This window comes from Microbulbifer mangrovi, from assembly GCF_002009015.1.
GTDB lineage: Bacteria > Pseudomonadota > Gammaproteobacteria > Pseudomonadales > Cellvibrionaceae > Microbulbifer > Microbulbifer mangrovi.
Map to the genome: position 1 here is coordinate 1 of NZ_LZDE01000346.1, position 57,671 is coordinate 57,671.

Sequence of the window (57,671 nt, forward strand, 5' to 3'; positions counted from 1 at the left end):
AAGGCTCCTTCGGGAGCCTTTTTAGGTTCTGGTAGCGTACAGTCGCGAGAGCGGGGCATGTTCACCTGATTGACCCAGACTATGTGTGCGCATAAGCAGCCTGCTAAATACTTTTCTGCCAGTTTCTGAAATACTCCTGCCCCACCAATCGAATTGATCCTGAATCGCGGGCGGAGGAGAGCCGGGCAGGCTGTCCGCACCGGACGATTCAAAATCGATTTTGGATGCCTGTTGTTGGCCACTGATACCTACTGGAGTGTGAAACGAATATGGCTCACGCGATCATTCTGATGAACCTGGGCACGCCCGCGGAACCGACGCCGGCGGCAGTACGGCAATTTCTCCGGGCGTTTCTTTCTGATCCCCGTGTGGTCGAAATACCGCGGCCTTTGTGGAAATTGATCCTCAATCTCTTTGTGCTGCCGTTGAGGCCGAAGCGAATCGCGCCGGCCTACGAAGAAATCTGGAACCAGGGGCTGGACGGTGAAGCGGTGACCGGGTCTCCGATTACCTATTACACACAGCGGCAAGTACAGCTGCTAAAGCAGCGACTGGACGCTGATTCTGCCCGCGATTCCGCGCATGCTGATTATCCTGCGGCTGGCCAGCTGCGGGTTGGCCATGCGATGACTTACGGGGCTCCCAGCCTTGGGGATACTGTCGCGCGTTTGGGGCAGGAGGGAGCTACCAGTTTTACGGTCATTCCTCTTTATCCTCAGTATTCCGCCACCACGACTGGCGCTATATATGATCAGGTGGCGGATATCATCCGCAGCGCACGTAACGTGCCGGACATCGCCGTGGTCCACGACTATTGGCAGCACCCTCTTTATATTGAGGCGCTGGCGAACTCGGTACGTGAGCACTGGGAAAAGAACGGCGCGGCGGAAAAGCTGATGATGTCATTCCACGGCATTCCCAAAGCCAATACCCGCAAGGGCGATCCCTATTATCAGCATTGCTGTGGTACCGCAGAGAAGCTGGCAGAGGCGTTAAACCTGTCGCGGGAGAAATGGGAAATTACCTTCCAGTCTCGTTTCGGGAAGGCGGAATGGCTGCAGCCCTATACAGACAAAACCCTGATCGAATGGGGGCAGAGTGGTGTGCCCAGCGTGGATGTGATCTGCCCGGCGTTTGCCGCTGATTGCCTGGAAACTCTGGAAGAAATCGCGGTAGAGAATCGCGCTAATTTTATCGAAGCTGGCGGTCGGGAATATCGATATATTCCTGCACTGAACGCGCGCGAAGACCATATTCGATTGCTGGAGGCGATCGCCCTGGAGCGAACTCCGGGGATACCCGCGAAGTAATTTTTTCAGCCCGATTTATCGCAGAGCCGGGAAAAGGCTTAAAACATCCTCCGACAATCAAAAAAAACCGATTTTTTTCCGAAAAATCGGTTTTTTTTGATCCATTTTCTTGCAAACCCTATTTTTTTTATTAACTTTGATACAACCGTGTCATTTTGAATGGTTGCGCCGTCCAAAATTCAATGGATTGCAGACGGTTTTCAACTTGATGATATCGGTCCAGGCACCACTGCCGGGTATCACTGTCAGGCACTACAGAGGGGAATCACTATTTCCCCTGGCCCATATCAGTGAGTGAGGTTCCGGCAGGGAGGCTCTCAGGGTTTTTTACCGTATTCGAGAGTGGCAGGACATCTCAGGGGTTGATCCGAAATGTCGGCCAGCACGTAGTTGAGTGTTCAGGTGACTTCTTTTACAGAGAAAGAGGAGACAAGGGATGGCACGAGTCGCAAAGAAAAAGGCCAAGGCAAAACGTGTAGCCAAAGCCAAACCGGCGGCAGCCAAGGCCGCTGCGAGCACTTCACCGGTGGTGGCCAAGGCGCAGAAAGCCGTGGATTCGGCTGCGAAGGCTCTGGATGCGCAGCTGGATCGCGTGGGTAAAGCACGGGCAAGGGTCCAGAAAACTGGTTCTGCTGCTGCCAAGCAGTCACTGAGTTCTGCAAATAGTAAGTTGCGTGAACAACGCGCCAAGCTGGCTGAGGCCAAGGTAGGGTTGGCCAAGGCCAGCGCGATGGACGCCGTGCGTCAGGCCGAGGAGTCCGCCAAGCAGAAAGTCACGGAGATGGCTGACAAGCTTTCCTCCAAGGCTGATAAAGAGCTTGAGAAAGCGGTAAAGGCTTTCGAAAGTCGCTGGAAAAAAGCCCGCGCCAAGGCCGATGCCAAAAAGGTGAAGGCGGCGGAGAAGAAGGCGACCGCAAAGGTAAAGGCGGCGGCGAAGAAAGCCGCAGCCAAAGCCAAGTCGCTGGAGAAAAAGGCCGCCGCCAAAGCCAAAGCCGAAGCCAAAAAAGCGTCCAAGGCTGCAAAAAAGAAGAAAGCTGTTAAGAAGTCGGCGGCCAAAAAGACCCCGGCGAAAAAATCTGCAGCTAAAAAGCCTGCGGCCAAAAAGACAGCTGCTAAGAAATCCCCCGGTCGTCCGAAGAAGGCTGCGGCCAAAAAGGCTGCTACCAAGGCGGTCAAGTCTGCACCCAAGAAATCTGTTCGTCGCGGGCGTCCGCCCAAGGCTGCGGCCAAGAAGGCCGGGGTTCGCCGGGGCCGCCCACCGAAGAAGTCCTGATTACCGGCGATTCAAGTATCTGCCCAGTGTAGTCCACCCAGCCCCGGCCTCTATGGTCGGGGCTTTTGTTTTTTAGGAGAGGGAAAACGGGTGTTGGCTATCAGGAGTATCGGTGTCACGGGGGCCATCGCGGTGAGGCATATCGGATGCCGCATATGCGGCCAGTTGCGTTTGTCGCTGGGCGTGCCACAATTCGCCCCTGATTTTGGCCCCGCTCCCAGCTTGTCCCGCATTCTGCGGATAGTGGGGAAGGGGGCGTATCTGCTATTCACCACGGATTCCAAGTTTTGAAACTTTTGGCTGTTGATACCACGTCCGGTGCCTGCTCTGTGGCGCTGTACCAGGATGGCCGCGTCTGCGAGCAATTTGTTCGGGCCGAGCGCGACCATACCCGTCGCCTTCTCCCCATGGTGCAGTCTGTGCTGGCGCAAGCCGAGAGTTCTCTGGCTGATGTGGATGCTCTCGCGGTCAGTCAGGGACCGGGCTCCTTTACCGGCCTGCGCATCGCGATCAGCTGCGTACAAGGCCTGGCTTTTGCATCGGACAAGCCCGTGGTTCCGGTATCCAGCCTTGCGGCAATGGCCGCGGGTGCAGTACGTACACAGTCGGCATGGAGCGGCGCTCCGGTATTGGCGGCGCTGGATGCGCGCATGCAGGAGGTGTATTGGGGACTTTATTCGTCAGAACGGCCGGGGGAGGCCATTCTGCCGGATGCGGTATCCAGCCCGGAGCAGGTGGTAGCGTTCCTGGAGCGGGGCGGGTTTCTGGGGGCTGCCGGGGAAACATGCCCGCTTTATGCAGCGGGGCCCGGGTGGGAGTATCCGCAGCTCGCGGCCCTGAACCCGCTGGGAATCTGGGAAGAGGCGGCCATTCACGCGCAGGATATTGTTACGCTGGCGGCAGATCTGTGGCAGAAGGGTGAATATGTTGCTGCCGAGGCCCTGGAACCGGCTTACCTGCGCAACGAGGTAACCTGGAAAAAACGAGAGCGCATTCGCGCGCGCTGAAACACCGCCGTATAACAATTAACAAAAGCCAGATCTGGGCACCAGCCGCTGGCGAATGCAGTAAAAAATATGGAAACCTTTCAGACCATTATTCTGGCCCTGATTCAGGGTATGACCGAATTCCTTCCGATTTCCAGTTCTGCGCATCTGATTCTGCCCAACCAGGTTCTGGGATGGCCGGATCAGGGGTTGGCGTTTGATGTAGCGGTGCACTTTGGCTCCCTGATTGCTGTACTTGTGTATTTCCGCAAGGACGTCTGGCAATTGATTGTCGATGGACTCGGTGGATTCAAGACTGGCCGTTTCACCGACGAAGGGCGCCTTGCCTGGCTGATTGTGCTGGCGACCATCCCCGCCGGGCTCGTGGGGCTGATCTTCAAGGACTTTATCGAAACCCACCTGCGTTCCTCGGCTGTGATTGCCGCCACCACTATCGTATTCGGTGCGTTGTTGTGGTGGTCCGATGTGCACGGTGCCCGCCGGGACGAACTGGGCAAGCTGGATTGGAAAAAGGCATTAATGATCGGTGTAGCGCAAGCATTGGCGCTGATTCCGGGCACCTCACGCTCAGGTATCACCATGACTGCAGGCCTGATGCTGGGTATGAAGCGGGAAGCTGCAGCCCGCTTCTCGTTCCTGATGTCGATCCCGGTAATCACCCTGAGTGCATTGCTGCTTACCCTCGAATTGCTCGATACAGAGGTCGTGCCCTGGGGAAGTATCACACTCGGGGTGGTACTTTCCGGAATCAGTGCTTATCTGTGTATTCACTTTTTCCTCCAGTTTATCAGCCGTATTGGCATGGGCCCGTTCGCCATTTACCGCTTCTTTCTTGGCGGCGCGCTGATCTGGTTGATCCTCACCAACTGACGCTGCGGGCTTTAATGTGAACGTTGCAGCAATGACACATCTAGCGTCGAATCTTATTCAAGACCGGGTATTTCTATGACAACTACAGTGGCATTTATCGGGCTCGGCGTAATGGGTTTCCCTATGGCTGGCTACCTGTCGCGCGCCGGTTATCGGGTACAGATCTACAACCGCACGGATAGCCGGGCTAGCGAATGGCTGGAAACCTACGCCGGTGAAGCATTTTCGACACCCGCAAAAGCGGCCAGTGGGGCCGAGTTTGTATTTGCCTGCGTCGGAAACGACGAAGATTTGCGCCAGGTGACCACCGGCAGTGATGGTGCTTTTCACGGGATGGCATCCGGTAGTGTTTTTGTCGACCACACTACCGCCTCTGCCAATGTTGCCCGGGAACTGGCAGCCGCGGCCGCAGAGCTGGGCATTGGATTTCTCGACGCGCCGGTATCTGGCGGCCAGGCGGGCGCGGAGAACGGCGCGCTGACCATTATGGTGGGCGGCGACGAGGCCAACTATCAGCGCGTGACACCGTTGTTACAGAGCTATGCCCGCGCGCTCAACCTGATGGGCCCGGTAGGCAGTGGCCAGCTTTGTAAGATGGTCAATCAGGTATGTATTGCGGGGCTGGTGCAGGGGCTTTCAGAAGGACTACATTTTGCCCGTGCTGCCGGGCTGGATCCCGAGCAGGTGGTAGAGGTGATTTCCAAGGGGGCCGCCCAGAGCTGGCAGATGGAAAACCGCTATAAAACCATGTTGGCCGGTGACTATGAGCATGGGTTTGCGGTGGACTGGATGCGCAAAGACCTGGGGATCGTCCTCGACGAGGCCCAGCGCAACGGTGCGTTGCTGCCGGTTACCGCGCTGGTGGATCAGTTTTACAGCGAAGTGCAGGCACTCGGCGGCGGACGTTGGGATACCTCCAGCCTGTTTGCGCGCTTGACGAACCTGCGGGACTTTGAATAAAGCGAGTCTTGATTTTCGTTTCTGCCGGTCATTCGGCCGGCACCATTTCCCAACTCCACTCTTGAATCTTCAGGTAACTCCGTGAAAGTGCTTCTGCTTTCCGCTTACGATGCCGACAGTCACAAGCGCTGGCGGCGCGGCCTGGTGGCCGCCATTCCCGACTGGGAGTGGACCGTACTCAGTCTGCCGCCACGCTATTTCAGCTGGCGGGTGCGCGGCAACAGCCTCAGCTGGGGCAGGGGAGAGGCCCTGTCGACCCTGCGTGAACCGTGGGATCTGATTGTTGCCACCTCGATGACTGACCTGTCCTCGCTGCGCGGCCTGGTGCCAGAGTTGGCCCGGGTACCCTCGGTGGTGTATTTCCACGAGAACCAGTTTGACTACCCTCGCAGTGAAGAGGCTGTGCCCTCGGTGGAGCCCCAGCTGTTAAACATTTATACGGCGCTGAGTGCGGATTTGCTGTTGTTCAATTCTGAATACAACCGCAATACCCTGCTGCAGGGGGCGGAAGCGTTGTTGCACAAGTTACCCGACCACGTGCCCGCTGGTATCTGTCGGGAGATCGTCGACAAATCCAGGGTACTCCCGGTACCGCTGGAGAGCGCCGCCTTTGAGGTCCCTCGAGACAAGCCTGCGCGCCCGACCTTTATCTGGAATCACCGCTGGGAGTATGACAAGGGCCCGGATATTCTGCTGGCTGCAGTACGGCGATTCGGGCGTCAGCAGATTCCGTTTACTCTGCATGTGGTGGGGCAGCAGTTCCGGCGGCAACCGGCGGAATTCGCCCATATCCGGAAGTCCCTCGAAAAGCTGGGCGCGCTGGGTGCCTGGGGCTATCGCCAGAGTCTTGCGGAGTATCGCCAGCTGCTGGGGCAGAGTCATGCTGTGATTTCCACCGCGCGGCACGATTTCCAGGGCCTGGCGGTGCTGGAGGCGGTGGCAGCGGGCTGTCAGCCGCTGGTGCCAGACCATCTCGCTTACCCCGAATGGTTCGGGCGCGGAGGCTGGCGCTATTCCGAGGATGTGGAGTCCTGCGCTGCCAACCTGTGCAAGGCCATGGTGCGCTGTGCCGGACAGATACAAGCGGGCGGGGTGGCTTCAGTGCCGGATATATCGGATTTCAGCTGGGATCAAATGACGGCACAGTACCGCGCGTTACTGGGTGCGTGTGCCAGCGGCAGCTGAAATCGTCCTGAACGTACAACCCCCCGCGGGAAACGGGTATCATTCGGCCCTGATTCGCCGATTGACGATTAGCAAGAACGGAACCTCTAGGATTTATGAGCAAGCAGCGTGTACTTACCGGCATTACCACCACCGGCACTCCCCACCTGGGCAACTATGTGGGCGCGATTCGCCCGGCCATTGCCGCCAGCCAGGAAGAAAATAACCAGTCTTTCTATTTTCTGGCGGATTACCACGCGCTGATCAAGTGTCAGGATCCGGAACAGGTTCATCAGTCCACACTGGAAATCGCCGCAACTTGGCTGGCGCTGGGGCTGAATACCGATAATGTGGTTTTCTATCGTCAGTCCGACATCGTCGAAATCCCCGAGCTGACCTGGCTGCTGACCTGCCAGACCGCCAAGGGCCTGATGAATCGCGCACACGCCTACAAGGCTGCGGTGGATGCCAATCGCGAAGATGGACAGGACTCAGACTTCGGAATCAATATGGGGCTGTACAGCTACCCGATCCTGATGGCCGCGGACATCCTGATGTTCAATGCCAACAAGGTGCCGGTGGGCAAGGACCAGATTCAACATATCGAAATGGCGCGGGATATTGCTGCGCGTTTCAACCACCATTACGGCGAGCATTTTGCGCTGCCAGAAGCCGTGGTCGATGCGCATGTTTCCGTATTGCAGGGCCTGGACGGCCGCAAGATGAGCAAGAGCTACGGCAATACCATTCCGCTGTTTCTGCCGGAAAAGAAACTGAAAAAGCACATCAACAAGATCAAGACCAATCTGCTGGAGCCGGGCGAGCCGAAAGATCCGGATACTTCTACCGTCTTCCAGATCTGGCAGGCATTTGCCACGCCGGAACAGACCGCGGAGATGCGCAAGGCATTTGAAGAGGGCATCGCCTGGGGCGAGGCCAAGAAACAGCTGTTTGAACTGATCAACGGACAGATTGGTGAAGCGCGTGAGCGTTATGAAACACTGCTTGCCAATCCGGCGCAGATCGAAGAAGAGCTGGAGAAGGGGGCCGAAAAGGCGCGTGCTTATTCCCGTCCTTTCCTCGCCAAGCTGCGCGAAGCGGTAGGTATCCGCAAGATCGGCTGATTCGCCGGCCTCGCACTTTATCCCTGAGCCCACTATCCAGTGGGCTTATTTATTTTCGGGGCCGGTTTTTCCGGATCCGCGCCTGGTCTCCGGGCTACCCGCCCGCATTTCTCCTTTGTCAGCCGAGGGCGCAGGCCAACCTTCCCTCTGTTCACCCGGTTTCCCATCGGACTCGTCGGTCTGGTCATGGAACAGGTGTACCTGGGTTTCAAACGGCATGTCGATACCGGCTTCATCCAGCGCTTCTTTTACGGACTGAATGACGCGCGCCCGAACATGGGTGACATCGGTCTGGGTGCTGTTGGTCCACCAGCGAGCGCGGATGGTTACCCAGCTGGCGGCGAGCTCCCACGGCAGCGCTTCCGGCGCCGGTGACTGCTCAACACCCTCCACCCGTTTCACCGCATTGCGGATCACGTCGCACGCCTGGCCGATACTGTCGCTGTAGCCGATGCCGATTTCGTAATCACTGCGTCGGTTGGTATGGGCCGTTTTTACCAATACCGCATTGGTGTAGATATCGCTGTTGGGCATGACCACCCGCTGGCCGTCGTAAGTGTCGATGAGCGTTGCGCGGGTTTCTATGCGGTGCACGGTGCCCTCGAAGCCCGCGACCTTGATCTGATCGCCGATTTCAAAAGGTTGGCGGACGAGAATCAGCAGGCCGGCGAGCCAGTTTTGCAGAATATCTTTGAACGCAAAGCCGATTGCCACTGAGCCCACACCCAATCCGGCGATCAGGTCACCGGGCTTGAGACTGGGCATAACGATGGTGGCGGCAAGGAGAAAACCCACCAGTATCACGCACCACTTGACCAGGCTCCCCAGTACTTCTCCCAGATTGCCCCGATCTCTGCGGGTGAGATGCCGCCGTACAACCAGCCGAAAAATACTGCCTAGAATAAAGGCAACCAGCAGTACCAGCAGGGCGACGGTGAAATTGGGCAGAAGCTTGATGGCACCATCTACCCAGCTATCGACCTGGTCTATTGCCGCGCTGTAGTCCGCAGAAACACTCTCCTGTAGTCCGGCTTCGCTATTTTGAGCACCTGTGTTCTGCATTGTGAAATGCCTTCGGCAAGTCATGAATCAGCCCGGGTAGCTCAGGCGGATATCCAGGGCAAACTCGGCGCTCTCTCCATTCTGCGCGGCGCTGTGCATCAGGTAGATCAGTACCTTGTAGGTGCCGTCTCTCGGCAGAGTCACGGAAAAGCGCGAGTGCTGGCCGTGGCCCCGGTGCAGTGCGCGCGGCGCTGCAGGTGCGGTAATGCGGTAACCGGCCTGGGTATTACTACTGTGCACGTCCAGTTCCAGCGATTGTCCGGTTTTGGCGTCGATCAGATATTCGATGGCCTGGTGGCCATTGATGGTCGCGGTAACCCGCGCAGTTCGGGATGGGGCTTCGGATGTCGGGCTGTCTTCGTGGAGCTCCACCCTTTCCCGGTGGGCCTGGGTAGCGCTGGTATCGGCAGCACTGGGCAGTGCGTACAACATCAGCTGCACTAGCAGCACGGATAGTGAGAAACGGAGCAGAAGGTTTTTTTGCACTGGTAGCCCTGATAACAAATCAAGCAGGGCAACCAGTGTAGGTTCGCGGAGGGGCTAATAGTCGTTCTGCGTGTGGTTCAAGCGGCCAAGACGCTTTTGCGACCTAAACGTCACTATGCGGTTCCGCCTCACGCTGGAAACGGCCATGCTCGAGGTAATGGATGACCTGCTGGATGACCTTTGAATTTTTCATCATAAACACGTGGGTCACCGGCATTTCCAGGTGATCGCGCATTCCTTCCAGGTGCGTGCGTGCGACGGTGACCTTTCCGTCATCCTTACCCGGGAGCATGCCGGAGAGGATTGGATTGATACTTTGTGTGCCGGCAATAATGCCGACATCAAAATTCGCGCCACCCAGTTGGTTCGGAACGCTCATTTTGCCACTGCCGAGCTGCAAACCGGCATCGCCGAAAATAAAGTGGAATCCCGGGAAACTGCCCAGCTTGTCCACGACTTCGCTGCCCTGATTGGGCGGGCCCAGCATGACCACCCGCCCCAGGTTTTCAATATTCACCCGGCTGAGGTACTGACGCACCAGGATGCCACCCATCGAATGGGTGACAAAATGCACCTGCGATGCCGGTGCATTGCTGTCGCGCGTCGCCCGGGCGCATTCGTCCAGTGCGGGGGCGATTGCCGGACCGGCGAGCTCTTCGATGGGAAAATCGGTCGAAGGGTAATCGACATTGACCGCGATATACCCCGCGTTGTCGATGGCCTGTTCAAGCTTCTCCATCGAACTGTCGGATTTGGCCAGCCCGTGCAACAGGATCACGCAATCACTGGCTTGAGCTGGAGCACCCAGTGCGGGGTTGGCGACTACTGAAAGCAGGCTGCTAAAAAGCAACGCGGCAAATTTACCGATAGGGAAATACCGCGTCATGGAGTGAGTAGCCATAAAAGGAGTACCGGTGTCTGAATGGAATAACACCGATTCTACCCGCTTCAGCCGCCATAAATCACGGCATCTGGAATCAGGTAGTACTCCTGTTTTCCCGCCGCCAGCCACCAGTTATCTCCCTGACGCTGCCAGTTTAGTGGGCTTCCATCGTCGGTGCTGAAACGGTCGTTGGCAAAGTAAAGCACCCGCTGGCCATGCTCTTCTATCGGTTTGCGAGTCCTGATTTCTGCAGAGCCGGGTGCGCGCTTAACCTGCATGGGGCACTGGCGACGGAAGTTGGGTTCTCCGGCAGAGCAGGGCAGATAACCACTGGCATCGTATTTCCAGGCTATACGACTCTGGCTGCGATCGGAGCTGGAGTCGCTGCTCTTGGTACTGTCGATATCCACGCGCAGCTTGAAGTCCGCCGACTCATTGCGGCGTGCGGCACTGCGCATCATGTATACCTGGATGGTATAAGTCCCGTTTTGGGGGAGCGAAGCTGCGTAGCGGTCACCATTGGTGGAGCCGATAAATATGGCGGCATCGCCTGGGCCGCTGCCCGGCGCATAAACATTGAAATAGGTCGCCGTATGGCTAGTCGTGAGCTTGACCACCATTTGCTGGCCCGCCTTGGCGGTGACCTTGTAATTTACCGTGTTGTAGCCGGTGATATTGCTAGAGACCGATGTTCCGGTGGCGCCCTTGGTAAAGCGCAGGACTTCGGTGCGGGATTCATCTCCCCAGGCGAAGTTACAGAGCAGGACAAATATTACCGTGGTCACGAGCCTTGATGGGGTCATAAACTGCATACATCCTCCCGCCAGTGGCGCGGCCAGTCGAAATTACATCACTGGGTTTGAGTGTAGTTCAGCGCCAGCAGGCTGTGACCTATTGGCAGTGAGCCGAGAATTAATTCGTGTCCGCGTCGCTGGCGAGCGGGCGCAGCAGGTCCACAAATTTTTGCGGATTGTCCGGTGTGACCACAATTGTGCGGATGGGAAGCCGGATCACCACCGTGTGAGAAATATCCGTGGCAAAGGCGCGATAGCGTCCCAGCTTTTGATTGCGAAACAGGCCGGTAAAGCCGAACAGGCCGCCGTTGCCAAAGATCCGGATGGATCCCCGGGTCGCATCCGCTTGATGGGATACCGACTGTAAACCCTCCAGATTGACCCGAGTGCGCCAGCCCGGTCTGTGCACAATAAGATAGTTACCCTGCAAGCTGTAACCGCGCACGGAAAAAAGCGCGCACAGGGCGAAAATCGCCAGTGGCATCCAGGTACCCACCTGATAGGTCCAGGGCGGATTTTCCGGTGCTCTCGCCAGCAATACTGTGCTGATTCCAAACAGGATGACACCGCAAAGGGAAGTGATCAGCACCAGTTGGCGCCCCCAGGGAGCGGAGAAAACGTGCGGGGCGGTTGGCTGTGCGGTCATAGTGCAGATCCGATGGGATGAAATGGGCTGACCCAGATTGTAATCCCTGGCCGAAAGCGGAGAAATACCCGGTCACCTCAGCGGTAAATTCCGCCTCCCGGCACGGGCTTCGGGTTGCTATACTCCGCCCGCTTCAAATAGCACCAATTTTCTGGAGAGATTCATGTCAGATGCACTTTGCGATATCGGGTTTATTGGCGCGGGGGTCATGGGGAAAAACCTGATTCTCAACCTCGTCGACAACGGATACCGCGTTTGCGCGTTTGACCTGGACCACGGGCGACTCGAGGCGCTGCTGGAGCAGGATGCCAGAGAGCGCGGCGATCAGCCGGCCCGGGTTGAAGTCTGCAATTCCTACACCGAGCTGCTGTCGCGCGTGAAAGCGCCACATCTGGTGATTCTCTCCGTTCCCGCCGGTGCACCCGTAGACGACGTGTGCAACAAGTTGCTCGATGCCGGGCTGCAGGCGGACGATATCGTGATCGACACCGGCAACAGCCTGTGGACCGATTCCGTAGAGCGCTGTAAACGCTATGAAGGCAAGTTGATCTTCTTCACCACAGCGGTATCCGGTGGCGAAGTGGGCGCGCGTTTCGGGCCGTCGTTGATGCCCAGTGGCGATCGCTACGCCTGGGCGCGTATTGAACCGGTATGGCACGCCATTGCCGCCAAGGTGGATCCCGCAACCGGGCAGCCCATTGAACGATTCGAGCCCGGCAATCCGGTGAAAGAGGGCGAACCCTGCGCTGCCTATATCGGGCCCATTGGTTCCGGTCACTTTGTGAAAATGGTGCACAACGGTATTGAATATGCCGACATGCAGATGATCTGCGAAGTCTACGATGTGATGCGCAGTGCCCTGGAGATGACCCCACAGGAAATCGCCGGGGTCTTCCGCGAGTGGAACAAAGGGGTGCTGAACAGTTACCTCATCGACATCAGCGCGGAAGTGCTGGACACCCTGGACTCCGAAACGGGCAAGCCGCTGGTGGATGTGATTCTCGATCGTGCGGGGCAGAAGGGGACTGGCCTGTGGACCGCGGTTGGCGCGTTGCAGGTGGGTTGCCCGGCGCCGAGTATCGCCGAAGCGGTATTCGCCCGCTCCCTCTCTACGCGCAAGGTACTGCGCACCCGCGCGGCCCAAAAGCTGGTGGGGCCGGATGTAGCACCGGTACCTGAGGAAAAACGCGAGGAAGTGATCGCGCAACTGCACGACGCCCTGTATTGCGCCAAAATCTGCGTCTACGCACAGGGTTTTGACCTGATGAAGCTCGCTGCCAGGGAGCAGGGCTGGGAGCTGAATTTTGCTGAAATCGCCAGAATCTGGCGGGCCGGTTGTATTATTCGTGCGGTATTCCTGCAGTCCATCAGTGATGCCTACGAGCGGGATACCAAGCTCTCCAACCTGCTACTGGACGACTTCTTCATCGAACAGATCGCAAGCCACCAGGGGAACTGGCGCCGGGCCGTGGCCGATGCCACCATCGGTGGAATTCCTGTACCGGCGCTGTCTTCAGCGCTCAGCTACTACGATGCCTTCCGTCGCGAATCGCTGCCGGCCAACCTGTTGCAGGCGCAGCGGGACTTCTTTGGCGCGCACACTTTCTCACGTGTGGATCGCCCGGAGCAGGAAAAATACCACGTGCTGTGGAGTGAAACGGGAAGGCCGGTCAAAAAACTCTGAGTCCTGGCCTTCAGCTATCAATCCAGTTTTTCTGCTTCAAACCGCAGGTTGGCCTCCCGTTTCAGGGTGGCCAGGAACTGGTTGAACGGTTCAATTTCCTCCACTGGAACATAGCGCGTGGGTATTTCCAGTTTGGAAACGACTTCGAGTTCCCTGGCGGATACCTTGTGGACGGTACGGGAAAGTGAGCCGTACTTGTGATTCAGGGCCAGTGTCTGCCCGGGGAAGCTCAACGCCCAGAGTTTTCCCAGATCAAATGCATAGCGGGATTCGATGCTGAGTCCGGGAAACTGATAGCCATAGTGCTCGTTGTCGATGACCACGCTCTGTAATTCGTCCCGCATCCAGCTGTCGTATTCGGTATAGGCCAGATCCGTTTCCGGGTCCGACAAGGGCTCGTATTGGACTTCCGACTGAATCAGAAGCTCGGGTGCGATCTGGTCGGAATGTGTAAACGAAAACTGCGGTTCCTTATCGGAGCTGTAGACTTCCTGATACTGCTTCTGCGCCCATTCCAGTTGTTCCTCCGGCGTCCTTGCGGACAGTATCGAGCGCATCGAGCCCGCATACTCCCCGGAGTACTTTCGTGTCGTCTTTTCTACCTGCCCACCTTTCTCGTCAAAGGCGATTTCCGTATTGGCGTGCATCTGCCAGCGGTACTTGTTCAGCGGCAGCATCATCGGCTCAGTGACCGGTTTAATTGGCAGCGCAGCGCTGCCCTGAATCCAGGCGGGAAGTGCACTCCAGTCGGTATCCGTATCGGTGGCGTCGATACAGAACTTCATTTCCGGCTGGTCATTACACACGATGACGTGATCGAAGTAATTGGTTGCAGGAAGTGTCAGGTTCTCGAGGCTTTTGCGCTCGGTCGCCACCAGAACCGGAATTGGGTTCAGTCCGAGTCTCTGCAACAGTTCCAGTAATAGCGCCGATTTGTCCTTACAGTCTCCGTAGCGATTGTGCAGGGTCTCGTGAATATTGTGCGGGGTAATCGCATTGCCGAGCCCGGACATGGAGTTGTAGCGGATTTCGCGGGAGACAAACTGGTGGATCGCGGAAATCTTTGCCTCCAGCGAGGGTTGGTTTTCTGTGAGCCTGGTAAAGAGCTTGTCGACCTCGGCCGACGACACCCGCGCATTATCGAATTTGTGCTGCATCAATGAGGCGATATCTGACCAGGGCAAATCCCCTTCGGTAACCACCAGCTGATTGATTACATCCCGCCAATAAACGGTATTGTCACGCTTGAGTGCCGGAATCTGTTTGGCCGCACAGGTGATGGTGTCGGATTCTGCGCTGCACAGGAGCGAATCACTGGCATTCTGGTATTGCAGGTCGACCCCGGGGGCGCTGTTGATCTGGATGTGATAATTCTGATACTCGTAGGTGCCCCGGGGATAGAAAACCCTCGACCAGGGCGCTTCCAGTTGCGACTTGTCCGTGGTGACTTCGTAATCGACAAAACTGAGACCGCCGCTGGAAAGGCCCGGGATTGGGATCACCGCAATTTTGGTGTCGGTGAACGTATTGTACTGGTTGGATTCCACCACCTGGATATTGGCCGGGTCGAATACCTGGATATTCCCCTCCGGGGAAATGGAGCCCGCAGAGTGGATGGTGACCCGCTCGTTACTCCGGTTGAAGTAGATGAGCTCGTTACCCTGACTTTCAATCTCGCTGGATGTTGCGTAATAGGTGACGGTCTGGATTCTGGATTTGACCTCCGATTCGCCAACGTGAACATCCGCACGGAACCCCGCCAATGTGTACCGGGATGGGACATCACCAAGCAGGTATTGTTTTGAAAAGTCCATCAAGGCCTGATTGGTTTCCCCGGTCCAGCGGATGTTGTCTGTCGGGGATTCTGCGGCAGATGTACCGGTACTCATCGGCAATACGATTGCCAGCGGCAGCAAGAAGCGGGTTGCGATCGATTTCATAGTGGGCGAAATCCTTTCTCCGTGCTCTGATAATCCGCAAGCGAATGGGTGAAATCGGCTTTGGTGGCGACAAGTTGCCCGTAGAGTTCGTATATCCCCTGATCCGTCTCAATGGCGCGGCTAGTGACAAGCACCTTGTTACCCAGTAGCGATCCTTCGCAGGTGAGGGAGGACATGATATGGCTGCCGTTTTGATCACCACCATCCAGGAACTCGCGCTTTTCCGTGCAGCTTGTCTGCATGAATTCGGCGGCGGCCTCTTCAGTGCGGAATGCGGAGATCTGGTCCAGCGAAGATTCCTTTCCGTGTGGGAAAACCACGAAGTAGGCGTCGGTACTGGCCCCTTCCAGCTCCATCAGTGCCGTACCGTCAGAGTAGGAACCGATTTCGACGCGCGCCCAGTGGTCGCCCTGAACCTCAATGGAAAACGGGTGTCCCTCTTGAGATGCAATATCCCCGTTTTGTAACTGCTGCAATTGGTCTCCACCAAAAAGCTGTGTGTAGAACAGCAGAATACACAGCAGTGTGATGGCAACCGGCAGGCAAACTACCGAGATGACCCACTCAACCGCATGGAAGCGTCGCGCAGGGAGAGGGCTTTCTGACAGCTGTTCCCAGTATGCGCTGCGGATACGGTTTACCCGGGTGTGTAAGACGGAAAACAGGGCAGCACCGACGAAGAAAACGGCAACAAACCACTGATCGGAATTTGGCACCTTGTCGGAGATATTGATCAGCAGGGTCACTACCCACATGCCGATCAGCCAGGCCCTCTGCCACCCGCCCCAAGCGAGCGGCAGGTGGCAGCGGGCTTCCGCATTCTCGAGCAGCCGTAGCAGTCGGGGATAGGCGAAGAATTGAGCAAGAAGGAAATAGGGAGTGAGAATCCACCAGCCGGGAGAAACCGGCTCTCGGTTGATCGTTCGGCAGTCTTTCGTCAAATGGTAAAGGTAGTAGGAGAAATAAAGCCCGAAGGTGGCCACAAACAGCACAAGCTCCCATCCCGTTGCTCTCGGCTTGGCAACGCTTTGGGGGTCGATCTTGTCGAGCTCGAATTGCGACAGGCCAGGGTGGTTTGCAACCGGCTTATCGGCGTCCCAGCCGGATCCGGGGGGTACTTCTGGAGTGGAAGCCGAGGCATTGGTGGACATGAATAGTCTTCCTTCCCTGATTGTTATTCTTTGTTGTCCCCGAGTATCTCAAACCTCGATCTGTTTTGCGATTGATGGAATAGCGGCGACCAAGATGCGCTCGGCCATCCATGGCCGTGTCGCGTTACTGCCGTCGGCCTGTCACCGACCAGGGTTGTGGCGCTTTTACACCACTTCTTCCACTTCAGCCGCCAGTTGTTGTTCGCTGTCGGCGCGGGAGGCGCGGGCGACGATTTCGTCTACGCTGGCGGTGTCTGTATTGAGTCCACCGAATGCGGTCAGCAGATCCTTGAGCAGCGCGGAGATCTCCAGGGTCATCACCGAGAATTCGATGTCAAAGCGCTGGGCGGCGTTGTCTGCGTCCGCGTTGTCGGCCTTTTCGGTAACCGCGTCGCTGAACTTCAGGCGCTTGATGGACAGCTGGTCGTCCACCATCAGTTCGACACCTTCTCGCCATATCAGCCCGAGCTTGTGTACCTGCATGCCCGCTACCAGGTGGTTGTGGATCTCCTCTGCACACAAATCCTGGTTTTTACAGCGGATCACACTCCCGGATTCCTGTGGGTCGCGCAGCTCACATTCGTGGCCGAACTCGAAGTTGGGCGGTGCTTCCGGGGCGGTGAGCCAATGGGTCATGGATTGCTGGGGAATATTCTTTGCTGCCAGCGGCACCACGGAGAGGCTACTGATGGCTTCCCGCAGGTTTTCCAGCAGCTCTTCCGCGGCCTTGGCGGAGGAGGCGTTGACCACGATCCAGCCATCCTTGGGGTCGATATAGGCAAATTGCAGTCTGGAACGGGCGAAGGCCTTGGGGCGCATCTCCAGCAAAACCTCGTCTTTGAGATTCTGACGTTCTTTGCGGCCCACACTGCGGGCTTCTTTCTCGGCAATGGCCAGGGCCATCTCCTCGACCCTCTCGTTGATCACCGCTGCGGGGATCACCTTTTCCTGTTTCTTGGCACATACCATCAGGTAGCCGTTGGCAGCGTGCACAAGCTCGCTGCCGTGACGCCCCAATGGCGGTACCCAGCCGTAGCGGGCCATGTCCTGGCTGCCGCAAGGAACGAAGGTGTCCGGTTCCAGCAGTTCGTTCAATTTTTCGGCAGAAAGGGTGAATTCGCGGGTAAGGCGGTAGACGCGCAGGTTTTTAAACCACATACAGCAGGCCAATCGTCGGGTTGAAAATTTGGCCGCGCATTATGCGATGTATGCAACGCGGGAACCAGTCAAAGTCGGGACTGGCGGTTCCCGGTGAGTCTTGCGCAGCCGTATAAAATTTGAGCGCTATGGTTACAGGTCTACGCTGCCTTTCTGGCTTTGTGCGTAAACGGTGTAGGGGAGCGCAACGGTGTCTGTGGCCGCGGAAAATACACTGTCCACCAGATAGATCCCAACCATCGGCAAGAAGTAAATGGAGCTGCCATTGGAGTTCAACTTGCACATGTTGTAAGCAACACCGCTGTATACACGGGGTACACTGACACAGCCAGAGTTTTGCTTTTTCAGGTTGCGGGCAATTTCAGCATCGGAGCTGCTCAGGGTGGTAACAGTGCCGCAGCCGGACAGCGCGATGAGGGACAGAGCAACAAGAATATATTTCACAGGGTTTCCTTTTTGTTGGTATGGGGCTTCGGGCATCAGCAATCAGACAATGTTCAGGATTTCCTCGGGACGGGCGAACAGGTGTGCGGGGGCGTGCTCGTCGAGTTCCGCGCGGGAGCCATAACCCCACAATACCCCGGCACTGGGGAGCTGGTTTTTTGCTGCGGCGGACAGGTCAAAATGGCGGTCGCCGATCATCAATGAGTGCATAGAGATCCTGTTATCTGCCAGCAACCCCTGCAACTGCTGCCACTTGGCAATTCCCACATCGCCGCCGCTCACAAACTCGAAATAGTGATACAGGTCGAATTGCTTGAGGATACGTTCTGCAAAGTCAGCGCGTTTGGAAGTACATACCCCGAGTCGAATACCTCCAGCCTGGCTAAGGCGTTCCAGCATCTCGGTGATACCGGGATACAGGGAATTTTCCGCGTATCCGGTATCCGCATAACGTTCCCGGTATTTGTCTACCAGGGCCCGGATATGGTTGCTGTCTTCCGAGCCGGTGAGCTTGGCCAGGGTAACTTCCAGTGGCGGGCCGATATAGGGCGTCAACTCGCTGGCGGTGCGCGGCGCATAATCGTGAGCGAGCAGCGCGTGATTCATGGAGTTCACAAAGCCTTCTGCCGGGTCGCTCAGGGTTCCATCCAGGTCAAAAAGTAGCCATTGATAAGCAGGCATAAGTCTCCTTACAGGTTTCGTGTGCGACGCTACTGGCAGAGGTTGGCAAAGTTGCCGCGCGTCAGTGCGAGCAGGTCTAGCGGTGTGAGTTCTATCTCAAGTCCCCGGCGGCCGGCGCTAACGAACAGGGACTCATGGGCTTTTGCAGAATCGTGCAGGAATGTAGGCAGGGGCTTTTTCTGCCCAAGGGGACTGACGCCACCGAGTACATAACCGGTGGATCGCTGCACAAGCTGCTTGTCCGCCATTTCCGCTTTTTTGGCACCGGCAGCCCTGGCCATCAATTTCATACTGAGCTGGGATTCCACCGGGATAATCCCCACAGCGAGCTGCTTCCCGTCAAGGCTCACCACCAGAGTCTTGAAGACTTGTGCAGGATCTAGCTGTAACTTTGTCGCAGCTTCAAGTCCATAGGACTCGGCGCCCGGATCGTGGGCATATTCGTGAATAGTGTGACGAATCTTGGCCTTCTTGGCTGTGTTGATAGCGGGTGTCATACTGTGTGGGTATCAGATTTTTTCCCATTTTGTCTTTAATAGCCTGGGAATACAAAATGCGCAGATTTTGTCGTAAAGAAAGTGCTTGGCGGTGGCTTTCCTGATCCGGAGCATTATTAGCTCCGGTCCTTCAGGCTCATTCACTGTCGAGGCTGGATGCAGACGCTAAAACTGATACCCGAGATGTATCCCGATAAACGTCCCGTTCCTGAAATAGCTTCTTACATTGTCTTTACGGTACTGCTTTCCGATATTGGCACCCGCGAGAAAACCGGACTGACTGGCGCCACTGAAGTAATACGTGTAATTGCCGTACAGCGCCACTTCATATCCGTCCTTTCGGACAGTGGGTTCATCCAGCCCGAAATAGCCCGCTGGATAGTAAGCATTGCCGCCGTCTACGGTCCGGGTTCTCAAAGCAATCCCGAGTCCATGCTTTTCATTCAGGGCGCGCTCCCAGCCCAGTGTCAGGCCGATGTCTGAATCGTCGATGTGGGCGAGACCGGCTCCGGCATAGAAGATGTCATCATTTGCTTTTACCGAGTATTTCAAGCCGGCGAATCCGCCGTATGGTGTGCCCATGCCAATTGCGATCTTGGATTCATTGGCCATTGCGATACAGGGAAAGAGAGCGAAAAGCAGGTAGAGTGCTTTCATGGTAGGGGGTGTCCTTCGCGTTGTTATCGACGGGATAGGACTGGTGTTTTGGATTTAAGTTCCGTTGAAGGTTTTTGTCGGGGAATTAAATTCCTATTTGGGGCGGTGCGAAGATCCTGTTCTCAGGCTTTGATCCACATGCGGCAGATACAAAAAAGCCCGGCATTGAGGCCGGGCTTGGATGCGCTATCAGCGCTCTGGAATGGCCTCGACCACCTTCAGGAAATAATCCCAGAAGTTGCCCACGCTTTCGATATGTACCCGCTCTTCCGGTGAGTGGGCGCGGCGGATGGTGGGGCCGAAGGAAACCATATCCCAGTGGGGATAGGGCTTTGCCAGCAGGCCGCACTCGAGGCCCGCGTGAATCACTTTGACTTCCGGATCTGTACCTTCCATCTCCTTGTACACGTCTTTCATCAGTGCCAGCAGTGGGGACTGCATATTCGGAGTCCAGCCCGGGTAGGCGTTGTCCAGGGAAGCGTCGGCGCCGGCGAGTTCAAATGCCGCCGCAACGTTGAGACCGTGCTGGTCGCGGGCGCTGTCGGAGAGGCTGCGCACCAGGCACTGGATACGCACGCGGCTGGTGCCGTCTTCGGTCTCTGTCACTACCCGCGCCAGGTTATTGGAGGTATCTGCAATACCGTCCAGTGCGGTACTCATGCGTTCGACCCCGTTGGGGCAGGCGCGCAGTGCAAGGATCAGTTTGCGCTGGCTGGCACTGTCCATAACACTTTCGGGCGCTTCGCACTCGTCCAGGGCGACATCCAGTTTGGCTTCATTATCGAGCTCTGCCTTGATGATCGCGATTTGCTGCAGGGCAATCTCCATCAGGCGTGCTGCATTGCCTGCAGGTACCGTGATGACCGTGAAGGACTCGCGCGGAATGGCATTGCGCAGGCTGCCGCCATCGAGGGTTGCGATACGCAGGGCATCCAGTTCGGTTTGCGCTGCGTCGACAATGCGGTTGGCTATTTTGTTGGCGTTGCCGCGGCCCTTGTCGATATCCAGCCCGGAGTGGCCGCCGCGCAGGCCGCGCACGCTCAGCTTGAATGCTTTGTGGTCTGCAGGTACTGGTTCGGCGGTGTAGGGCAGTGCGACATTCACGTCTACGCCGCCGGCGCAGCCCACGTAGAGTTCACCTTCGTCTTCGGTGTCCAGATTAAGCAGCAGCTCTGCTTCGAAGTGACCTGGCTGCAGGTTCTTGGCGCCGGTCATGCCCGCTTCTTCATCGATGGTCAGCAGTGCTTCGAGCGGCGGGTGGGGAATGTCAGTCGATTCCAGCAGCGCGAGAATGGCAGCGACACCGATGCCGTTATCCGCGCCCAGGGTGGTGCCCTCGGCAGTTACCCACTCGCCGTCGATGTAGGGTTTGATGGAATCTGTCAGGAAGTCGTGATCCGTGTCCGCGTTTTTCTGCGGCACCATATCCACGTGGCTCTGCATTGCCAGGGTTTTGCGGTCTTCCATACCCGGTGTGGCGGGTTTTTTGATGATGATATTGCCGATCTGGTCCAGCTTTGCATCGAGGCCGCGGGCATTGGCAAAGTCCAGGATATACGCCACCACCTTGTCTTCATGCTTGGAAGGGCGGGGGATTTCACACAGCTTGGCAAAGTGTTTCCACAGGGGCTGCGGGTTGAGTTCGGCAATGGTCGACATGGTGGTTCCTTGATCTTGACCGTGGATAGATAAATCCGGATGGGCCGGAGACGGCCGCGGAGCTTTTGGCTCCACAGCTGGAAGTCTAGTCTGGGGGCGAGTGATACCGGTCACCCGGTATCACGGGTTAGCGAGATTACTCGGCACTGGTAATTTCGGAGACAAGTTCGAACGCAATTCGACGTTTTTCGGTATCGACCGCGGCCACCTTCACCTGCACCTGTTGATCCAGCTGGAAGGTCTCTTCGCCGCGGGTGATGCGCAGGCGTTTGCCATCGAATTCGAACGGATTCTTTTTGCTGTTGAAGCGGACAAACCCGTTGATGCCGAAGTCATCCAGGCGCACACCGATACCGGCGCCGTTGACCAGGGTGATGGTGCCGCTGAAGTCCTCGCCGGTTTTCCCTTCCAGGAACTGGCAGAACAGCCACTGCTGCAGGGCGCGATCTGCCTGGCGGCCCGTGCCGACGCTTTGCTGCAGGGCTTCGCTTTGCGCATCGTTCAGGGTGGGTCGGGCCTCTCCCAGTTGTGCAGCGCGCAACACCCGATGGTTGTGCAGGTCGTTAAATTTGCGGATCGGTGAGGTAACGGTCGCATAGTGTGCCAGGCCGAGTCCCAGGTGCGCTGCGGCACTATTGCTCAGTTCGCCCGGGCGCAGCATGCGTTTCAAAACTGCGAGTACGTTGTGCATCTCGGCGTCGCTGTGGGATTCCAGCGCTTTGACCAGCTTCAGGTACACATCCAGCTGGTGCAGATCCTGCTCCGCGTATTCAGGCAGGGTGTCCTTCAGAAGTGAGCGGATTTCTGCCATGCGTTCGTCGCGGAAACCGAGATGGATGGAGAAACAGCCTCCACCAAGCTCGGCGAGTTTTTCACCGGCACAGATATTTGCTGCCAGCATAGCTTCTTCCACCATGCGCTGGGCGGCGGTGCGATGCTGTTTTTCAATGCGCTCGATCTTGCGATGGTCATTGAGGATCAGGTCGTAATCCGGACGGTCTTCCATCACCAGGGAGTGACCGGCGCGATATGCAGCGCGGGCCTTACTCAGGGCATCCAGGTGGCGCAGGCTGTCGTGTTGCTCTGCGGGTGCGGCAGATGCATCGCCCTCGATGAATTGTGCTACCTGGGCATAGCTCAGCTTGTGCTGGGAGCGGATGGCGGCAAACTCGTAATCAAAGCCGGTCAGAGCACCATCTTTACCAACTTCAATTCGCATCACCAATACCGGGCGGAGTTCCCCGGCGATCAGTGAGAAGCTGTTTTCGCACAGGTTGGCAGGCAGCATGGGCAGGGTTTCGCCTGCGAGGTAAACACTGTTCGCTCGTTTGCGGGCTTCTTTATCCAGCGCAGAACCGGCTTCGATCAGGCTGGAGGGGTCGGCCACTGCGATATGCAGGGTCCAGCCATCGCCGGATTCGGTGACGGCAAGGGCGTCATCCATATCCTTGGTGGTTTCTGCATCAATGGTGACAAAACCCAGATCGGACAGGTCTTTGCGCTCGGCACAGAGCGCTTCCAGTTGAGCCGGGATGGATTCCGCCTGCGCCAGTGCTTCCTTTCCAAACTGGTTCGGCAGTTGGTACTGGGCGACCACAAAGGCGTGCTCGATACCGGCGTTTTCCGGCTTGCCGATCACGGTTTCAACTTTTGCCTGGGATTTCCCGTCCTTGAACGGGTGGCGGGTGATCGAGCAGGCGATGAATTCACCCGGCTGTGCTTTGCCGCGGGCCTTCGGGGGCAGGAATATCCAGCGCGACAGACCGTGTTCGCTGGGCTGGATGAAGTGGCCCTGGCCGCGCTGCACGTACTGGCCCACCAGATACTTGAGGTTGGACTCGACCAGCTGATCAAGCTCTGCGGAGAGTTTGCCCTTGTCCTCTTCGGTCAGGCTGACCTTTACCCGATCCCCGGGAAATACCCGGTCCATTTCCGCCGGTGGCAGGAATGCCTCGCGCCCGTCGTCCAGCACCACGAACCCGAATTTTCCGCTGCTGCCACGCACGCGCCCTTCGGCGAATTCCTTGGTGGAACGGATGTCGGTCTTCAGCTGGGACAGCTGTTTCAGGGCGTCGGCGTTGAGCATGGAAGTTTCTCTGTTACTCGGGGTAAGTCTGTTAGGGCGCGGATTCTACCAGACGGACGGTGACAGGCCAGCGCAGTCGCCATTGGCTGGTGATCGAGGTGACGCGGGGGCAGCCTGTGGGGCGGGGCACCAATCTTGTGCAAGAAGTGACCAGTGCGCCGATTTGGTTTTCGCGGGTGTTCTCATCCCAAAATAATTAGAAAATTAGGATGAGTTCAATACTTAACGGTCTATGGCTGCAAAGAATGCAATGCCCGTAAGTGCCCAGTGGCTATATTCTAAGAGCCTACAATAAAACACGGTTGCGGACAGAGCTGACACAATCGGCCGCGTCTGGCGCCGACGTAAAACCGGCCTCCGGAGAGGATTGTTATGAGTATTTTTTCCCACCCCGCCTACGATAACCACGAAGAAGTCGCCTTTTATCACGACGCAAAAAGCGGCCTGAAAGCGATTATCGCGGTGCACAACACCAATCTGGGGCCGGCACTGGGTGGTTGTCGCATGTGGCCCTATGCCGACGACTCCGAAGCGCTCAACGATGTTCTGCGTCTGTCACGTGGAATGACCTACAAATCTGCCATGGCCGGCCTGAAGCTGGGTGGCGGCAAGTCCGTAATCATCGGCGATCCGCGCAAAGAGAAAACCCCCGAACTGCTGCGCGCGATGGGTGACTTCCTCAATACTCTGGGTGGCCGCTACATCACTGCGGAAGATTCCGGCACCAGTGTTGCCGATATGAAAATCATCGCTGAGCGCAGCAAATTTGTTTCTGGCGTAATCGCCGGTCAGGAACACGGTGGCGACCCGTCTCCGTCCACTGCCTATGGTGTGTTTGTGGGCCTGAAAGCCGCGGTTGCACACCGCTGGAACCGTACCGACCTGAACGGCCTGAAGGTTTCCATCCAGGGTGTGGGCAATGTGGGATTCCGCCTGGGCAAATTGCTGAAAGAGGCGGGCGCGGAACTGTATGTTACCGATATTTTCCAGGACAACGTCGACCGCGCAGTAAATGAGCTGGACGCCACTGCTGTTGGAGCCGATGAAATTTTTGACCTGGACGTGGATCTGTTTGCGCCCTGTGCTCTGGGTGCAATCCTCAATGACAACACCATTGATCGCCTGAAAGTCGGCGTCATCGCCGGCGCGGCCAACAACCAGCTGGCCGAAGAGCGCCACGCGCAGGTACTGAAAGAGAAAGGCATCCTGTACGCGCCGGATTACGTGATCAACGCCGGTGGCATCATCGATGTTTACTACCAGCAGATGGGTCAGGAGCTGGGTGAATACAGCGCTGAGCAGGTGAAGGCCCATATCGAGACTATCGGCACCACCATGGAAGAAGTTTTCCAGCGCGCCGATGAATCGGGTGAGACCACTGCCCATGTTGCCGACCGTATCGCTGAAGAGCGTTTCGGCCACAAGGATGCACTGAACAACGCAGACTCCGCGGCGGCTTGAAAGGATCGTTGATCGGCCACCTCTTTAAAGTTTCAGAACATTGGAACACTAAGGCCGCCCTGCGGCCAAATGATTTTCTCTGGCGATGACATCGTCTCTCTGTGAAGTATATTTCGGGCGCCACGGCGCCCGTTTTTTTTGCCTACACTTGCCTGCATTGAACGGATGCAAATTCAGGATAAGTGACAATGAAAATGCGAAGTGCCCTGGGACCCGTCGGCTTGTTCATCCTATTGATGCTTGCGGGGATGAGCGGTTGTGATCGGCACGAGGAGGGCGGTGAACGTTCCGAAAATGTGCACAAGGCCCTGCGCATGGATAAGGAAGCTGCCGCCAGTAGCAAAGCTGCAGCCAGTGGTAACGGTGCTTACGTCCAGCCCCCCAAAATGGAGTTGCCATACCACAAGGAAAAGCTAAAAAACGGCCTTACAGTGATCGTGCACGAGGACGACAAGGCACCGGTTGTGGCCGTCAATATCTGGTACAAAGTCGGGTCGAAAGATGAGACCCGTGGCAAAACCGGATTTGCCCATCTGTTTGAACACCTGATGTTCAATGGTTCGGAGAACTTTCCCGGCGAGTACTTCGAACCTTTCCAGCGCTCCGGTGCCACCGATATGAATGGCACTACCAGTAACGATCGCACCAATTACTTTGAAACCGTGCCTGTGGGTGCGCTGGACATGACGCTGTGGATGGAGTCCGATCGGATGGGGCACTTCAAGGGGGCCATCAGCCAGGAAAAGCTCGATGAGCAGCGTGGGGTAGTGAAAAACGAAAAACGCCAGGGAGAGAACCGTCCCTACGGTCAGGCATTTGACCTGATCGCCGCCAATACTTTCCCCTCAGACCATCCATATTCGTGGACCACAATCGGGTCCATGGAAGATCTCGACGAGGCCAGCCTGGACGACGTCAAGCAGTGGTTTTCCGATTACTACCAGCCCGCCAATGCCATTCTCGTTATCGCCGGGGATATTACGGTCGACGAGGCAATGAAAAAAGCACGCGAGTATTTTGGCGATATTCCCAGCACCTCGGTTCCGGACGAACTCAAGAACTGGGAGCTGCCAATACAGGTCAATAAGCGCCTGGTCACCACGGATCAGGTACCGCAAACCCGTATTTACAAAGTGTGGAATGTGCCGGCGATTGGCAGTGAGGAAGAAGACGCGCTGGACCTGCTTACCTCACTGCTGGCCAATCGTAAAAATTCCTTGCTGTACCGGCGCTTGGTACGGGATGAAAAGGTGGCTACCAGCGTCAGCGCGTTTTATTACGCGCGCCAGCTCGCCGGGCAGGTCATCGTGATAGTGGATGTGAAGCCGGGTCAATCGGTGGAGCACGTCGAGAAGCTGCTTGATGAGGAGCTGCGCGAGTTTGCCAAGACCGGTGTGAGTGAAGAGGAATTGCGCCGCATCAAACAGAGTGAGTTTGCCAGCCTGGTCAAAGGGCTGGAGAAAATCGGAGGCTTTGGCGGCAAAACCGATCTGCTCGCCCGATCGGAGTTTTATTACGATGACCCGGGAGCCCTGCTAAAGGGAATTGAAGACTACGCCAAGGTGACCGCGGACGATGTGCAGGATGTGGCGCACAAGTGGCTTAAACCCAATCATTTCACCATGATCATCACGCCGAAAGAAAAGTTCGCGGTTACCGGTAAGGATGTGGATCGCAGTGAATTGCCGGCGGTGGACAAGACGGTTGAGCTGGATCTTCCGGAGCAACAGTCCTTCACCCTGGATAGCGGCCTCAAAGTGGTTCTGGCTGAGCGGCACGATACTCCGGTGGTGTTTATGAGTCTGCAATATCGCAGCGGCGCCTCCGCTGATGGCGAACAACCGGGTCTGGCATCGGTGGTGGCGCGTATGCTGAGTGAAGGCGCGGGAGATTTTGACAGCCTCGCCTTCAGTGCGCGTCAGGAAGAGCTGGGCGCAACTATCGGCGCGGGCAGTGGCCTGGATTACAACACACTCAGTTTCAGTGCCCTGAAAACCCAGCTCGAGCCGTCGCTGGAGTTGTTTCGGGATGTGATTTCCAGTCCCCTGTTTCCGGAGGAGGATCTGGCCCGGGTGAAGTCCAACTGGCTGGACTCTATCCGCCAGGAAGAGGCGCAACCCCAGGGGCTGGCTATGCGCAAGCTGCCGCCGTTGCTGTTTGGGGAAAATCACCCCTACGGCGCACCGCTGACTGGCTCCGGGACGCCGGAGGCAGTCAAGTCTATTACCCGCGAAGACCTGGTGAATTTTCACAAAACCTGGCTGAGACCGGATAACGCGCAGCTGACAGTTGTGGGGGACGTTACCAGGGATGAGATTCAGAAGTTGCTGAACGATACCCTCGGCGGTTGGGATGCGCCGAACGATCCGCTACCGGCACTGGAAATACCGGTGGTACAACGCCCGGAAAAAGCGCGTATTTTCCTGCTCGACCGGCCGGGTGCACAGCAGAGTTATATTATGGCCGGGCTGGTTATGCCACCGTGGCAACCCGAAGGGGCTGAGGCGTTTGAGGCGATGGCCTCAGCCATTGCCGGCAAATTTACCTCGCGGGTCAACATGAACCTGCGCGAAGACAAACACTGGTCTTACGGCGCGCGCGCGGTGTCTCTGGATACCGAGGCGCAGCGGCCGTATATCGTCTTCGCACCCGTGCAGACCGATAAGACCGCACCGGCGATGCAAGAGCTGCTCAAAGAGTACAATGCGTATTTAGGCAAACGGCCGATAGAAGAAAGGGAGCTGAAAGATTATCAGGACGATGAAGTCCTGAAGCAGAGTGCACGCTTCCAGACCAAAGGGCAGCTGTTATCCAGTATTGCCTGGCAGATAGAGAAGGGGTTGCCCGCGGAATATATCGCCAACTACCCGCAGCGGGTCAGCGCATTGACCAAAGAGCAGGTGGAGGCGGCGGCCAAAGAGTACCTTGCGCCAGGGCAATTCACCTGGATGGTGGTGGGTGACCTGAGCCAGATTCAGAAGCCCATCGAGGAGTTGGGCATCGGTGAGGTAGAGGTGCTCCCGGCGGCTGAATAGTGGATCTTCGTGCAGTTGTAAAAGCCCGGCCCTATGTGTCGGGCTTTTTTTATGGCCGCTGGATACGGTAAATTGGGTTGCCGCGGCGCACCGAGCTCATGCCGACCGATGCCCGCGAGTGACACAATAAACAGGGCATGTCCCAATTCGCCCGAAAAACTGGATACTTCATGATCACACCCAAAAACATTTCAAAGCCTGCGAAAGGTGTATTTCACGGCCTACTGGGATTGTGCCTGGTGGCATTTGCCTCCCTGGTTCAGGCAGAGAATATTGCTGTCCACGCCGGCTGGTTGTTCGATAGCGAGGACGGGCGCCTGCTCGAACAGCGCACGGTACATGTGGTGGATGGCAAGGTGGAATCGGTAGAGCGGGGGTTTACCCAGCGCGATGGCGAGCGCGTGATCGACCTCAGCGGGTTTTCCGTATTGCCGGGGCTGATGGATATGCATACCCATCTGGCCTACGAATATGGCCCGCGTACCTATACCGAAACCTTTACCTGGAACCCGGCGGATTACACTCTGCGTGCGGTCAATACCGCCGAGCGCACGTTGATGGCCGGGTTTACCACGGTGCGGGATCTGGGCGACAACAGCAATGTCACGGTCAGTCTGCGCAATGCCATTAATCGCGGTGAGATTGTGGGGCCCAGGGTGTTTACCGCAGGCAAGTCTATTGCTACCACCGGTGGCCATGCAGATCCCACAAACGGTTATCGCCACACGCTGATGGGAAGTCCTGGACCGGCAGAGGGTGTCGTCAATGGTGTCGCCAGTGCCCGCCAGGCGGTGCGACAGCGCTACAAGGACGGCGCGGACCTGATCAAGATTACCGCAACGGGCGGCGTGCTGAGTGTGGCAAAAAGTGGACAGAATCCTCAATTCATGGAAGATGAAGTTGAAGCGATTGTCGCCACCGCAAAAGACTACGGGTTTACCGTAGCGGTACACGCCCACGGCAAAGAAGGTATGGAGCGGGCGATACGTGCGGGGGTGGATTCCATCGAGCACGGCACTTACATGGACAACAAAACCATGGCGCTGATGGTCGAGCACGGCACCTGGTATGTACCGACCTTGATGGCTGGCGATTGGGTGACCCAGAAGGCCGCCATCGATGGGTTCTTCCCGGAGATGGTGCGCAGTAAGGCCGCGAAGATAGGTCCGCTGATCCAGGACACCTTTTATCGCGCGCACCGCAAGGGGGTGAAAATCGCCTTTGGCACCGACACCGGTGTCAGCCGTCACGGAGACAATGCCAGGGAGTTTTCTTTGATGGTACAGGGTGGGATGAGTCCGGCAGATGCCATCCGCGCGGCCACCTGGAATGCGGCGCAACTGCTCAATGCCCAGGATGAACTGGGTAGCGTGTCGGCTGGCAAGTGGGCGGATATGGTGGCAGTTGCGGGCAACCCGCTGGAAGATATCTCCAGTCTGGAGCGGGTGCGTTTCGTGATGAAGGGCGGGGAGGTTTACAAGCAGCCTGAATAAGTAGCGATAAAAAATCCCGGCATTTGCCGGGATTTTTTATGCGAGCCTGTCACAGAAAATTTATTTTTCCAGCTCAAACACCAGTTCCAAGTTCACTGAAACACTGCTCTCGCCCGGTGCGATGGGGGTGCTGGCGCTATCCTTGGCGGCCGCCATTTCCATGCGGGCCATCGGTCGCGGCATACCGCCGTGGCTGCCTTCAGAAATGCTCACAATTCTGCGGATCTTGGTGCCCAGGGATTCAGCGTAGGATTCCGCACGAGCCTGAGCCTGCTCGAGTGCTTTTTCGCGCGCCTTTGCCAGCAGGGGCTCGGGTTCGCCAATCGAGAAGCTGGGGCCGTGTATCTGGTTGGCACCTGCAGCGGCCATTGCATCGATCACTGCACTCAGCTCATCCAGCTTGTGCACGGTAATGCTGACGGTGTTGCGCGCCTGGTAAGCGATAATCTTGCGCTCGCGGTTAGGCTGGTAATCGTAGCGTGGATTGAGGCTGATACCGCTGGTTTGCACATCTTTATCCTCAATGCCGGCCTTCTTGATTGCCTGCATCAAGGCTTCCATCTGTTTCGCGTTGGCCTGCATTGCCGCATTGCTGTCATCGGCCTCGGTCACGACGCCTGCGGACAGGTTGGCGATATCGGGCGCCTGGCTTGCCTCTCCCTGTGCAGAGATTGAAATCAGAGTGCCCGCGGTGCGGCTTTTATCGTCACTGCCGCAGCCAGTGGTGAAGGCGACAAGTCCGGCCAGCAGGCCAGCGGTAAATAGTTTCAGGGTTCTTTGCATGGCCAATCCTTAATATTGCCAGTGATACTTCATAGCTGCTTCTGAGCTATTGTGTCTATTGTTACGCTGTGAAGATGAATATCAGGTGAATGGTGACAAGTCATTGGCTGAATATTCGCGCAAATGTTTCGCCTTCCGGGTGGTAGAGGGCGAAACCGAGTCGCAACAGCTGTTGTCGGCGATCGCACAGCACATTTTTTTCGCGCAGCTGTGCCTGCAGAAATTCCGCGTTTTCCGCACTGCCGCAACGGAAGGTGAAGAAATGCCCGTGACCATTTTCCAGGTCGTGGGCAATCAGGTTCTCACGATTCAGCAGCGGGTGCTGAGCGGCATCCATCGCGGCGAGAAAGCGGCACTGGTTTTGCTGCACATGTGCGTGTATGGCATCGACGCTGATACCCTCCTGGTGGTACAGATCCAGTACCGCAAGCGCCTTGTAGAGGGGAGAGTAGTCCATGGTGGCGCCGGCGAAACGCAGCCAGTCGTTGCCAAAGCCCACACCCTCCGTGCGGTTTTCCAGTTCTGCCATTTCCGCGAACCAGCCGGTATTGAGCGGCCGCAATTGGCAGTTGCGCGGAATGCTCATAAAGCACATACCCTCGCCCGCGCCCAGGTATTTATACGAGCCCGCGGTATAGAACACCTTGTCGGCGATGGCGCTGAGGTCGGTGGGGCGGGCGAAGAAAGCGTGGTAGCCGTCAATGACCATCTCGGTACTTTCCGGTTTGCGCGCGGCCAGCTCCAGCAGACCGGGAAAGGCCACGCCGGAATCGAAAAAGACCTGACTGGCATAGGCGATCTGGTAGTCCCCGCTATGAAGTGCCTGCTCAAAGCGCTCGGTCAGGGAGTCAAAAGGTTGTGTAGGAATGCGGTGCACCTCCACGGTGGGCAGTTCCTCCAGGCGCATCAGCTGGCGGGCGAAGCTGTAGAACTCTCCATCCGTGGTGAGGATACGCAGTGGCCGGCTCAGGTCGAAAGCGCTGAGCAGCCGGTAGATCAGCTCGTGGGTGTTGGGCGCGAGGGCAATCTGTGCCGGATCCGGCAGGTTCAGGGTACTTGCTATACCGCGCTGGAAGGCCGGTATCTTTTCTCCGAAGATCTTGTCCCATTTGCTGTCTGCCATCTCGGCGGCGTCCTGCCAGTAGGCATTGACAGCGTTGAGGGTCACGTCGGGCCAGTAGTGGTGGGAGTGACACGCCATGTGCAAAACTGGTAAGTCGCAATCTGGTGAGGCCGCCTTTTGGGCTGCCTGTAAAAACTGTCGATAGTATTTTTGGTACATTTCGCTCTGGTAACTTTGTGGCGGGTGGCTAAAGTAGTCATCCTGATTGATGTACTGGGATTGTAATCCCCCAAAGGAGGCGATGCAGTGGAATATTTGCACACTATGGTGCGAGTCACCGACCTTGAGAAATCTCTGGAATTTTATTGCGACAAACTGGGCCTGTACGAGGTCACTCGCAATGATTACGAGAAAGGACGTTTTACCCTGGTATTTCTTGCCGCCCCCGGCGATGCAGACACCGCTAATGGTGACAAGCGTCCATGCCTCGAGCTCACCTACAACTGGGACCCGGAAACCTATTCCGGCGGCCGCAACTTCGGCCATCTGGCATACCGCGTGGACAATATCTATGAAACCTGCCAGCGACTGATGGATATGGGGGTGACCATTAATCGACCACCCCGCGACGGTCACATGGCTTTTGTGCGCTCACCGGACAATATCTCCATTGAGCTGCTGCAGAAGGGCGATGCGCTCGAGCCGCAGGAGCCGTGGGCGTCAATGGAAAACACCGGCGAGTGGTAATCACTAGCGAGCGGTAATCACGAAAGACAGTAGTTTGTGGGCGCAAAGATGGCGAAAGCGAAAAAATTCGAGAATTGTGTTGTGCTGGCCGGGGCCAGTGCCGCGCGCAGGGTACGCGAGGAAGGCCTGCAGCAGCAGATGGTGTCCACCCTGGTGGGCGCGTCCGGTGGCCCCAAGTGGTTGTCTATCAGCCAGCTTGACCGTGTGCTGATCGGTGAATTTTTTCGCGGCCGCAAGGAGCCCATCGCGACATTAGGGTCTTCCATCGGCAGTTTCCGCAATATGTGCTACGCCACGTCAGATCCCATGGCTTCTCTGGAGAAACTGGAATATGGGTACGTAAACCAGACCTATGCCAGTGAGCGCCCCACGCCGGGGGAGATTACCGCTGCCGGCGAGAAAATCCTGCTCGATGTGCTGGGCGAGGAGGGTGCAGCCCAGGTGGCGGCCAATCCCGTGTGGCGCAGCCATTTCGTCACCGTGCGCGGACGTGGCCCCCTCGGCAGCGATAACAAGGCGGTGCTGGCGCCGGCGCTACTGGCATCGGCACTGGCCAATGCCGTGAGCCGTCGGACCCTGCGGGCCTTCTGGGACCGGGTTGTGTTCCATTCCGGGGAGGCGCCCTCCGTTGCATTCCGTAATCTCTCCACGGTCAATACCCCGCTCAGTGCGGAAAATGTGTGTCCGGCCGTGCTGGCATCGGGCTCCATCCCGCTGGTGATGGCCGGTGTACCCACCCCGACCGGGGCGCCGGCGGGTAATTACCGGGATGGTGGCATTACCGACTACCATTTCGACCTCGGCTTTGAGCATCCGCAGGGGCTGGTGCTGTATCCGCACTTCTTTCCCTACATGGTGCCGGGCTGGTTCGACAAGAGTTTCCGCTGGCGCTGGGTGCGCGGTGGGGCCATGGACAATGTGATTCTGGTGGCTCCCTCTCCAGCCTGGGTGGCCAAGTTACCATTCGGCAAGATCCCTGATCGGGACGATTTTGTGAAGCTCTCCACCGAGGAGCGCCTCAAATACTGGAATGCTGTGACTGAGGCCGGCAAGCAGGTAGCGGAGGATTTCTTTGAAATGTGGCAAACTGGCGCCATTGCCGATGCATTGATCGCAGTCGGCAGCGACCAGGCGCCACACAAACTGGCCCTGGCGATGTCTGCCTGAGGCGCGCGGCGCGCACCTGCGGGCGCTTTTCGATACCAGTATTACGGGGCTGCCTTTGACAAACGCCGAGTTTACCGAGCCGCAGGAAGAGTTTCGCACCACCCAGGAGCGTGTCTACTATCAGGTGCGCGACGCCATATTGCGCGGCCAGTTCCTGCCGGGCAGGGCGATTACCATTCGCGGTCTCGCCGCCGATCTGGATTGCAGTCCGATGCCGGTGCGCGAGGCGCTGCGTCGACTGACCTCCGAGCGCGCGCTGGAGCTGTCGGATACCCGCCGTGTCACCGTGCCCACCATGACCCGTGAAAAGCTGGATGAAATCTGTGCAGCGCGGGTGGCTCTGGAGTGTCAGGCCGCGGCCCAGGCACTGCCATTCGTCGGTGAGGAAGAGCTGGCGGTACTGAAGGCCCTGGATGATCGGGTAACCGCCTCCCTGGATAAAAACGACATCCAGGAATACGTCACCGCCAACCTCGAGTTCCATTTCACTCTCTATCGTCTCGGCCGACCGCACATCATCCTGTCGCTGATCGAAAGTCTGTGGCTGCAGACCGCCCCGCTGCAGCATCTGGTATTTCAGCGTTTTGGTGTACAGGAGTTACCGGATCGACACCAGGACCTGATTGCCGCCATCGCCAGTGGCCATGAGCAGAAGGTCCGCACCGCCATACGCCAGGATATCGAAGAGGGCCTGGGTTCCATTTCCGCCGAAGAATTGATGCCGTCTTGATGTTCAGCTATATCCATATTGTTTTACATGTCCTGGTTCCACTGGCACTTGCGTGGTTTTTCTTTCGCGATGATTGGAAGAAAGCGGCACTGGTGATGCTGGCAGCCAATCTGGTAGATCTCGACCATTTACTGGCTTCCCCGATTTACGATCCAGGCCGCTGCAGCATCAATTTTCATCCCCTGCACAAAATGTTCCCCATCTCTTTTTACGGGGCCATGATGTTTTTACCCTGGAAGCCGGTACGCTGGCTGGGTATTGGTCTGGTCACGCATATGCTGCTGGATGCACTTGACTGCGGACTCTGATTCGCGCTGCAAACTGTTCTGTTTTTTCCCAAACTTGACTGTTTTTTCCCGTCGACCCCGAATTCAATGTTCGGGGTCGATCCCTTGGGTACCCTTGCGTGGCAATAAAAATAAACAAGCCTCAAGGAGCCAATCATGGGAAGTAAACTGATACCCGTATTGTTGTTTTCCGTATTTAGTCACGGCGCTTTTGCCTGCGTGTCCGCGGAAAGTGAATCGAATGACGCCGAGTCCGATGCCGATGGCCCTCTGTGTTCTACCCAGGCTGTCGCAGGCAATATCGCCAATCGCCGCGATCAGGACTGGTACTACTTCAATATCGATTCCCCCGCGAATCTGGATATTTCCCTGGATCATGCCAGTGGCGATGATTTCGATTGGCACCTGTACGACGTGTCCCAGCGACTCTACAGTGCGGAAACCGGCGATCGGCCTGAAGCCGCCAGTGTTTATGTAGATGGAAACGGCCTGTATACACTCAAGGTGACTCGCTACAGTGGCCGTGGAGATTACACCCTCACCGTGGATGGCATCCCCGATACCGGGAGCAGCAGTGGTGGTGGAAGCAGCAGCGGTGGCAGTAGTGGCGGCAGCAGCGGCGGTGGAAACTGCGAGCTGGGAGCGCGCCCCGATAAGCCTGGCGGCCTCACCCGGTATATCACCGGCAGCGAAGCGGACATTTGTGTGGAGCAGGGTGCAGGTGGCCTGCTGGTAATGGGGGGCGGCAGCGATGTGGATGCGGCCTTTACGCGCAGGGTTGAACCGTTGATAGGCGGTGGCGACGTTGTGGTACTGCGTACCAGCGGCAGCGATGGCTACAACGATTATCTGATGGGTTTGCTAAACGCCGACTCTGTGGAAACTCTCATTGTGGATCGCCCGCAATACGCCAATGATGACTATGTTACCTGGGCGGTGAATTCTGCGGAGTTTGTATGGATCGCCGGTGGAGACCAGTCTGACTATCTCAATCAGTGGCAGGGTACTGCGCTGCATCAAGCGCTGGATCAGGTTATGGCCCGTGGCGGGGTGCTGGGTGGTACATCGGCTGGTGCCGCCGTGCAGTCAGAATCCATCTATGATCCCGATGGTGTACTCGGCGCCTATTCGTCGGAGGCGGTCACCGACTTGTGTCACGAATACATCAATATCTCCTCGGATTTCCTGAGCACCAACATCATGCAGGGCGTGATTGTCGATACCCATTTTAGCGAGCGCGATCGCATGGGGCGGCTGATGGCATTTATGGCGGGCTTGCCCACGGGTATCCAGGGTATTGGTGTCGATGAAGCGACGTCTATTTTCTTTACCCCGGATGGCAGCGGCATCGTAGATGGCAGCGGCAATGTCTATATTTTGCAGGAAGACGGGCAGACATCCAGAACCCAGGCTCAATGTGGCTTACCGGTCGTTTATGAGGATGTGTTGCGATACAAGCTCAGTGAATTTGACCAGTTCAATATCTCAACCGGAGCGAGTACTGTTTCGCCCAAGCGCGTGGGAATAGACGGTCGATCGTCCAACTTTTACCTGAATCAGCCCTACCAGTAGCCGGCTACCTTCTCGAGCATTAAAGTGTGGGTAAGCCTGAAAGGCCGGGAAGGTTGTTTCTTCCTGGCCTTTTTTTGTGGCCTGAAATTCCGGTTGTTTCCACGAAAGAAAGCGTTTCATTGAATCGGGGATGTTGCAGTTAATTCGGCTGTCCCGTGTATTTAAGTGCAGATAAAATTGCTCTGCGGAAATGCTTTACAGTATTTTTTCAGCGTGATAAAAATTAGGTCAAGATTGGCTGGTAGGTGTAACAGCGGCTAATCGGGCTTCAATCATCAAGCGCAAAGTGCAAGGCATATAGAGCAAAATGAATAATATTGCTGCCATTGAGCGCTGCTCTTCCAACTACTACCTCAGCGAGTGGTTTGACGAGTAGCTTCCCCGCCTCGGTTTAACCGGGGGCTCCGCATTTTCTGGGCTTTCCTGTCTGGTTTCTCCTGCCTAGTGTTACGGATGTTCTGTGCGAACGTTTTCGTATCCAAAAGCAAATCCAAGATAGCCATAGCCACTAAAAATGTATGCGGGCGCAAGGAAGCTATAAGTCGGATTTTCCGTTCTTAAATCTCCTACCCAAATTACTGTGCCAGTTCGTCGCGCATTTGCGCGCGTCGTTCGCGCTGCCTGGTGATTGGGTTGTACTGCAATGCCGCCGGTTTTCTTCCTGTACGAAATCGCCAGATGTCGATGAGCGGCGCTGGCCAAAACTGAAGATCACAGAGAACCAATAGAGACAGGAACCAGGTTCCTGGAGGGCATAAAATGGATAACAGAACCCAGCTGAAGAAATCGCCTTTAAGCAACGCCGTAAAAATGGCAGTCGGTTATTCCCTGATGGGTAGTAGCGCGCTTGTTATGGCGCAGGGAGTGGCGCAACCGGCGGAGTCCACCGTAGAAGAGGTGGTGGTTACCGGTACCCACATCAAAGGCCTGGATACCGAGGGCGCGGTACAGGTAGTGCAGATCAACCGCGACGATATCGAAGCCTCCGGGGCAACGTCGGCGATCGAAATATTGCAGCAGTTGAGCCAGACTGGTGGTGGCAGCGGTACCTTTTCTACAGCAACTGGTGGGCCGCTATCCAGCAATACCCCGGTCGGTGCAGCGGGTGTTTCCCTGCGTGGGCTGGGTGCCAGTTCCACCCTGGTACTGGTCAACGGCCGCCGCGTATCCGTCAGCTCATTTGCCAAGGGGCAGGAGTCCTTCGTCGATGTAAACTCCATTCCCCTGTCTGCTATCGAGCGCGTGGAGGTATTGCCCAGTGGCGCCGCTGCTACCTATGGCGCTGATGCTGTGGCGGGCGTGGTGAACTTTGTACTGCGCGAAGATTTTACGGGTAATGAAGTCACGCTGACGCACGGTAATTCCACCGCTGGCAGCGATGAAGGCAAGTACAACCTGAATTGGGTGTGGGGCCGCGAGGGCGAACGCAGCCATACCATGGTGGTGGTGGACCTGTTTTCACGCAATGCGATGTACGACCGCGACCGTAAATTGACCGCGAACTCCGTGCGCCCGAGCCAGCAGGGGATTTACCCCAGCTTCAATGATTTCTATTCGATGTACTACGATCAAACCCAGTCTCCCGAGGAAGGCGGTTGTCCTGCGGATCAGTTTGGCTTTGGTGATTTCGGTGAATACTGTGCGTTCAATACCAACGCGATTGCTGCGACTCAGGATGAGTACGAAAGTGCGAGCGTAGTAGGTACCTTCAATTACGACATTTCTGATAACCTCGAGTGGTTCAATACCTTGATGCTGCAGACAACAGCATCTCGCGGTACGTCTTCTCCTGCCAATTTTTCACGAGCGCCCTTTGATCCGGAGAGCCCGCTTTGGCCGGAGCAATTGAAAGCGGATATCGTGGAAGAGGGTTCTTTCAGTCCTGACGCGCCTACCAGTGATTTTTCGGATTTCTATGGCTATCCGATTTTTGCCTACGGAAAGTTCCCGGATGCAAGGGCGGTTGAAGTCGAGTCCCGGTCGACGCGTCTGGTAACGGGCTTGCGCGGCGAGTTGTCCAATTGGAACTGGGAAGTGGCGGCCAATCTGGGACGCAGTGAATCGGAACAGCGTGGCATCTCTGGCCTTTACAACTCCGAAGCTTTTTACAACGCCAGCCTGGGCAACTTGTGTACTGACGGTACGGTAGTGAATCGTTGGGACCTGGATCTGGTGCGTCCTAGCGCGAGCTACGGGGCGGGCGAAACCTGTGAAGATGTTGGTAAAACTACCGCATGGTACAACCCGTTCAATGGCCAAGCTGAGCAAGTGGATGCCATTGACGAGTTTGTCCGAACCGATGCCAAGCGCAGTGGTAAATCCAGTCTTTACGCGATCGACGGAAATATTTCCGGAAGCTGGATTGAGCTTCCTGCCGGTGCGATTCAGGTGGCAATTGGTGGTGAATTCCGCCGCGAGACCGTTAACGATATGCCGGCTGCCGATGCAGTATCAACGACCTATAACCCTGAGCCGATTCTCGGATTCAGCTCCACTTCCGCCAATGCCTCGCGGAACCAGTGGGCAGTGTATACCGAGCAGATGATTCCGCTGGCGGCAACTACCGAGCTCCAGTTGGCACTGCGATATGACTATTACGACAGTTTCGGTGGAGACGCCAACCCGAAGGTTGCGCTGCGCCACGCATTTAACGATGCAGTTATTTTCCGCAGTAACTGGTCTACCTCGTACCGAGCGCCTTCGCTGGCACAGGTGGGTGCTGGCACCTTGCTGTCCAGCTATACCGTGGATTGTGAGGCGACGCCGGGTGCCTGTGGCGGTGACTCCACTGCCGATGGTCAGTCTTTGCTGTCTGAAGATGTGAGCAATGACGACCTGAAGCCCGAAACCGCCACTACCTGGGGTGCTGGCTTCCTGCTCAAGCCAACGGAAGATACCGAGATCAGTATTGACTACTGGAATATCGAGCATGAAAACCTGATCGGCATTGAGCAAGACGACTTTATTTTACGTGCACTGGCGGGAGAGTATCCGATAGTGGAGGCCGGTGAGCTGGTGCCCGGTCAGCCTGGCCTGGAAGTCATTGGAAATATTGTTGTGGATGCCCACTTCCAGTTGACCAATCTGGGCTGGCAGAAGACCAGTGGTGTTGATCTTGCCTTTACGCAGCACCTGGATACCGAAAATTGGGGCAGCTTTCGTTTTACGTTGGATGGAACCTATATGGCGCAATTTGACAAGCTGCCATCAGAGGTCTCCGGCGTGATCAGCGAGGCTGGTGAGTACACCTATCCGCGCTGGCTGGCAAACAGCTCCCTGCGCTGGCGCTACGAGAACTGGTCTTCCACCCTGAGTGCAAGATATACCCACAGCTATGCCGATGATCCGTCCCAGCGCACCCTGGATGCATTGATGGAGCCGGGTGCTGAGTACTTCCTGTCAAAAGTAAACATGGATGAAAACGGCGGAGTGGAAGTCGACAGCTGGATGACCTTTGACCTCAGCGTTAGCCGAGACTTCGACAGCGGTAGCTGGCTAAGCCTGCAGGTCAAAAACCTGCTGGACGAAGAGCCACCTCTGGTGCTGGGTACCAGTGCTAACGTGGATAACTTTAACCATAACGCCATGGGACGGTTCTATACCCTGAGTTACGGCCACGCGTTCTGATCGGCGTCTCACAGGAGCTGATCCCGGCGGGCGCGCAGTTTGCGCCCGCCAACCCTTTTTCTTTTACTGCGGTGTATTCCTATGCAGACAAGCGATACCCATTCCTCCTGCGCTGATGTTGCGGGTGCAGAGGGACAATCGGTGAACAAAACCTGGGCAATGCCAGATACTTATCTGATTTTGCTGGCGGTAGCACTGTTGGCTTTCGCTCTGAACTTCCTGATTCCCGCAGGTACCTTCGAAACCGTCACGCAGGTGGTCAACGGTGTCGAGCGCAGTGTAATTGATCCGCAAAGCTACCAGAGAGCATCGGATGAACCGGCGGGTATGTCGCTGTTTGCCGAGGGCGGTGGTATCGGGTTCCTCAACTTTGCCTTCGAGGGCATGGTGTCCGGTAGCAAGTGGGGAGCATCCATCGGTGTATTTGCGTTTATTCTCCTTACCGGTGGCGCATTCGGTCTGATATTTGCCAGTGGCTCTGTAGAGCGCGGCCTGTTCCAGGTAATTGCGCGCAATCGCGATGCCGGGCACTGGTATCTCGCGATTCTGTGCTTTCTGTTTTCCCTAGGGGGCGCTGTCTTCGGAATGGGGGAGGAGGTGATTCCTTTTACCCTGATAGTGGTGCCACTTTTGGTCTCCATGGGGTATGACAGTATCACCGCGCTGCTGGTGACCTATGTTGCCACACAGGTGGGTTTTGCCACCTCGTGGATGAACCCGTTTGGTGTGAGTATTGCCCAGGGAATTGCCGGCGTCCCCCTGATGTCCGGTAGCGGCTTGCGTATGGCCCTGTGGCTGCTGGCGACCTGCGGGCTCGCGGGATACACGATCTATTACGCGCGTCGCGTACAGCAGCAGCCCTCTCGCTCTCTCGCCTATGAATCTGACCGCGTGTTTCGGGATAAAGCGGTTTCCGCAAACGCCCTGCAGACCATGGTGCGGGGTGATGGCTGGGTGTTGTTGCTGTTCTGTGCCGGCATTGCCTGGATGATCTGGGGCGTGGTGGAACGCAGCTATTTTCTGCCGGAAATTGCCAGCCAGTTTTTTACGCTGGGTATCGTCATTGCGGTGGTCGCCATCGGGTTCGGGCTCAATGGCCTGACCCCGAACAAGGCTGCTGCCGCGTTCAAAGAGGGGGCTCAGCAGTTGCTGCCTGCCGCCATGGTCGTGGCATTTGCCAAGGGGATTGTACTGCTACTGGGCGGTGATGACCCCCAAGGGGCCAGTATCCTGAATACGATTCTGCACTCCGCGGGCAACAGCCTTGCGGACGTGTCTGGTGCTGTCTCAGCCTGGTTTATGTTGGCTTTTCAGACGGTATTCAATTTCTTTATTACTTCCGGATCCGGCCAGGCGGCGTTGACCATGCCGATCATGGCGCCGCTCGCGGATGTGGTGGGAGTCACGCGACAGACGGCGGTGCTCGCATTCCAGCTCGGCGATGGGCTGACCAATATAGTGGTGCCCACCTCTGCGGCGCTGATGGGTTGCCTGGGTGCGGCGCGTTTGGACTGGGGCATATGGGTGCGCTTTGTGCTGCCCCTGCAGGGAATGTTGTTCCTGTTTGCGTCGCTCGCGGTGCTGATCGCCGCGGTATCCGGTTTTTAAATTTTAAGCAGTTTTTATGTCTCAAATCACTCTGATTAAAAATGCGGAAGTTTTCGCCCCGCGCAGCCTCGGCCGATGTGATGTCTTGGTGGCCGGAGATCGTGTGGCAAAGATCGACCAGCATTTGACCCTGCCGGAATCTGTCGGCCAGGTAGTAGATGCCGACGGTGCCTGGTTGATGCCGGGCCTTGTTGACACCCTGGTGCATATCAGCGGCGGTGGCGGCGAGGGCGGGTTTGGCTCACGTACACCGGAACTGGATGTGCGGGATGCGATTGCCGCGGGTGTAACCACCGTTGTGGGCGCGCTAGGTACGGATGCGACTACCCGCACCCTGAATGAACTGTTCGGCAAGGCCAAGGCCCTTGAGGCGCAGGGTATTACCTGCTTTATGCAAACCGGTTCCTACCAGGTGCCGGTGAATACGCTGACCGGCAGCGTACGCAGCGACATCATGCTGGTGGACAACATTATCGGTGTCGGCGAACTCGCCATATCCGATCATCGTTCTTCGCATCCCTCACGGGATGAGCTGGTTCGTATTGCGGCGGACGCACGGGTTGCCGGCCTGTTGAGTGGGAAGGGCGGTGTGATCAGCGTGCACGTGGGCGATGGTGCGGGGCGGCTGCAGCCGCTGTTCGATGTGGTGGAACATTCTGAGATCCCCATTTCCCAGTTTTATCCCACGCACATGAATCGCAATACTTCGCTACTGGAGCACGGTGTGGAATTTGCCCGTGCCGGTGGTTTTATCGACTTCACAACTTCCACGACTGAAGAGATTCTGGCCAGCGGCGAACTGCGCGCGAGCCAGGCGCTGGCAATGGCGTTGGAACAGGGCGCTCCAGTGGATCAGTTGACGTTTTCCTCCGATGCCCAGGGATCGCTCACAAATTTTTGTGATCTCGGCGAGCTGCGAGATATGGAAGTGGGTGCCATCGCCAGTCTGTTTGAGGAGTTTCGTAGTGCGGTACTGCACGAAAAGGTAGAAATCTCCCGGGCACTACAGGTGGTGACCAGTAACCCGGCGCGGGCCCTGGGGCTCAAGCGCAAAGGCCAGGTTGCAGCGGGACGCGATGCCGACTTGATTCTTGTCGATCCGCAACGCTTTCAGATTACGCACGTGATGGCGAAGGGACGCTGGCAGTTGTTTGATCGCCAGCCCCAGTCCGTGGAGCGTTCCGACTAACCTCTGGGGAAATCCTGTGGCAGCAATGCAAGACCGACACCTTTTCGATGAGGCTCTGGCGCTGATGCGCAACAACCTCTCCGAACCTTTGCAAACCGGCGAGCTGGCCGCTTTTCTCAATATCTCCGTCAAGAAGCTCGAGCGGATATTTAGTCGACGGAGGGGTGTTTTACCGGCGCGCTTTTACCGCGAGTTGCGGTTGCAGCAGGCGCGCGAGCTACTGTTTGAGAGTGGTTTGAGTATTGATGAAATCGGACAGCAATGCGGTTTCCGTTCAGCCTCGCATTTCAGCCGCTGTTTCAGGGAGTATTGCGGAAGGAGCCCGCGCGAGGAGCGGATGCTGGGCGAACGAGAAACGGTTACAACGGACCGATTCCGCCTGAAGCCATCTGCGTCAGAGTTTTTTAGAGTGGAAAGCAATTTATGAAATTTTCAACGATAGCAGCATTAATTCTGGGTATGCTGCTGTTCGCCACCCTGGGTTGTGCCGGCGAAAGTGACAGTGCTTTAACTGAGAACACCGCTGTCCGCGCACAAGAAAAGCGGCTTGTAGAGTCTGATGCGCCGCGACAGTCGGGCAACCTGTTGATTGTCGGCGGTGCCTTGCGCAGTGATAACAGCCGTGTATACCAGGCATTTATAGATGCTGTCCCTGCTGGCTTTCCGAATGTGGCAATTGTACCGGCGGCATCCGGTCGACCAGCCCATTACGCGCATCAGTTTTCTGAGGATCTGCGTCGCCATGGTTTTGCCGGTGATATTCGTGTACTACCCATCGCTGTAAAAGACGATCCTTCCACGGCGTCTGTGGATGAGAGCCAGTGGGTGCAGGGTGGCAACGACCAGGCATTGGCGGAAAGCCTGCGAGATGTCGGTGGCATCTGGTTTGTGGGCGGTGACCAGACGCGGATTGCCAGCACACTGCTTAATGCGAAAGGCGAGGATACCCCCGTGTTACAGGCGATTCGTGCCCAGTTGTCGCGGGGGGCAGTGGTTGGTGGTACCAGTGCCGGTGCAGCCATCATGAGTCACACCATGATTGCTGCAGGGGATTCGCTCAGCGCGCTGACCCTGCCCAGTGTGAGCGAGTATGCTGGTATGGAAGGCCAGGAAGCCGGCCAGTTGCTGCTTGCCCGTGGACTGGGTTTCATGCCGGTGGGAATCGTCGATCAGCACTTTGATCGCAAGGCGCGCCTGGGACGGCTGGTGCGAGCCCTGGAGCACAGTGCAGAGGCAGGCGAACGGCTGGGTTTTGGTGTGGACGAGGACACCGGTCTGCTGGTGAACCTGGGTAATAAAACCCTGACGGTTCTGGGGGCCGGCAACCTGGTGATCGCGGACGCCCGCGGTGCGCGTTTCGCAACCGGGGAAAGCGCATTTTCCGCGACCGGGGTGCAGCTCAGCGTGCTGAGTGACGGCGACAGCCTTGACTGGGATAGCCTGGAAGTGTCGGCGAAAGGTAGCAAAACCGCTGGTCGCGAGGCATTTGGTTATCGCGCCACCCAGGGCGCGGGTATGGCCCTGGCGAATCAGCGTCTGGATCAGATGCTCGGCTTTTCTCTGCTGGACAACAGTGAGATGCAAATACTGCGACGCTACGCCTTTGATGACCAGACCGGCCGGGGGGTCCTGTTTCGCTTTCGCCAGACCGATATTTCCAGAGGGTACTGGCACTACGGCTCCGGCACCAAAGACCAGTATTCCGTGGTCGGGGTGATGCTCGATATCGAGCCGGTGTCGGTAGCGATTAAGGCGCTGGAGTAGGGCAATTTCTGGCGTGCTCGCAAGCGGGATACCTTGCGGGCAGATATATCAGAGCAGGGGCGCAATGCCCCTGTGACCAGCCAGTTCTGTGTCTCGTTGAGGACTTTCCCCTATACCGGTCGCCATTTTCAGCCGGTTTCCGCTCTTTCTTCTTTCCTTTAATGCGCATGGCTCCCGAGTGTCAAACCCGCGCAACCACTGGCTCCCAATTGGCACTACGCTTGATCTATCCATGTGGCGTTACGTCAATTGCTAATACCTGTTGCACCATCTCCGTTCTTACCCCTAAAATGTGATCACATTTTTGGCCCCGCTGCGCAGGGGCGTCTCTGACGCAATTCGATTCAGGAGTGAGTTCATGAACAAAAGCCAGCTACAACAGCATGACCGCGAGCACCTGCTGCACCCGTTTACCGATTTCCACGATCTGGGTAACCAGGGCACACGAGTGATCACCAGCGCCGAGGGCGCCTATATCACCGACATTGATGGCCACAAAATGCTCGATGGCATGTCGGGCCTGTGGTGCTGTAACCTCGGCTACAGCCGCCGTGAAATCAGCGAAGCCATTTACGAGCAGCTGAACAAGCTGCCGTTCTACAACAGCTTCTTCCAGTGCACCACGGTACCGTCCATCGAGCTGGCGGATATGCTGGCGGAAGTAACTCCGGCGGGTATGAACAATGTGTTCTTCACCGGTTCCGGCAGTGAGGCCAACGACACCAACCTGCGTATTATTCGCCGCTACTGGGATCTCAAAGAGCAGCCCGAGAAGCGTATCGTTATCTCCCGTAAAAATGCCTACCACGGTTCCACCATCGGCGGCGCCAGCCTCGGCGGTATGAGCGGCATGCACAAGCAGTTCCAGAGCCTGGATTACATCGAGCACATCCAGCAGCCGTACTGGTTTGGCGAAGGCGGTGACATGTCCCCGGAAGAGTTCGGTGTGCATGCAGCCCGTTGCCTGGACGAAAAAATCCAGGAACTGGGGCCGGAAAAAGTAGCTGCGTTTATTGCCGAGCCGATCCAGGGCGCCGGTGGCGTAATCATTCCGCCGGAAACCTACTGGCCGGAGATCAAAAAAGTACTCGATCAGTACGACATCCTGCTGGTGATGGACGAAGTAATTTTCGGCTTCGGGCGTACCGGTGAGTGGTTTGGTGCCGATTACTACGGTATGAAGCCGGACCTGATGACCTTTGCCAAGGCCGTGACTAATGGCTACTTCCCGCTGGGCGGTACCATGGTCAGTGATCGTGTGGCGGAAGTAATCAAATCCAAAGGTGGCGAGTTCACCCACGGGTACACTTACTCCGCACACCCTGCGGCCTGTATGGCAGGTATCGCCACCCTGAATATCCTGCGCGAAGAGAAAATCATCGAGACTGTCCGCGACACTACCGGCCCTTACCTGGCCAAGCGCTGGGCGGAACTGGCGGATCACCCGATTGTTGGAGAGGCGCGTACCCTTGGCCTGGTGGGTGCACTGGAGCTGGTGAAAGACAAAAACAGCCGCGCACGTTTTGACGACGACTGCACCGCAGGCGGCGTCTGCCGGGATATGAGTATCAAGAACGGTCTGGTGATGCGCGCCACTGGCGACACCATGATCATCGCACCGCCCCTGATTCTCACCATCGAGCAGATTGACGAGCTGGTAGAAAAGGCGCACCGTGCGCTGGATGATACTGCTCGCGCCATGGCGTAAACTCGTCGCATAGGCCCCGAGCGTGTCAAGCTTTCGGGGCCGAACCTCCCAACAACGTGAATCTTTTTATGGCAGCACAAAAACAATATCAGCCGTCTTCTGAGTTGCTCGCAGATTCGGAAGCATTTCTCGACGGGCACCCCGACCTCAAGTGGATCGAGGGGTTCGTGTTTGATATCAACGGTATTCCCCGGGGCAAATGGTTGCCGGCTGACTCTGCGAAAAAACTGCTCGCCGGTGGCCTGCAGATGCCGCGCAGCGCGGTGAGCCTGGATATCTGGGGGCGCGATATTGAGAACAGCCCCCTGGTGTTTGCCAGTGGGGATAGCGACGGTGTCTGTCAGCCGGTTTCTGCCATCTCACTCGCACCCTGGCACCGCGAACCGACGGCACAGCTCCATATGCAGTTGTTCGAAGCCGATGGCTCCACCCTTTACGCGGACCCCCGCGCTCAGCTGCAGAAGGTGGTCGAACGTCTGGCGGGACTCGGTTACAAGGCGGTATGTGCCACAGAGCTGGAGTTTTACCTGCTCCGGGAAGAAGCCGATGAGCTGGGGCGCCCGCGCCCGGTCAGCGATAACGACTCCGATCTGGTGCCTTCGACAGATGTTTACGATCTTGCGGAGCTGGACGCCCAGCGGCATTTTTTTGCTGATGTGCGTGCGGCTTGCGAAGCTCAGGGCATTCCCGCCGACTCCATTTTGTCCGAGTGTGCCCCGGGGCAGTTCGAAATCAATTTGCTGCACTGTGATGATCCGGTAAAAGTTGCCGACCAGACCCTGCTGTTCAAGCGCTTGCTGAAAGGTGTTGCTCGCAGCCACGGCCTGCGTGTGAGCGCCATGGCCAAACCGTTTGGCGAGTTGGCCGGCAATGGTATGCACGTGCATATGAGTCTCGTGGACAAGGACGGCAATAACGTCTTTGACGATGGCAGCGACATGGGCTCAGCGCTTTTGCGCCATGCGGTAGCGGGTATGATGACCACCGCCAACGATGCCATGGCAATCTTTGCTCCCCATTCAAACTCCTACCGCCGTTTCCAGGAAAGCAGCCACGCGCCGCTGAACCTGTGCTGGGGGTATGACAATCGCACGGTGACATTCCGTATTCCGGCCAGTGATGCCAAGGCGCGGCGAATCGAACACCGGATTGCTGGTGCAGACGTCAATGCCCACCTGGTACTGGCAGCAATTCTGGCAGGGGTGTGCCATGGCCTGGAGAACAAGCTGCAACCGCCCAAGCCTGTTGAAGGGGATGCCTACCAGGTTGAAAGCGAGCAGTTAATCAATACCTGGAGCGGGGCGCTCAACAGGTTTGCCGAGAGTGCTCTGTGGCAGGAGTTTTTCGATCCGGAATTCGTTGAGTTGTTCGTGCTGCTCAAGCGGCAGGAGCAGGCAGAAATTGCCGCCCGGGTGACCGATGTGGAATACCAGAGTTACCTGCAAAGGGTTTAAATGGATGCCGTTTTTTTTCGGCGTGGTTTGCGACCAGTAAGCAACGGCTTTGATGACAGCGGGCGTGGCGGATGGAAATGGTCTGCTATACCTAAGTCAGACAGCTGTGAACTTGTGTACACAGTGCGTCGTAAACTCTCCTCCTGAAAGTGTGTTCGAGAAAACTGGCCCGCCTTATGGCGGGCATTTTTTTTGAGCTAAATATTCTTGCAGAAATTTCTTCCTATATGCGGCTCTATGCATAGGCAGTACTTGCTGTTTTCCGGGAATCTCCACCTATACTGAAACTAACCGCACGCACGGGTCACTTTTTATTCGACGACCCTCCTGCGGCTATGGAGCATTTCAGAGTTACAAGGAGTTACCCATGCGAACCAAGTCCCTTCTTCTGCCGTTGGCCATTGCTGCCGCGGGTGCAACTTCGCCGGCTTTTGCCGACTTCAATGGCGGTGATTTTATCGTGCGCGTCGGTGCCGCCTATATGGATACCGATGACTCTGTTTTTTCCGAGTCTACCGTCATACAGGTTGTGGACCCCAATGATCCCGACGCATTTATCCCGGTGGAAATTGGAGATTCCCTGAATCTGGACGACGATACCACTTGGTTTATTAATGGTACTTTTTTTGTGGCCGACCACTGGGCGGTTGAGCTGTATCACATGAACAGTGCCGACCTGGAAGCGGACTACGATACCTACGCGATTTCGGACGATTTTGATTTCCGCAGTTCCGATAGCCTGGGTGATTTTGAAACCAATGTAACCAGTCTGTTTGTAGACTGGTACCCGGTATGTGTGGAGTCCTGGGTTCAGCCCTACATCGGGATTGGTGTTAACTACACCGATATTGAGCAGGATTTCCTGCGTCCAGTATTCCGTGAGGACGTGGTGAATGCTAACGGCAGGGTTGTCGATCGAGTGAATCGCGGCCTGGTGAATTTTGGCAGCTCTTGGGGCTGGACCGCACAGGTAGGTATCGACATCGAGTTTGGCCGGGATGCCAACTGGCTGTTTAATGCATCTGCGATGTATGTCGATGCGGACCCGGAAATCGAAGTGGGCGTTGATGATGTGGTGCTGAGTAATGGTATCGTGCTCGACACCATTCGCTACAAAGACGATCTTGAGTACGACTCCTGGATCTTCAATCTGGGGGTAGGCTACAAGTTCAGCTTCTGATCTGATCAATGCTCCAGACACCATTGCCCCGGCACTTGCACCCATTGCAAGGTCGGGGTTTTGTGTTGAAGGTCCCATACCGGCCATACAATCGGGCGAGTGCCTGACGTCTACGCAACGGACTGAGTAGTCTGGTCTTGGTAGTGGACGGATTCTGTCTGGCAGTCATTTCTTTGCCAGTGTATTCTTCGCCTTTTCCGGCGCCCGATTTTGTGTTCGCCAAAACAATAACTACGGGGAAACTATGACCGCCTTGGGAAATCGTACAGACGGTCCACCGGCCAGTTCGCGGCCACTGAATATCTGCTTGCTGGGTTATCGCAGCCATCCCCACTGCGGCGGACAGGGGATTTACCTTCATTATCTAAGCAAGGCGCTGGTAGAGGCGGGACATCGTGTTGATGTGATTTCCGGCCAACCTTATCCAGAGTTAGATCCGCGCGTGCGCCTGATCAAAATGCCCGGCCTCAACTTGTATGAACACCCGCACCCCACACGCGCCTTGAAGCTCAAGCATCTGCTGAGCTGGGCGGATTTTTACGAATGGTGGGGCAAGCTCAGCGGCGGTTTTGTCGAGCCGTATACCTTTGGCCGCCGGGTTGCGTGCTACCTGCGTAAAATGGGTAAACACTATGATGTAGTGCACGACAACCAATCCCTTTGCTATGGCCTGCTGGATATCGAAAAGCAGGGCTTACCGGTGGTGGCGACGATTCACCACCCGATTACCCGCGATCGCCAACTTGCCATTGATGCGGCGCCGGATTGGTTCTATCGGCTACTGGTACGGCGTTGGCACAGTTTTCTGGGGATGCAGATCAAGGTATCCCGCCGCCTTAAAAATATTGTCACGGTATCGGCACAATCATTGCGCGATATCGTTGAGCAATTCGGCGTCGCTCCGTCCCAGCTGAAGTTGATTTACAACGGCATCGACACGGAAGTCTTCGCTCCCCAGCCGAAAATCATTCCCGATACCTTTCAGATCATGACCACTGCATCGGCTGATCAGCCGTTGAAAGGGCTGCGCTTTCTGTTGCAGGCGCTGGCATTGCTGCGTACGCGATACCCCCGGCTCAAGCTGCTGGTGGTCGGTCGGCTTCAGAGCGGTGGCGCGACAGAGAAGTTACTCGAGGAGCTGGACCTCGGGCAGGTGGTGCGATTTGTCTCCGGTATCTCCAATCGAGAGATGGTCGAGCATTACGCCGCTTCGGGCATGGTGGTCTGTCCCTCGCTCTATGAGGGTTTCGGTTTACCTGCGGGAGAGGCAATGGCCTGCGGCGTTCCGGTCATATCCAGCGATGGCGGAGCCTTGCCGGAAGTGGTGGGCGACGCGGGTATCGTAGTGCCCGCTGGTGACAGTGGTGCGCTGGCCCGCGCGATAGAGCAGCTGCTTGGCGATGATACGCTGCGCAGTTCCCTGGCCGCTGCCGGACGGCGACGTATAGAAGAGCAGTTCTCCTGGACGGTGGCGGCCTCCCACCTTGTGTCCTATTACCGGGCGATTATCGGTGATACGGACGGGTTGCAATCCCCGGTTTCCGGGGAGCATCCACCGGCGACGTTAACGACACAGGAGTCTGCCAACAGTGCAGCTGCGGGAGCGTCGGTGAGTGTGGCTGAAAGCGTGTGCGCAGAGGGGAAAAACCGCGGGGAGGCTGCCTGATGATTACCGTGGATCCCGCGTTATTGAATCTGAAGCCCGGGCAGCGGGTGCTGGATCTGGGATGTGGCGAAGGCCGTCACGCCATCCATCTGATGTTGACCGATGCAGTCGATATTTTTGGTATCGACCTGAGTTTTCGGGATATCTCCACCGCAAACGAACGCGCGCAACCGTTTATTGCTGCAGGGCAGCAAGCGGGGCAGGTGCAGTTCGGTATGGGGGATGCCCTGCAATTGCCGTTTGCCGATGATTTCTTTGATGTCGTCATCTGTTCCGAGGTGCTGGAGCACATCGAGGATTACCAGGGGGTGCTCGGCGAGATCCATCGTGTATTGAAACCCTCCGGGATATTTGCGGCCACGGTTCCGGCGTTTTTCCCGGAGTGGGTGTGCTGGAAATTGTCCGACGCTTACCATCAGGTGGAGGGTGGACATATCCGAATATTCCGCGAAAAGCAGTTGCGCAGAAGTATCGAGGCGCTGGGGCACCAGTTTTTTGCCCGTCACAAAGCCCACGCCTTGCATGCGCCTTACTGGTGGTTGAAGTGCCTGCTGTGGGGGCGCGATGAGCATCCGGCGATTACCACTTATCACCGTTTCCTGGTCTGGGATCTCATGCAGAAGCCTCGTTTGACCCGTTGGCTTGAAAAGCTGTGCAACCCGTTTTTGGGTAAAAGTATCGCCCTGTATTTTGTAAAGCCGGCGCGGGCCGAGACTGAGATTGCCCCGATTAAAACCTCGAATAAAGAATCTGCAGAGCAGGGGATAGCAGTATGAATAACGTCCCGGAACTTCAGGTTGTTGGGGAAGTGCCTGCGCTATTTCCGACGGACTTTATCCGGCGCAGTGCGGATTACATCCTCTCCCAGCAACTGGACGACGGGTGCATCCCCTGGTTTAGTGGCCACTACGCGGATCCCTGGGATCATGTTGAAGCGGCGATGGGGCTCAGCATTGCCGGCGAATACCGGGCGGCGGAGAGCGCCTACGCGTGGCTGGCGGGTATCCAGTTGCAAGACGGTAGCTGGTGGGCTGCCTACAAGAATGGAGAGGTAGACAATCGCGAGCGGCGCGAAAGTAATTTTGTTGCCTACATCGCCACGGGTATCTGGCATCACTTTCTGATTACCAGCGACCGGGATTTCCTGTTGCGCTTCTGGCCGATGGTAAAAAAAGCGATCGATTTTGTTCTGGCGCTGCAATCGGGGCACGGGGAAATTCAGTGGGCAGTAAATACACAGGGCGAGCCCTTGCGGGACGCTCTGATTACCGGCTGTTCCTCGATTTACAAAAGCCTGGAGTGCGCGATTAATATTGCCGCAGTACTGGAATGTTCCCAGCCCGACTGGTTGCGGGCGCGCACAATGCTTGGCACAGCGCTGCGGGAAAAGCCCCATCGCTTTGACCGCACCTGGGAGAGTAAGGAACGCTTCTCCATGGACTGGTTTTACCCGGTGCTGACCGGGGTATTCGAAGGTGCCGGTGCGCGACTGCGCCTGCAGCAGAAGTGGGACGAGTTTGTGGTGGCCGGGCTCGGCTGTCGCTGTGTGAATGACGAGCCCTGGGTGACCGTGGCGGAGTCCTGTGAGCTGACAATGGCCTTGCTGGCGGCTGGTGAAACCACCAAGGCGGAAACACTCTACCGCGGCTTACATCGCTGGCAGGACACAGATGGTGGCTACTGGACCGGATACGTTTACCGCGACAGCGCGGTCTGGCCGGAAGAAAAAACAACCTGGACGGTGGGCGCCATGCTGTTGGCGGCGGATGCACTGGCGGGGCTTACCTCCGCCAGTGGCCTGTTTACCCAGGTGAACTTACTGGATTCTACGGAGGATGCCGAGGGTCTTGACCATCTGCACGCTTTCGAACTGACCGGAAGCCAGCGCTAGTTTGTAGATTTCATAGGGCGCCTGGCCGCCATCCTTCGGGTCGGGAAAAATATCGTGAATGGCCAGGAATCCCCCGGGCACGATATGACGGCTCCAGCTGCGGTAATCGGTGAGCGCCGCTTCCAGCGAGTGGCCGCCATCGATAAACACCAGTCCGAGCGGGGTATTCCAGTGGCGAGCTGCCACTCCCGATGGGGCTACAACCGGCACCACATGATCTTCCAGGGCTGCCGCACGCATGTTGCTGCGGAAGTTATGGAAACTGTCCATCAGCTGGCTGCGATCGTCGAACAGATCGCGATCGTGATACTCCTCACCGGGTTGGTGTTCTTCTGATCCGCGGTGATGGTCTACCGCAAACAGGGAGTTATTCATCAGTTTGCAGGCACTGCCGAGATAAACGGTGGATTTGCCGCAATAGCTGCCGACTTCCAGTACCGGTCCGCGATCGCTGGCTTCTGCAGCCAGCCGGTACAATGCTTCACCTTCTTGCGGGTCAAGAAAGCCTTTGACGGTTTCGATATCCAGGGGCAAATCGAGCGGGATTGAGGTTTCCATTTTTCTGTTCTGCGATGACTGATTGAATTGCGCCTGACAGTACCGGCGCACACGCGGCTTTGCAATGTGCTGGTGGCACAGATCCAGTGACAAAAAACTGATGGCTTGTGCGCCCAAACGAATTACAAGATCCCAATTCATAACGTGGGGAAAGGCCTCTAAAGACCATGCGCAAGGATCATAGACCATATTGGCTTAAGCGCCTGTTGCTGAGATTTCGCAACTGGCGCAGTCGACACTTCCTCTTGCCGCAGTTCGACGCGGTTGGCCGCGAGCCGGAAATCATGCATCCCGCGTCGGTCAAGGTATTCGGGAGCAATATCCGGCTGGGGGATTTTCCGCATCTGATTTCCACTCCGGATAACTGTATCCGGCTGACCGCCATGGGACATCGCGGTGGCGAGGCGTACATTTCTATCGGCGATTACGTGCTCATTTCTCCCGGGGTGCGCATTTCCGCCGGCCAATCCATCACCCTGGGTGACGCCTGTATGCTTGCGGCCAACGTGTATATCTCCGATTCCGATTGGCACGGCCTGTACAACCGCACCCGACCATTTCGCTGTACCAAACCGGTCACCCTTGGCAACAATGTCTGGATCGGCGACAGCGCCATCGTTTGTAAGGGCGTTTCCATCGGCGACAATGCAGTGGTGGGGGCGGGCAGTGTGGTGACCAGGGATGTGCCGGCCAATGCAGTGGTTGCGGGCAATCCGGCCCGGGAAATCAAACAGATCAATCCGCGGCGGCGCATGATCACCCGCGAGGCGCTGTTTGCGGACAGTTTCCGGCAGGCGCACAATCTGGATGAATTGGATAAAATGCTGCTCGCGGGCAACGGCCTGCTGGGTTGGCTGCGGTCGCTGGTACTGCCGCGGCGAGGAGACTGAGGGGCAAGCCCCGCACAGGGTCTCACAAAGTGTTTAATAGGAAGTCTAATAACAATGCATAAGCAGGGCAGTGTTGTACTGATCGGAATGCCGGGTGCCGGCAAAAGTACGCTGGGGGTTTTGTTGGCGAAGGAGCTGGCAAAGGATTTTGTAGATACGGATGTGTTGATCCAGCTGAGGGAAGATAAAACCCTGCAGGAAATCATGAATGAGAGCGATTACCTGAATCTACGCCGTATCGAGGGGGAGGTGATTGCGGAGGCGCACTTGCCCAATCATGTGATCGCTACCGGTGGCAGTGCGGTGTATAGCGAAGAAGGCATGCACAACCTGTTGAAGTTTGGCCCCGCCGTTTTCCTGAATTGCTCTGCGGATGAACTGCGCCGCAGAATCCACAATTACGAGAGCCGCGGAATCGCCAAGGCGCCAGGGCAGAGTTTTGAGGAGCTGTTCGCAGAGCGTCAGGCACTGTACCGGCGCTACGCGGATATCGTGGTAGACTGCGATGAGCAGACCCTTGAACAGGTTCTGGCTCAGGTGGTGAGTAAACTGCAGTCCCGCTAGACCGGTCTGCAGAAAGCCGGGTGCAACGAGGCACCCGGTTTGGCTGGCCAGACTGCCGTTTACAGTGGCAGCTGGGTGGTGTACTTGACCTGCTTCAGGGCGAATGTGGAATTCACTGACGCTACATTGGGCAGGTGTACCAGAGAGCGCTTCAGCAGCTGCTCGTAGTGCTCCACACTGTCTACAACCACACGCAGCACGTAATCTTTGTCTCCGCTAGTGGAGTAGCACTCCACAACTTCCTGTACATCCTGTACCGCCGACTCAAAACTGTTCAGAGATTCTTCGTCGTGGTTGTGAATGGTCACATAGCAGTATACTGTGACCCCCAGGTCAAGTTTTCGCGGATCCAGGAGGGTAACGCGGCCCCGGATGATACCTTCGGCCTCCAGGCGCTTGATGCGACGCCAGCACGGCGTGTGAGACAGGCCCACTTTGTCTCCGAGCTCAGCCATGGAATAATCGGCGTTCTCCTGCAGCGCCCGCAGAATCTTGCGGTCGAAATCATCCAGGTCGGTTGAGCGCTTCATATAAACTCCTGTCCTACAAATTCTTGTTTGGCCGAGATGGCTGTCATAATTTTACGTGCAAACTTGTAAATAAAGCAATGTTTCATTGAGCTTTAGGCACTAGTATGACTTGACCACGCCGTCGCTATTTTGGGTTGCCACAGAATAAGTCGTTTAAATCAGCGCCTGAGACTGCGACGCGCGCCTCGAATCACAATAATTAGCGGACGTCCCTTTCAGTAGTGGACCACCACATACCAGCGAGTAGAAGTAGGCGTATGAGTGAGCAGAAAGTGAACACCGATTCTCAGGCAGTCACTACCAGAAAAATCTCCCTGGACGACAGGTACACCACCCTCAAGGGCAAGGTGCTGCTTTCGGGAATCCAGGCGCTGGTGCGCCTGCCAATCGATCAGATGCGCATTGACCAGGCCCGTGGCCTCAATACCGCCACTTTTATTTCCGGTTACCGGGGTTCCCCCCTCGGGGGCTATGACCAGCAGCTCTCCCGCGCCACCGGCCTGCTCGATGAATACAACATCCGCTTTGTTCCCGGTGTGAATGAAGAGCTGGCGGCGACGTCCGTATGGGGTTCCCAGCAGGTGGGCCTGTTTGACGGCGCCGAGGTGGATGGCGTCTGCGGTATCTGGTACGGCAAAACCCCCGGGGTAGACCGCTCCTGTGACGCGTTCCGCCATGCCAACGCCGCAGGCTCCGCGCCAAAAGGCGGCGCTCTGATCATTTCTGGAGACGACCACGGCTGTAAGTCCTCTTCTTATCCTGGACAGTCTGAATTCGCTTTCGTCGACATGCATATCCCGGTGCTGAACCCGGCCACTGTCCAGGAGGTTCTGGATTACGGCCTGTACGGGTTGGAGTTGTCCCGTTTCAGTGGCTGCTGGGTGGCGATGATTACCCTCGCGGAAAATATGGACAGTGCTTCCACGGTCGAAGTGGATCCGTCTGCGGTCTCGTTCGAGTACCCGGAAATCGAGCGCCCCCAGGGCGGGCTCAATATCCGCAAGCAGGACAACCCCCTGGAACAGGAAGAGCGCCTTTGGCGCTACAAACGTCCAGCTGCGCTGGCGTTTGCCCGTGCCAACCAGCTGAACAAGCTGGTACTGGATAATCCTGAGGCAACTCTCGGTATTGTCACTGCCGGCAAGGCCCACCTGGACCTGATGCAGGCCTTCGAGGATATGGGAATCGACGAGGAGGGTGCCCGCGCACTGGGTATCCGGATTCTCAAGGTGGGCATGACCTATCCACTGGACGTACCCGGTATTCAGGAGTTTGCCCGCGGCCTCGATTCACTGCTGGTATTGGAAGAAAAGCGCAGTCTGATGGAAGTACAGCTGAAAGAAGAGCTGTACAACGTGCATCTGCGCGACCCGCATTTCCCGCGTATTCTCGGTAAAGTCGACGAGCACGATAATCCGCTGCTCCCTATGTATGGCGAACTCTCCCCGGCGGTGGTGGCCCAGGTGTTGGGCTATCTGCTGGGTGAAGACAACCTGAATGAACGCGCCAAACATCGCTTGATGCGGCTCGATGCGCTTGCCGAGCGTATTTCCGCCCAGGCCGGTTCCAGCGTTGCGCGTCTACCCATGTTCTGCGCCGGCTGCCCCCACAACCGTTCTACCCGTGTCCCCGAAGGCAGCCGCGCGCTGGCGGGGATCGGCTGTCATTACATGGCGCAGTGGCTCGACCGGGAAACTTACACATTTACCCAGATGGGGGCTGAGGGCGTTAACTGGATCGGCCAGGCTGCCTTTACCAGCGAGCCCCATGTATTCGTCAATCTCGGTGACGGGACCTATTTCCACTCCGGGATTCTCGCGATTCGCGCCGCGGTGGCGGCAAAGGTCAATATCACCTACAAAATCCTGTTTAACGACGCCGTCGCAATGACCGGCGGTCAGCCCCACGACGGCGAATTGCTGCCGGACATGATCTGTCGCCAAGTGCTGGCGGAGGGCGTAAACAAGGTGGTGTTGGTGATGGACGACACCGACAAATACAAAGGAAAGTTGAGCTTCCCCAATGAGGTGGAGATTCGTCACCGGGATCACATGCCGACAGTGATGAAGGAACTGCGTGAGGCGCCCGGCTGTACCGTTATCGTGTACGACCAGACCTGTGCCACAGAGCTGCGCCGCAAGCGCAAGCGCGGTCTGCTGCCGAAGGCGGAAGGACGCCCGTTTATCAACGAGCTGGTGTGTGAAGGCTGTGGCGATTGCGTCACCCAGTCGAGCTGTATCGCCGTAGAGAAAGTCGACACCGCACTGGGCGACAAGCGGCGTATCAACCAGACCACCTGCAACCAGGATATGTCCTGCGTAAACGGTTTCTGTCCATCGTTTGTAACCGTGAAGGGCGGCAAGCTGAACAAGCGCGCCGGTGTGGGTGATGCCCTGTGTCAGGAAGCGGACAAGCTGCCGGCACCGCAACTGCCGGACCTGAGTGAACCATTCAACCTGCTGGTGACCGGTGTCGGTGGTACCGGTGTGGTTACCATCGGTGCACTGCTGGCAATGGCGGCGCATATTGAAGACAAGGCCTGCAGCACCCTGGACCAGACCGGTCTCGCACAGAAGGGCGGTGCGGTGTACTCCCACGTACGCTTTGCCAACAGTCCCGAAGCGCTCAAGGCCGTACGTATCTCTGACGGTCGCGCCGATGGCCTGATGGCCTGTGACCTGATCGCTGCCGGTAACCTGTCTGCGAGCCTCGCCAAACTGGACGAAACCCACAGCCGTGCGGTGGTGAACACCCATCTGAGTCCAACTGCAGCATCGGTACTGGGGCGTGAGGATATTCATTCGCCGCAGGCGGTACTGGACACCATCAAGGACGCGGTAGCGGAGCTGGAGGTGGTGGAAGGGCACGCCCTCACCAAGGCGGCACTGGGGGACACCCTCGCGGCGAATATCTTCATGCTTGGTTACGCATGGCAGAGGGGATTGATTCCGCTGGGTCTGGATGCCATCTGCGAAGCCATTCGCCTTAACGGTGTGGCCGTGGAAGGCAACTTGCAGGGTCTTGCCGCCGGTCGATTGGCGGCCCAGGACCGCAAGGCACTGGACCGCCTGCTTTCCCGCGATGAGGAAAAAACCTTGCCTCAGGGGCTGGAAGAAATCGTGGCCCACCGCACCGCGCATCTCACCGGTTATCAGAATGCGGCACTGG

General features: G+C 56.9%; 48 protein-coding genes (1 of these 48 running past the window's edge). 30 read left to right on the forward strand and 18 right to left on the reverse strand.

Annotation, left to right across the window (positions count from 1 at the left end; all coding sequences use genetic code 11):
• Positions 1 to 269 precede the first annotated feature (269 nt).
• The 7 genes from hemH (at position 270) to B4U49_RS17715 (ending at position 7,708) form a co-directional block, all read left to right on the forward strand.
• Complete coding sequence (hemH, locus tag B4U49_RS17680) at positions 270 to 1,310, forward strand: ferrochelatase (RefSeq protein ID WP_078085939.1); 1,041 nt, start codon at positions 270 to 272, stop codon at positions 1,308 to 1,310.
• 436 nt (positions 1,311 to 1,746) lie between these two features.
• Positions 1,747 to 2,583: a hypothetical protein gene (locus B4U49_RS18925; RefSeq protein ID WP_143735733.1), complete on the forward strand. Its 837-nt coding sequence runs from the start codon at positions 1,747 to 1,749 to the stop codon at positions 2,581 to 2,583.
• Between the two features lie 287 nt (positions 2,584 to 2,870).
• Positions 2,871 to 3,590, forward strand: a complete 720-nt coding sequence (tsaB, locus tag B4U49_RS17695) for a tRNA (adenosine(37)-N6)-threonylcarbamoyltransferase complex dimerization subunit type 1 TsaB (protein WP_078085941.1) — start codon at positions 2,871 to 2,873, stop codon at positions 3,588 to 3,590.
• A 69-nt stretch (positions 3,591 to 3,659) separates the two neighbouring features.
• Positions 3,660 to 4,460: an undecaprenyl-diphosphate phosphatase gene (locus B4U49_RS17700; protein WP_078085942.1), complete on the forward strand. Its 801-nt coding sequence runs from the start codon at positions 3,660 to 3,662 to the stop codon at positions 4,458 to 4,460.
• A 75-nt stretch (positions 4,461 to 4,535) separates the two neighbouring features.
• Positions 4,536 to 5,420 (forward strand): NAD(P)-dependent oxidoreductase, encoded by an 885-nt coding sequence (locus B4U49_RS17705; protein WP_078085943.1) that lies wholly within the window; start codon positions 4,536 to 4,538, stop codon positions 5,418 to 5,420.
• A gap of 81 nt (positions 5,421 to 5,501) precedes the next feature.
• The gene (locus B4U49_RS17710; RefSeq protein WP_193432862.1) at positions 5,502 to 6,605 is read left to right on the forward strand and encodes a tRNA-queuosine alpha-mannosyltransferase domain-containing protein; all 1,104 of its coding nucleotides are present in this window, start codon (positions 5,502 to 5,504) and stop codon (positions 6,603 to 6,605) included.
• 95 nt (positions 6,606 to 6,700) lie between these two features.
• Positions 6,701 to 7,708 (forward strand): tryptophan--tRNA ligase, encoded by a 1,008-nt coding sequence (locus B4U49_RS17715; RefSeq protein WP_078085944.1) that lies wholly within the window; start codon positions 6,701 to 6,703, stop codon positions 7,706 to 7,708.
• A gap of 45 nt (positions 7,709 to 7,753) precedes the next feature.
• On the opposite strand, the gene B4U49_RS17720 is transcribed toward B4U49_RS17715, so the two are convergent.
• The 5 genes from B4U49_RS17720 to B4U49_RS17740 form a co-directional block, all read right to left on the reverse strand.
• Positions 7,754 to 8,770 carry a mechanosensitive ion channel family protein gene (locus B4U49_RS17720; protein ID WP_078085945.1) on the reverse strand — a complete coding sequence of 339 codons (1,017 nt, stop codon included), beginning with the start codon at positions 8,768 to 8,770 and terminating at the stop codon, positions 7,754 to 7,756.
• Positions 8,771 to 8,797: 27 nt separating this feature from the next.
• Positions 8,798 to 9,256 (reverse strand): hypothetical protein, encoded by a 459-nt coding sequence (locus tag B4U49_RS17725; RefSeq protein WP_143735734.1) that lies wholly within the window; start codon positions 9,254 to 9,256, stop codon positions 8,798 to 8,800.
• A 103-nt stretch (positions 9,257 to 9,359) separates the two neighbouring features.
• Positions 9,360 to 10,157 carry an esterase/lipase family protein gene (locus B4U49_RS17730; protein WP_239692698.1) on the reverse strand — a complete coding sequence of 266 codons (798 nt, stop codon included), beginning with the start codon at positions 10,155 to 10,157 and terminating at the stop codon, positions 9,360 to 9,362.
• Positions 10,158 to 10,204: 47 nt separating this feature from the next.
• A complete protein-coding gene (locus B4U49_RS19170) occupies positions 10,205 to 10,951 on the reverse strand; it encodes a PPC domain-containing protein (protein WP_193432863.1) in 747 nt (248 codons plus the stop codon).
• A 100-nt stretch (positions 10,952 to 11,051) separates the two neighbouring features.
• Positions 11,052 to 11,579, reverse strand: coding sequence for a PH domain-containing protein (locus tag B4U49_RS17740; protein WP_078085947.1), 528 nt, complete (start codon positions 11,577 to 11,579; stop codon positions 11,052 to 11,054).
• A gap of 163 nt (positions 11,580 to 11,742) precedes the next feature.
• On the opposite strand from B4U49_RS17740, the gene gndA reads away from it, so the two are divergent.
• Entirely contained in the window at positions 11,743 to 13,263 is a 1,521-nt protein-coding gene (gene gndA / locus B4U49_RS17745) for an NADP-dependent phosphogluconate dehydrogenase (RefSeq protein ID WP_078085948.1), read from the forward strand.
• 17 nt (positions 13,264 to 13,280) lie between these two features.
• Here gndA and B4U49_RS17750 read toward each other — a convergent pair whose 3' ends face one another.
• The 9 genes from B4U49_RS17750 to B4U49_RS17790 all read right to left on the reverse strand — a co-directional run bounded on the left by B4U49_RS17750 (position 13,281) and on the right by B4U49_RS17790 (position 23,536).
• Positions 13,281 to 15,203 (reverse strand): DUF3857 domain-containing protein, encoded by a 1,923-nt coding sequence (locus B4U49_RS17750; RefSeq protein WP_078085949.1) that lies wholly within the window; start codon positions 15,201 to 15,203, stop codon positions 13,281 to 13,283.
• Positions 15,200 to 16,354: a hypothetical protein gene (locus B4U49_RS17755; protein ID WP_078085950.1), complete on the reverse strand. Its 1,155-nt coding sequence runs from the start codon at positions 16,352 to 16,354 to the stop codon at positions 15,200 to 15,202. The genes B4U49_RS17750 and B4U49_RS17755 overlap by 4 nt, the downstream gene beginning before the upstream one ends.
• Positions 16,355 to 16,519: 165 nt before the next feature.
• Positions 16,520 to 17,512: a recombination-associated protein RdgC gene (rdgC, locus tag B4U49_RS17760; RefSeq protein WP_078085951.1), complete on the reverse strand. Its 993-nt coding sequence runs from the start codon at positions 17,510 to 17,512 to the stop codon at positions 16,520 to 16,522.
• Between the two features lie 132 nt (positions 17,513 to 17,644).
• On the reverse strand, positions 17,645 to 17,956 hold the full coding sequence (locus B4U49_RS17765; RefSeq protein WP_078085952.1) for a YceK/YidQ family lipoprotein: 312 nt from the start codon (positions 17,954 to 17,956) through the stop codon (positions 17,645 to 17,647).
• A 42-nt stretch (positions 17,957 to 17,998) separates the two neighbouring features.
• Complete coding sequence (locus tag B4U49_RS17770; protein ID WP_078085953.1) at positions 17,999 to 18,637, reverse strand: HAD hydrolase-like protein; 639 nt, start codon at positions 18,635 to 18,637, stop codon at positions 17,999 to 18,001.
• 29 nt (positions 18,638 to 18,666) lie between these two features.
• Positions 18,667 to 19,134: a Cys-tRNA(Pro) deacylase gene (gene ybaK / locus B4U49_RS17775; protein ID WP_078085954.1), complete on the reverse strand. Its 468-nt coding sequence runs from the start codon at positions 19,132 to 19,134 to the stop codon at positions 18,667 to 18,669.
• 165 nt (positions 19,135 to 19,299) lie between these two features.
• Positions 19,300 to 19,791, reverse strand: coding sequence for a hypothetical protein (locus tag B4U49_RS17780; protein ID WP_078085955.1), 492 nt, complete (start codon positions 19,789 to 19,791; stop codon positions 19,300 to 19,302).
• Between the two features lie 189 nt (positions 19,792 to 19,980).
• The gene (locus tag B4U49_RS17785) at positions 19,981 to 21,450 is read right to left on the reverse strand and encodes an aminoacyl-histidine dipeptidase (protein ID WP_078085956.1); all 1,470 of its coding nucleotides are present in this window, start codon (positions 21,448 to 21,450) and stop codon (positions 19,981 to 19,983) included.
• A gap of 136 nt (positions 21,451 to 21,586) precedes the next feature.
• Complete coding sequence (locus B4U49_RS17790) at positions 21,587 to 23,536, reverse strand: VacB/RNase II family 3'-5' exoribonuclease (protein WP_078085957.1); 1,950 nt, start codon at positions 23,534 to 23,536, stop codon at positions 21,587 to 21,589.
• A 372-nt stretch (positions 23,537 to 23,908) separates the two neighbouring features.
• Between B4U49_RS17790 and B4U49_RS17795 the strand changes: the two genes are divergently transcribed.
• The 3 genes from B4U49_RS17795 to B4U49_RS17805 all read left to right on the forward strand — a co-directional run bounded on the left by B4U49_RS17795 (position 23,909) and on the right by B4U49_RS17805 (position 29,525).
• Positions 23,909 to 24,997: a Glu/Leu/Phe/Val dehydrogenase dimerization domain-containing protein gene (locus B4U49_RS17795; protein ID WP_078085958.1), complete on the forward strand. Its 1,089-nt coding sequence runs from the start codon at positions 23,909 to 23,911 to the stop codon at positions 24,995 to 24,997.
• 188 nt (positions 24,998 to 25,185) lie between these two features.
• Positions 25,186 to 28,032: a M16 family metallopeptidase gene (locus tag B4U49_RS17800; RefSeq protein WP_078085959.1), complete on the forward strand. Its 2,847-nt coding sequence runs from the start codon at positions 25,186 to 25,188 to the stop codon at positions 28,030 to 28,032.
• A 170-nt stretch (positions 28,033 to 28,202) separates the two neighbouring features.
• Positions 28,203 to 29,525, forward strand: coding sequence for a metal-dependent hydrolase family protein (locus B4U49_RS17805; RefSeq protein ID WP_078085960.1), 1,323 nt, complete (start codon positions 28,203 to 28,205; stop codon positions 29,523 to 29,525).
• Positions 29,526 to 29,585: 60 nt separating this feature from the next.
• On the opposite strand, the gene B4U49_RS17810 is transcribed toward B4U49_RS17805, so the two are convergent.
• The gene (locus B4U49_RS17810) at positions 29,586 to 30,308 is read right to left on the reverse strand and encodes an SIMPL domain-containing protein (RefSeq protein ID WP_078085961.1); all 723 of its coding nucleotides are present in this window, start codon (positions 30,306 to 30,308) and stop codon (positions 29,586 to 29,588) included.
• Between the two features lie 100 nt (positions 30,309 to 30,408).
• The gene (locus B4U49_RS17815; RefSeq protein WP_239692699.1) at positions 30,409 to 31,509 is read right to left on the reverse strand and encodes an aminotransferase class V-fold PLP-dependent enzyme; all 1,101 of its coding nucleotides are present in this window, start codon (positions 31,507 to 31,509) and stop codon (positions 30,409 to 30,411) included.
• 168 nt (positions 31,510 to 31,677) lie between these two features.
• Between B4U49_RS17815 and B4U49_RS17820 the strand changes: the two genes are divergently transcribed.
• The 16 genes from B4U49_RS17820 to B4U49_RS17895 all read left to right on the forward strand — a co-directional run bounded on the left by B4U49_RS17820 (position 31,678) and on the right by B4U49_RS17895 (position 51,961).
• Positions 31,678 to 32,118: a VOC family protein gene (locus B4U49_RS17820; RefSeq protein WP_078085963.1), complete on the forward strand. Its 441-nt coding sequence runs from the start codon at positions 31,678 to 31,680 to the stop codon at positions 32,116 to 32,118.
• A 48-nt stretch (positions 32,119 to 32,166) separates the two neighbouring features.
• Positions 32,167 to 33,285 (forward strand): hypothetical protein, encoded by a 1,119-nt coding sequence (locus B4U49_RS17825; RefSeq protein ID WP_078085964.1) that lies wholly within the window; start codon positions 32,167 to 32,169, stop codon positions 33,283 to 33,285.
• A 55-nt stretch (positions 33,286 to 33,340) separates the two neighbouring features.
• On the forward strand, positions 33,341 to 34,015 hold the full coding sequence (locus B4U49_RS17830) for a GntR family transcriptional regulator (RefSeq protein ID WP_078085965.1): 675 nt from the start codon (positions 33,341 to 33,343) through the stop codon (positions 34,013 to 34,015).
• Positions 34,015 to 34,323, forward strand: a complete 309-nt coding sequence (locus B4U49_RS17835; protein ID WP_078085966.1) for a DUF6122 family protein — start codon at positions 34,015 to 34,017, stop codon at positions 34,321 to 34,323. The genes B4U49_RS17830 and B4U49_RS17835 overlap by 1 nt, the downstream gene beginning before the upstream one ends.
• Before the next feature lie 135 nt (positions 34,324 to 34,458).
• Complete coding sequence (locus tag B4U49_RS17840; RefSeq protein ID WP_078085967.1) at positions 34,459 to 35,874, forward strand: Type 1 glutamine amidotransferase-like domain-containing protein; 1,416 nt, start codon at positions 34,459 to 34,461, stop codon at positions 35,872 to 35,874.
• Positions 35,875 to 36,633: 759 nt separating this feature from the next.
• Complete coding sequence (locus B4U49_RS17845) at positions 36,634 to 39,501, forward strand: TonB-dependent receptor plug domain-containing protein (RefSeq protein ID WP_078085968.1); 2,868 nt, start codon at positions 36,634 to 36,636, stop codon at positions 39,499 to 39,501.
• Positions 39,502 to 39,582: 81 nt separating this feature from the next.
• Positions 39,583 to 41,109: a putative basic amino acid antiporter YfcC gene (gene yfcC, locus B4U49_RS17850; RefSeq protein ID WP_078085969.1), complete on the forward strand. Its 1,527-nt coding sequence runs from the start codon at positions 39,583 to 39,585 to the stop codon at positions 41,107 to 41,109.
• Positions 41,110 to 41,125: 16 nt separating this feature from the next.
• Positions 41,126 to 42,298 carry a beta-aspartyl-peptidase gene (iadA, locus tag B4U49_RS17855; RefSeq protein WP_078085970.1) on the forward strand — a complete coding sequence of 391 codons (1,173 nt, stop codon included), beginning with the start codon at positions 41,126 to 41,128 and terminating at the stop codon, positions 42,296 to 42,298.
• 25 nt (positions 42,299 to 42,323) lie between these two features.
• Positions 42,324 to 42,725, forward strand: coding sequence for a helix-turn-helix domain-containing protein (locus B4U49_RS17860; protein ID WP_078085971.1), 402 nt, complete (start codon positions 42,324 to 42,326; stop codon positions 42,723 to 42,725).
• Positions 42,722 to 44,062: a cyanophycinase gene (locus B4U49_RS17865; RefSeq protein WP_078085972.1), complete on the forward strand. Its 1,341-nt coding sequence runs from the start codon at positions 42,722 to 42,724 to the stop codon at positions 44,060 to 44,062. The genes B4U49_RS17860 and B4U49_RS17865 overlap by 4 nt, the downstream gene beginning before the upstream one ends.
• A 358-nt stretch (positions 44,063 to 44,420) precedes the next feature.
• The gene (locus B4U49_RS17870; RefSeq protein WP_078085973.1) at positions 44,421 to 45,770 is read left to right on the forward strand and encodes an aspartate aminotransferase family protein; all 1,350 of its coding nucleotides are present in this window, start codon (positions 44,421 to 44,423) and stop codon (positions 45,768 to 45,770) included.
• 68 nt (positions 45,771 to 45,838) lie between these two features.
• Positions 45,839 to 47,224 (forward strand): glutamine synthetase family protein, encoded by a 1,386-nt coding sequence (locus B4U49_RS17875; protein ID WP_078085974.1) that lies wholly within the window; start codon positions 45,839 to 45,841, stop codon positions 47,222 to 47,224.
• Between the two features lie 367 nt (positions 47,225 to 47,591).
• Complete coding sequence (locus B4U49_RS17880; RefSeq protein WP_078085975.1) at positions 47,592 to 48,404, forward strand: OmpW/AlkL family protein; 813 nt, start codon at positions 47,592 to 47,594, stop codon at positions 48,402 to 48,404.
• Positions 48,405 to 48,648: 244 nt separating this feature from the next.
• Positions 48,649 to 50,070, forward strand: a complete 1,422-nt coding sequence (locus tag B4U49_RS17885; RefSeq protein WP_078085976.1) for a glycosyltransferase family 4 protein — start codon at positions 48,649 to 48,651, stop codon at positions 50,068 to 50,070.
• The gene (locus tag B4U49_RS17890) at positions 50,070 to 50,846 is read left to right on the forward strand and encodes a class I SAM-dependent methyltransferase (RefSeq protein WP_078085977.1); all 777 of its coding nucleotides are present in this window, start codon (positions 50,070 to 50,072) and stop codon (positions 50,844 to 50,846) included. Before B4U49_RS17885 ends, B4U49_RS17890 begins: the two co-directional genes overlap by 1 nt.
• Positions 50,843 to 51,961, forward strand: coding sequence for a prenyltransferase/squalene oxidase repeat-containing protein (locus B4U49_RS17895; RefSeq protein ID WP_078085978.1), 1,119 nt, complete (start codon positions 50,843 to 50,845; stop codon positions 51,959 to 51,961). Before B4U49_RS17890 ends, B4U49_RS17895 begins: the two co-directional genes overlap by 4 nt.
• Here the strand turns inward: B4U49_RS17895 and B4U49_RS17900 are convergent.
• Complete coding sequence (locus tag B4U49_RS17900; RefSeq protein ID WP_078086027.1) at positions 51,887 to 52,519, reverse strand: class I SAM-dependent methyltransferase; 633 nt, start codon at positions 52,517 to 52,519, stop codon at positions 51,887 to 51,889. The genes B4U49_RS17895 and B4U49_RS17900 overlap by 75 nt on opposite strands.
• 206 nt (positions 52,520 to 52,725) lie before the next feature.
• Here B4U49_RS17900 and B4U49_RS17905 point away from each other — a divergent pair, with 206 nt between their 5' ends.
• Both B4U49_RS17905 and B4U49_RS17910 read left to right on the forward strand, forming a co-directional pair.
• A complete protein-coding gene (locus tag B4U49_RS17905) occupies positions 52,726 to 53,409 on the forward strand; it encodes an acyltransferase (RefSeq protein WP_338036843.1) in 684 nt (227 codons plus the stop codon).
• Between the two features lie 54 nt (positions 53,410 to 53,463).
• Positions 53,464 to 53,973 (forward strand): shikimate kinase, encoded by a 510-nt coding sequence (locus tag B4U49_RS17910; RefSeq protein ID WP_078085980.1) that lies wholly within the window; start codon positions 53,464 to 53,466, stop codon positions 53,971 to 53,973.
• A gap of 59 nt (positions 53,974 to 54,032) precedes the next feature.
• Here the strand turns inward: B4U49_RS17910 and B4U49_RS17915 are convergent, their stop codons facing one another.
• Positions 54,033 to 54,503 (reverse strand): Lrp/AsnC family transcriptional regulator, encoded by a 471-nt coding sequence (locus tag B4U49_RS17915; protein ID WP_078085981.1) that lies wholly within the window; start codon positions 54,501 to 54,503, stop codon positions 54,033 to 54,035.
• Positions 54,504 to 54,760: 257 nt separating this feature from the next.
• Between B4U49_RS17915 and B4U49_RS17920 the strand changes: the two genes are divergently transcribed.
• Positions 54,761 to 57,671 carry the 5' portion of an indolepyruvate ferredoxin oxidoreductase family protein gene (locus tag B4U49_RS17920; RefSeq protein WP_078085982.1) on the forward strand. It continues 641 nt past the right edge of the window, so only the first 2,911 of its 3,552 coding nucleotides appear in the window; the start codon lies at positions 54,761 to 54,763; the stop codon falls past the right edge of the window.

Excerpts from the sequence above, each read along its gene's own strand:
- hemH (WP_078085939.1), top strand. The coding sequence starts at position 270 with ATGGCTCACGCGATCATTCTGATGAACCTGGGCACGCCCGCGGAACCG.
- B4U49_RS18925 (WP_143735733.1), top strand. The coding sequence starts at position 1,747 with ATGGCACGAGTCGCAAAGAAAAAGGCCAAGGCAAAACGTGTAGCCAAA.
- B4U49_RS17700 (WP_078085942.1), top strand. The coding sequence starts at position 3,660 with ATGGAAACCTTTCAGACCATTATTCTGGCCCTGATTCAGGGTATGACC.
- B4U49_RS17705 (WP_078085943.1), top strand. The coding sequence starts at position 4,536 with ATGACAACTACAGTGGCATTTATCGGGCTCGGCGTAATGGGTTTCCCT.
- B4U49_RS17715 (WP_078085944.1), top strand. The coding sequence starts at position 6,701 with ATGAGCAAGCAGCGTGTACTTACCGGCATTACCACCACCGGCACTCCC.
- B4U49_RS17720 (WP_078085945.1), bottom strand. The coding sequence starts at position 8,770 with ATGCAGAACACAGGTGCTCAAAATAGCGAAGCCGGACTACAGGAGAGT.
- B4U49_RS17730 (WP_239692698.1), bottom strand. The coding sequence starts at position 10,157 with ATGGCTACTCACTCCATGACGCGGTATTTCCCTATCGGTAAATTTGCC.
- B4U49_RS19170 (WP_193432863.1), bottom strand. The coding sequence starts at position 10,951 with ATGCAGTTTATGACCCCATCAAGGCTCGTGACCACGGTAATATTTGTC.
- B4U49_RS17740 (WP_078085947.1), bottom strand. The coding sequence starts at position 11,579 with ATGACCGCACAGCCAACCGCCCCGCACGTTTTCTCCGCTCCCTGGGGG.
- gndA (WP_078085948.1), top strand. The coding sequence starts at position 11,743 with ATGTCAGATGCACTTTGCGATATCGGGTTTATTGGCGCGGGGGTCATG.
- B4U49_RS17750 (WP_078085949.1), bottom strand. The coding sequence starts at position 15,203 with ATGAAATCGATCGCAACCCGCTTCTTGCTGCCGCTGGCAATCGTATTG.
- B4U49_RS17755 (WP_078085950.1), bottom strand. The coding sequence starts at position 16,354 with ATGTCCACCAATGCCTCGGCTTCCACTCCAGAAGTACCCCCCGGATCC.
- rdgC (WP_078085951.1), bottom strand. The coding sequence starts at position 17,512 with ATGTGGTTTAAAAACCTGCGCGTCTACCGCCTTACCCGCGAATTCACC.
- B4U49_RS17770 (WP_078085953.1), bottom strand. The coding sequence starts at position 18,637 with ATGCCTGCTTATCAATGGCTACTTTTTGACCTGGATGGAACCCTGAGC.
- ybaK (WP_078085954.1), bottom strand. The coding sequence starts at position 19,134 with ATGACACCCGCTATCAACACAGCCAAGAAGGCCAAGATTCGTCACACT.
- B4U49_RS17780 (WP_078085955.1), bottom strand. The coding sequence starts at position 19,791 with ATGAAAGCACTCTACCTGCTTTTCGCTCTCTTTCCCTGTATCGCAATG.
- B4U49_RS17785 (WP_078085956.1), bottom strand. The coding sequence starts at position 21,450 with ATGTCGACCATTGCCGAACTCAACCCGCAGCCCCTGTGGAAACACTTT.
- B4U49_RS17790 (WP_078085957.1), bottom strand. The coding sequence starts at position 23,536 with ATGCTCAACGCCGACGCCCTGAAACAGCTGTCCCAGCTGAAGACCGAC.
- B4U49_RS17795 (WP_078085958.1), top strand. The coding sequence starts at position 23,909 with ATGAGTATTTTTTCCCACCCCGCCTACGATAACCACGAAGAAGTCGCC.
- B4U49_RS17800 (WP_078085959.1), top strand. The coding sequence starts at position 25,186 with ATGAAAATGCGAAGTGCCCTGGGACCCGTCGGCTTGTTCATCCTATTG.
- B4U49_RS17805 (WP_078085960.1), top strand. The coding sequence starts at position 28,203 with ATGATCACACCCAAAAACATTTCAAAGCCTGCGAAAGGTGTATTTCAC.
- B4U49_RS17810 (WP_078085961.1), bottom strand. The coding sequence starts at position 30,308 with ATGCAAAGAACCCTGAAACTATTTACCGCTGGCCTGCTGGCCGGACTT.
- B4U49_RS17815 (WP_239692699.1), bottom strand. The coding sequence starts at position 31,509 with ATGGCGTGTCACTCCCACCACTACTGGCCCGACGTGACCCTCAACGCT.
- B4U49_RS17825 (WP_078085964.1), top strand. The coding sequence starts at position 32,167 with ATGGCGAAAGCGAAAAAATTCGAGAATTGTGTTGTGCTGGCCGGGGCC.
- B4U49_RS17835 (WP_078085966.1), top strand. The coding sequence starts at position 34,015 with ATGTTCAGCTATATCCATATTGTTTTACATGTCCTGGTTCCACTGGCA.
- B4U49_RS17840 (WP_078085967.1), top strand. The coding sequence starts at position 34,459 with ATGGGAAGTAAACTGATACCCGTATTGTTGTTTTCCGTATTTAGTCAC.
- B4U49_RS17845 (WP_078085968.1), top strand. The coding sequence starts at position 36,634 with ATGGATAACAGAACCCAGCTGAAGAAATCGCCTTTAAGCAACGCCGTA.
- yfcC (WP_078085969.1), top strand. The coding sequence starts at position 39,583 with ATGCAGACAAGCGATACCCATTCCTCCTGCGCTGATGTTGCGGGTGCA.
- iadA (WP_078085970.1), top strand. The coding sequence starts at position 41,126 with ATGTCTCAAATCACTCTGATTAAAAATGCGGAAGTTTTCGCCCCGCGC.
- B4U49_RS17860 (WP_078085971.1), top strand. The coding sequence starts at position 42,324 with ATGCAAGACCGACACCTTTTCGATGAGGCTCTGGCGCTGATGCGCAAC.
- B4U49_RS17865 (WP_078085972.1), top strand. The coding sequence starts at position 42,722 with ATGAAATTTTCAACGATAGCAGCATTAATTCTGGGTATGCTGCTGTTC.
- B4U49_RS17870 (WP_078085973.1), top strand. The coding sequence starts at position 44,421 with ATGAACAAAAGCCAGCTACAACAGCATGACCGCGAGCACCTGCTGCAC.
- B4U49_RS17875 (WP_078085974.1), top strand. The coding sequence starts at position 45,839 with ATGGCAGCACAAAAACAATATCAGCCGTCTTCTGAGTTGCTCGCAGAT.
- B4U49_RS17880 (WP_078085975.1), top strand. The coding sequence starts at position 47,592 with ATGCGAACCAAGTCCCTTCTTCTGCCGTTGGCCATTGCTGCCGCGGGT.
- B4U49_RS17885 (WP_078085976.1), top strand. The coding sequence starts at position 48,649 with ATGACCGCCTTGGGAAATCGTACAGACGGTCCACCGGCCAGTTCGCGG.
- B4U49_RS17890 (WP_078085977.1), top strand. The coding sequence starts at position 50,070 with ATGATTACCGTGGATCCCGCGTTATTGAATCTGAAGCCCGGGCAGCGG.
- B4U49_RS17895 (WP_078085978.1), top strand. The coding sequence starts at position 50,843 with ATGAATAACGTCCCGGAACTTCAGGTTGTTGGGGAAGTGCCTGCGCTA.
- B4U49_RS17900 (WP_078086027.1), bottom strand. The coding sequence starts at position 52,519 with ATGGAAACCTCAATCCCGCTCGATTTGCCCCTGGATATCGAAACCGTC.
- B4U49_RS17910 (WP_078085980.1), top strand. The coding sequence starts at position 53,464 with ATGCATAAGCAGGGCAGTGTTGTACTGATCGGAATGCCGGGTGCCGGC.
- B4U49_RS17915 (WP_078085981.1), bottom strand. The coding sequence starts at position 54,503 with ATGAAGCGCTCAACCGACCTGGATGATTTCGACCGCAAGATTCTGCGG.